Below are 56,122 nucleotides of genomic sequence, written 5' to 3'. Positions count from 1 at the left end.
CCGATGCCGGAGGATCGAGCCATGACTCGAGCGACGCCCTCCGGCTCCGCCCCCGGCCCCCGCCGCATCCGCCTCCGCCTCCTGGTCGCGCTGCTGGTGCTCGCGCTGGTCCTCGCCGGCGCGGGCATCGCCCTCTCGCTCGCCTCGCGGAGCGGAGGCGCGGGCGCTCCGGCCGCGAGCTCCCCCGACCCCGGCCCGACCTCCTCCGTCGACATGGCCGAGCGCGTCGCCGGTCTCGAGAAGCGCTTCGCCGCCGGGTTCCCGCAGCACAGCATCGTCCTCACGGGCAGCTCCACGATCGGCCGCTGGACGACCTCCAAGGAGGACCTGCGTCCGCTCGAGACCTACAACATCGGGATCGGCGGCACGACCGTCGCCGATCACCTCGCGTGGCTGGACCGCATGGTCGCCCCCTTCGATCCCCGCGCCGTGATCGTGTACGTGGGAGCGAACGACATCAGCGGCGAGGAGGGCTCGCGCACCGGCGCCCAGACCGCCGGCGCCGTCGTCGAGTACCTCCAGCGCGTGGAGGAGGTCGCCCCCGACGCCGAGCTGTTCTACGTCGAGATCGCGGAGACGCCCGCCCGCGCCTCCGTCGGCGCCGAGGTCCGCGCCGCCAACACCGCGGTCAGCGCCTACGCCGAGACGGACGACCGCGTCACCTTCGTCCCCACCGCCGACGCGCTCGTCACCTCCGACGGCTCTGTCGACCCCTCCCTCTTCGTCGACGACGGCCTGCACTTCGACGAGGCCGGCTACGCCCGGTTCTCGGAGGCGGTCCGCGCGGTGGTCCTGCCCGCTCTGGAGTGAACCGGCGGGCCGACGCACTGCAGCCCCGCTCGACGTGAGCGGCCCGGGGACACCGCGCCCGGAGCCCCCAGCGTTGACCCTGAAGGGGGACACGGCCCCTCCGCCGCGCGCGCCTATCCTGGCCCCGCGTCATCGCCGACAGCGCCCTCTGCACCGCCGCAGACCGCCGCTCGCTCAGCAGCGCCGACCGTCTCGGAGTCACCGATGCCCCGCTCGAGGATCCGCCCCCGCGGTCTCGCCCTGCTCACCGTCCTGGCGATCACGGCCGCCGCGCTCGTCGCCGGGCCCGCGGGTCCGGCGTCCGCCGCTCCCGTCGTGCCCGCCGGCTTCACCGACTCGCGGGTGGCGGCCGTCCCCGCGCCGACCGCCCTCGCCTTCACGACCGACGGGCGCACCCTCGTCTCCTCGCAGACCGGCGCGATCCGGGTGATCCGCGCTGGCGGCCTGGTCGCCACCCCGGCCCTCGATCTGCGCTCGAAGGTCTGCGCCAACGGCGAGCGCGGCGTGCTCGGCCTCGCGGTCGACCCGGCACCGGGATCGCGCACCGTCGTCGTCTACTACACCGCGAAGGGCTCCGACTCCTCCTGCCCGACCAATGCCGGGGGCACGGTGAACCCCGCGGGAGCCCCGCGCAACCGCGTCTCCTCGTTCCAGCTCGGCACCGACGACCGCATCGACCCGGCCTCCGAGCGCGTCCTCCTCGACGGCATCTACTCCCCCGCGAGCAACCACAACGGCGGCGACCTCGCCATCGGGAAGGACGGCCTGCTCTACGTCAGCGTCGGCGACGGCGGCTGCGACTACCGCGGCGGAGTCGGCTCGCCGGGCGGCAGCGGCTGCGGCGGCCGGAACGACGCCGCCCGCGACCCGAACATCCTGAACGGCAAGATCCTCCGGATCACCCTCACCGGGGGCGTCCCGGCCGGCAACCCCTACCTGGGCACCGGGACCGCCTCCTGCCGGCTCGCCCCGGCCGCCGCGGGCGTCCGCTGCCGCGAGACGTTCGCGAGCGGCCTGCGCAATCCGTTCCGGATGGCCTTCGACCCGAACGCGACCGGCACCGTCTTCCGCATCAACGACGTGGGCCAGGACGCCTGGGAGGAGATCGACCAGGGCGTCGCCGGCGCCGACTACGGCTGGAACACCCGTGAGGGCCACTGCGCGAAGACCGGCTCGGCCTCGAACTGCGGAGCCGCGGCGCCCGCCGGGCTCACCGACCCGGTCCACGACTACGCGCACAGCAGCGGCTGCGCCTCGATCACGGGCGGCGCCTACGTCCCCCGCGGCGTCTGGCCGGCCGCCTACGACGGCGCGTACCTCTTCGGCGACTACGTGTGCGGGAAGATCCGGACCCTCGGCCGCACCGGCGCGGCCGGCGACCTCGTGACCGGCCTCGGCGGCAGCAGCGCCGTCGCCATGGCCTTCGGCCCCTCGCGCGGGACCCAGGACCTCTTCTACACCAGCTACGCGAACGGCGGCGAGGTCCGGCGCCTCGCCTACACCGCCGCGGCGAACCGCGCCCCGACCGCGGCCCTCACCGCCGCCCCCTCCTCCGGCGCGGCTCCTCTCGCCGTGCGGCTGAACGGCTCGGGCAGCAGCGACCCGGAGGGCGGTGCCCTGACCTACCTGTGGTCGTTCGGCGACGGCACCCCCGACCGCATCACGACCGGCCCGACCTTCACCCACAGTTACGCCGCCGGCAGCTGGACCGCGTCCCTCCGCGTCCGCGATCCGAAGGGAGCCGTCTCCGCCCCCGCGACGACGAGGATCACCTCGGGCGACAGTGCCCCGACGGTGAGCATCACCGCACCCGCCGACGGAGGGATGTTCGTCACCGGCCGGAGCTACGGCCTCCGCGCCACGGCGACCGACGCCGAGGACGGCGTCCTGCCCGCCTCGGCGCTCACCTGGACCGTCCAGCGCCGCCACGCTCAGCACACGCATCCCTTCCTCGGGCCGCTGACGGGGAACGACCTCTCCTTCGTCGCCCCCGGCCCGGAGGACCTCGCCGCCGCCGCGGACAGCGACCTCCTGATCAGCGTCACCGCGACTGACTCGAGCGGAGTGTCGACGACGGCGACGCGGACGTTCTCCCCGCAGAAGGTGTCCGTCACCCTGGCCACCGCTCCCGCCGGCCGGACGGTCGTCGTCAACGGCACCGAGGTCGCCGGAGGCACGACCGTCGTCTCGTGGGCGGGCTCGGCCCTCCAGCTGGAGGTCCCGGACCAGACCGACGCGTCGGGCACGGCCTACCGGTTCTCGTCCTGGTCGGACGGCGGCGCCGCCTCGCACAGCGTCGTCACTCCCGGGAGCAGCACCACGCTGACCGCGACCCTCGTCTCCGCCGGGCTCCCCGGCGCTCCGACCGCCGTCACCGCCTCGGCGGGCTCGGACGGCACGGCGACGCTCGCGTGGTCGCCCCCCGCGGGGACCGGCGGCTCGGCGGTCACCGGCTACCGGGTGTCGCGCGACGGTTCCGACACGAGCGGAGCCGGAGCCTGGAGCGCCGTGGTCGCCGCGACCAAGCGCTCGCAGACCTTCACGAAGCTGGTCCCGGGCCGCAGCTACACCCTCTCGGTGCAGGCGGTCACGGCGAACGGCACCGGCCCGGCGGCCTCCGCGCTCGTCGCCGTCCCCTGACCGCCCGGCGTCCACCGGCCTCCCGGGCGCAGCCCTGCCGCCGCCCAGCCGTGCGCCCCTACGATCGAGCCATGCCGAGCATCCGGAGCCGCCGTCGGCCCCAGCCCCCGATCGAGTCCCCGGCGGGCGGGGGCGCCCGGTGAACGACACCCTCACCGGGATCCTGGACTTCGTCGTCAGCGTCCCCCCGGTCTGGCGGACGCTCCTCGCCGGACTCGCGATCTTCTTCGAGACCACGATCCTGGCGGGCCTCGTCGTCCCCGGCGACACGATCGTGATCGTCAGCGCGACCGGCGTGACCAGCCCGCTGCAGTTCGCGGCGCTGGCCGTCACGGTCGTCATCGGCGCCCTCTGCGGCGAGTCCGTCGGCTTCTACCTCGGCCGCTGGTTCGGGCCGCGGATCCGCGCGTCGCGCCTGGGACGCCGGCTCGGCGAGAAGAACTGGCTGAAGGCCGAGCGCTACCTCGCGCGGCGCGGCGGGTTCGCCGTGTTCCTCTCGCGCTTCCTGCCGGTGCTGCACTCGCTGATCCCGCTGACGGTGGGGATGAGCGGGATGCGCTATCGGACCTTCATGGCCTGGACGATCCCGGCGTGCGTGCTCTGGTCGTCCGCCTACGTCGGCGTCGGCGCGGCCGCGGCGGGCAGCTACCGGGAGCTCTCGGAGAGCCTGCACGGCGCCGGCTACGTCTTCGTGGGCGTCATCGTCGTCTTCGCCCTGCTCGTGCTCCTCGGGAAGAAGCTCCTGAACAGAGCGGAGGCGCGTCACCTCGACGAGTGACGCGCCTCCGGGCGTGGATCCGGGGAGGATCAGTCGACGAGACCCGCCGACTTCAGCCACTCGCCCGCGATCGCGGACGCGGACTTCTGCTCGTTGACGCTCTCGGAGTTGAGGGCGACGAGGTCGTCCGCCGTGAGCTTCGCGCTGACCGCGTTCAGCACCTCGGCCGCGTCGTCCGTGATCTTGCTCGAGACGATCGGCACGACGTTGTCGGCCACGAACAGTCCGTCCGGGTCCTCGAGAGCGACGAGGTCGTTCTTCTGGATGTTCGGGTCGGCCGTGTAGACGTTCGCCAGCTGGATCTGGTCGCTGGTGAGCGCGTCGACGGTGGTCGATCCGCCGCTGTCCTCGATCGCCTGGAAGGTGGTCGTGATGCCGTACTTCGACTGCAGGGTGTCGGGCCCGTAGGGGCGCGTCTGCAGCTCGGAGTTGCCGCCGACCACGATCGGGTCGGTGACGTTCTTGAGCGACGCGATGTCGGTCAGGTCCCACTTGTCGGCGAAGGCCTGGGTGACGGTGTACGAGTTCTGGTCGCTGGCCTCAGCGGCGTCGAGGGCGCGGAGGCCGTCGGGCAGCGCGTCGCCGAGCGCGGAGTACACGTCGTCGGCGGTGGTGGCCGTCGCGTCGGGCTCGAGCGCCTGCAGGAGGCTGCCGTCGTACTCCGGGAAGACGTCGATGGATCCGCTCTCGATCTCGGGCAGGTAGATCTCGCGCTGGCCGATGCGCAGCTGGCGGTCGACGGTGAAGCCGTCGTTCTCCAGCGCCTGCGCGTAGATCTCGGCGAGGATCTCGTTCGAGTAGTAGTCCTGCGAGCCGACCACGATGGTCTCGCTGCCCGCAGTCGCACCCGATCCCTCATCGAGCGGATCGCTCGAGGAACACCCTGCCAGTGCCACGACGGCACCGACCGCGAGTGCGCTGAGCGCGACACGGCCCTTCGTGAAATGTGCTGTGAACATTGCTATTTCCCTTCTTCGATGGGGATTCCCATCACCGCGCGTCGTCGGGGCGACGAAGCGCGGGAACCTGTGCGGCCGGCGGTGCCGGCCAGGCCGAGCACGACTCCGCGCGGCACGGCGAGCCGCTGGAGGAGGGCGAAGAGGACCTCGCTGAGGAGCGTCAGCACGATCACCAGGATCGAGCCGGCGAGCATCTGCGGGTAGTCCCCCGACTTCACTCCGCGGAAGATGTACTGCCCGAGGCCGCCGGCGCCGATGTAGTCGGCGAGCGTGGCGGTCGCGATGATCTGCAGCGCCGCCGAGCGGAGCCCGCCGATCAGCAGCGGCAGCCCCAGCGGGATCTCGACCTTCGTCAGGATCTGCCACTCGGTCATGCCCATCGAGCGCGCCGCGTCGACCGTGCGGCGGTCGACCGCCTCGAGCCCGGAGTACGCGCCGGCGAGCACCGACGGGATCGCGAGCACGACGAGGGCGATCACCGGAGCGCCGAGGCCGAGCCCCAGGCTCATCGCCGCGAGGACGAGCACGCCCAGCGTCGGCAGGGCGCGCAGGCCGCCTGCGACCGGCACGGCGATGCCCTTGCCGCGCCCGGTGTGCCCGATCAGGTAGCCGATCGGGATCGCGATCGCGGCCGCGATCACGAGCACCAGCAGGCTGATGCCGACGTGCTGGGCGACACGGGTCGGGATCGCGTAGACCCCGGTCCAGTGCGCGGGGTCGGCGATCCAGGCGAAGGCCTCGGCGATGAGGTTCACGACGTCACCGCCCTCTCGACCGCGACCGGTCTGCGCGAGCGGCGCGTGCGGTCCAGAGCCGTCCAGGGCATGAGGAGACGGCCGATCAGCACCAGCAGTCCGTCGAGCACCAGCGCGAGGACGATCGTGAGGACGATGCCCGTGACGATCTCACCGGTGATGCCGCGCTGGAAGCCGTCGGTGAAGAGCAGGCCGAGGCTCTGGATCCCGAGCACCGCGCCGACCGTCACCAGGCTGACCGTGCTGACCGTGACCACGCGCAGGCCCGAGAGCAGGACCGGGCCGGCCAGCGGGAACTCGACCCGCCAGAAGCGCGCCCAGCCGGAGTAGCCCATCGCGGTCGCCGACTGGCGGACGTCGTCCGACACCGCGCCCAGTGCGTCCGAGGTGGTGCGGACCATCAGCGCGACGCCGTAGAGGGTGAGGCCCGTGATCACGTTGGCGGTCGAGCGGAGCGGGATGCCCAGCAGGACCGGCAGCAGGATGAACATGGCCAGCGAGGGGATGGCGTAGAGCACGCCGAGCCCTGTCAGCAGGGTGCCGCGGCTCCAGCGGTAGCGGTTCGCGAACCAGCCGAACGGCAGCGAGACGAGGAAGCTGAGCAGGATCGGCGGGACCGACAGGGCCAGGTGCGCCAGCAGGTTCGCGACGATCGCGTCCGTGTTGTTGACGACCCAGTTCACGCGGCGGGGCCGTCCTGCGCGCGCAGCACTCCGGTCGGGCGCCCGTCGCCGTCGACCACGATGCGGGCGCCGTCGCGCTCCTCGATCCGGAGCGAGCGCTTACCGCGGTCGGCACCGACGAAGCCGGCGACGAACTCGCTCGCGGGGTTCGCCAGGATCTCGGCGGGCGAGCCCTTCTGCGCGATCCGGCCGCCCTTCTCGAGGATGACGACCTGGTCGCCGAGGAGGAACGCCTCGTCGATGTCGTGGGTGACGAAGACCACGGTCTTGTCGAGCTCGTCCTGGAGTCGCAGGGTCTCGCGCTGCAGGTCGGCGCGCACGAGAGGGTCGACCGCGCCGAACGGCTCGTCCATCAGCAGGATGTTCGGGTCGACCGCCAGGCCGCGCGCCACCCCGACGCGCTGCTGCTGGCCGCCGGAGAGCTGGCTGGGGTACCGGGCGGCGAGCGCACGGTCCAGTCCGACCGTGTCCATCAGCTCGAGCGCGCGGGCGTGCGCCTGCTTCTTGGCGACCCCGTTCAGCCTCGGCACGGTCGCGATGTTGTCGATGACCTTGCGGTGCGGCAGGAGGCCGGAGTTCTGCATCACGTAGCCGATGCGGCGGCGGAGCGCGACGGCGGGCAGGGACGAGATGTCCTCGCCGTCGATCTCGATGGTGCCGGAGGTCGGCTCGATCATCCGGTTGATCATGCGGAGGATCGTGGTCTTCCCGCAGCCCGAGGAGCCGACGAAGACGGTCGTCTGCCGGGAGGGCAGCACGAGCGAGAAGTCGTCGACCGCCCGCGTGCCGTCCGGGTACTGCTTGCTGACGTTGCGGAACTCGATCACGAGGCCGCCCGCCGTCCGGCGGTGTGCGCGCCGATCTGTCCCTGGTCCACGACTGTGCCCGCTCTCGCTCCGCGCGTCCGGCCGTTGCACGGCCCGCGGCCCCGAACGGGGCCAGGCGGCAAGGAAAACACCAATAGCAGCCGCCTGCCAACCCGGACCGCGAAGTGTTGCGGGATGTTCCGGGAGCGACTAGGGCCTTGACAGTCCTAGCCGGTCAGGACTCCTCGACGGCTCCGTAGTGCGAGGTCATGTAGTGGCGCAGCAGCGAGCGGCTCTCGTCGATGAAGCGCTGGTCGCCGTTGGGGTCGATGAGGAACGCGCGCGTGAGCAGCGCGTCCGCGACCTCGATGGTCACCTCGAGGCGGAAGGACAGCTGCGCGCCGCCCGGGAGGCCGTACTCGGACGCGAGGATCTCGGCGAAGCGGCGGGCGAAGAAGCCGGCCTCGAACGCCTCGCCCGCGACCTCGGGGGCGTGGATCGTGTCGACGAAGCGGATGGAGCGGAAGCCCGGCTCGTTGCGGTGCATCTCGCAGAAGGCGTCGATGGCGCAGTCGACCGCGCCCCACCAGTTGCCCGGGTGGGTGTCGCGGATCTCGGTGATGACGCGGCGGCGGAAGCGCTCGAGGGCCCGCTCGCGCAGCGCCTGGAGGACGGCGATGCGGTCCGGGAAGTAGCGGTAGACCGTGCCGATCGCGGCTCCCGCGCGCTCGGCGACCATCGCCGTGGTCAGGCGGTCGAAGCCGACCTCGTCGACGACGGCGGCCGCCGCGTCGAGCAGCGAGGCGAGACGGGCGGCGCTGCGCACCTGCACCGGCTCGTTGCGGACCTGGGACGATTCACCGAACGGTCGATCGACGAGGTTTCCAAGAGGCACGGCGGGCTCCTTCGGTCGTGGTTCCTACAATCGTACGCACGGCGACCGCCGGTCGGGGTCGTCTCATCGAAAGTCCCTCGTGTTTCGCGCCCCCGGAAGGGCGACGGCTCCGCGGGTCCGATCCACCCGGGAGAAACCATGTGCGGACGCTTCGTCCTCTCGCAGACCACCGCCGACCTGGTGGCGCTCTTCGACATCGACGAGCCGGGCGCCGACCTGCCGGAGCCGTCCTGGAACATCGCGCCGACCCAGCGGATCGCCGTCGTCGCGGAGTCGATGAAGGGGGTCGAGGAGGGCAGCCCGCCGCGGCGCCGGCTCGCCGGAGCCCGCTGGGGCCTGGTGCCCCGCTCCGCCGCCGACCCGTCCGCGGGGCCGCCGCTGTTCAACGCGCGGATCGAGTCCGTCGCCGAGAAGCCGTCGTTCCGCGAGTCCTACGCCTCCCGGCGCGCGATCGTGCCCGCCTCGGGCTGGTACGAGTGGCGGGTCGGCGCGGACGGGGCGAAGGCCCCCGTCTACGTCTCGCCGGGCGAGGGCTCGCTCCTCCTCTTCGCCGGTCTCTACGAGTGGTGGCGCTCGGCCCAGCCGGGCTCTCCGTGGCTGCTCTCGGCGACGGTCCTCACCCGCCCCTCCGCCGGACCGATCGCCGAGGTGCACGAGCGGATGCCCGTGCTGCTGCAGCCGGAGCTGATCGAGGACTGGCTGGACCCGGCGTCCCCCGGGGAAGGCGACCTGCTGCGCGCGGCCGCCGAGGGCGCGGCCGAGCTGGCCGAGGAGCTCGAGGTGCACGGCGTCGGCGCGGCCGTGGGCTCCGTCTCGGCGAACGGCCCCGAGCTGATCGAGCCCACCGGAGCCTGACGATCGCCTGAGAGCGCGATCCGCGGTCCGGCATCCGGTCTGACAGACTGGGCGGATGCCGCTGACGCCCGAGAGCAAGCCCCTGAGCGCAGGCAAGGCGGAGGTCATGCACCGCGCCGCCCGCCTCGAGGACCGACTCCACTCCTTCCGGATGAGGCGCGTGAAGCGCAAGGGCTACGTCCCGAGGGTCATCCCCTACACCGGCTACGGCTCGACGACGCAGCTGCGCGTCCTGGCCCGCGTCCTCTACACGCGACCGACCCCTCCCGGGGTCGAGGAGGTCCGCCCCGTCGAGGGCGTGCGCGGCTGGCGGAGCTTCACCAGCGTCTTCGTGAGCGGGGCCGTCGTGACCGTCGAGGCCGACGGGCAGACCCACCGGGTGACGGCCGACCGCGGCGGAGTCGTCGACGCGGACCTCCCGATCACGCTCGAGCCCGGCTGGCACACCATCACCTTCTCGACCGCGGGCTCGAAGCCCGTCGAGGCGCCCGTCTTCATCGTGCGTCCGGAGTCGCGGCTGGGCGTCGTGTCGGACGTGGACGACACAGTGATGGTCACCGCGCTCCCCCGCCCCTTCGTCGCCGCCTGGAACACCTTCGTGCTCGACGAGCACGCCCGGATGCCCACGCCCGGCATGGCGGTCTTCCTCGACCGCTTCGCCCGGCAGTACGAGGGCTCCCCGGTCATCTACCTCTCCACCGGCGCGTGGAACGTCGCCCCGGCGCTCACCCGCTTCCTCTCGCGGCACCTGTACCCGGCCGGAGCGCTCCTCCTGACCGACTGGGGCCCGACGCACGACCGCTGGTTCCGCAGCGGCAAGCAGCACAAGGAGATGAACCTCCGCCGACTCGCGGCCGAGTTCCCGGACGTGCGCTGGCTGCTGGTGGGCGACGACGGGCAGCACGACGAGGAGATCTACTCCGACTTCGCGGACGAGCACCCCGATAAGGTCGCGGCGATCGCGATCCGCCAGCTCTCCACCGGCGAGGCGGTGCTCGCGGGAGGCCGCTCCAAGGCCGAGGACCGCTCCCTGACCAGCGGCACGACCTGGGTCTTCGCGCCCGACGGCGCGGGCATCTCCGAGCAGCTGACGGAGCTCGGCATCCTCTGATCCCGCACCGGCTCCGGAACGACGGAGCCGTCCGCTCCCCGGGGGGAGGGACGGCTCCGGTCGATCGGCTCGGACTACGCCTGGTGGGCGGCCTGCAGGTCGAGGGTGATGGTGACCTTCTCGCCGATGAGCACGCCACCGGTCTCGAGGGCCGCGTTGTAGGTCAGACCGAAGTCGGTGCGGTCGATGGTGGCCTTGGCGGTGAGGCCGGCCTTGTAGTTGCCGTAGGGGTCGGTGCCGAAGCCGCCGAACTCCACCTCGAAGGTGACGGGCTTGGTGGTGCCCTTGATGGTGAGCTCGCCGTCGACGAGGAAGTCGTCGCCGTTCGGGCGGACAGCGGTCGAGACGAAGTGGATCTCCGGGTACTGCTCGGCCTCGAAGAAGTCGCCGGTGCGGAGGTGGCCGTCGCGGTTGGGCTCGTTGGTGTTGACGGAGGCGACCTCGGCGGTGGCCTCGACCTTGGAGTCGAGCGGGTTCTCGCCGGTGGTGAACGTGGCGGTGAAGCGCTCGAACTTGCCCTTGACCTTGCTGATCATCAGGTGGCGGACGCTGAACGCGACCTCGCTGTGGGTGGGGTCGATGACCCAGGTGCCGGCCTTGTAGCCGGGGATGGTGACGGTGTCGGTCATGGTTTTTCTCCTCGAGTGTGACGGTCGTCGCGGGGAGAGCGTCCCCGTCCGATGTATGCAAGCGCATCGACGTCGATCAGTATTCCATGTAGCGACAACTATTTCATCCACGTTCCGTCGAAGGATCGGCGGACACCGCGTGAACACGGAGCGCCGCACCCCGGACGGGGGTCGGAGACGCTCCCCGAGCAGTCGTCAGCGGTCGGCGGGAGCCGGGTTGCGGATGCCGAGGAGGGAGACGACGCCGCCGGCGATCAGGAGGGCGGAGGTCGCGACGGCGGCACGGGAGAAGCCCTCGACGTCGAGCGAGTCGCCGACCACGAGCGAGGTCGCGGCGATGGCGACCAGCCCCGCGATGCGCGAGACGGCGTTGTTCACGGCGGAGCCGACTCCGCTGTGCCCGTCCTCGACCGCGCCGAGGATCGTCGAGGTCAGCGGGGCGACCGTCACCGCGAGGCCGAAGCCGAAGAGGAGGATCCCCGGCAGCAGCTGCGTGGCGTAGTCGGCGCCCTCGTCGACGAAGGAGAGCAGGAGGAACCCGGCCGCGGCGATCAGCGGTCCGACGCCCATGAAGAGCCGCGGGCCGAACCGCGCCGACAGCGACCCGGAGACCTGCGAGAGCAGGAGCAGCAGGATCGTCGGCGGGAGCGTCGCGAGCCCGGCCAGGGTCGCCGAGAAGCCCAGGGTCTGCTGCAGGAACAGGCCCAGCGCGAAGAAGCCGAAGGAGAGCGCGCCGTAGACGAACGCCGTCGAGACGTTGCCGACGGTGAAGTTCCGCGACGCGAAGAGCGACAGCGGCAGCATCGGATGCGCCGCGCGCCGCTCCCACACGACGAACGCGACGAGGGCGGCGACTCCCCCGATCAGGGCGGTCAGCACGAGCGGATGCTGGACCCCGAGCCGCTCCTGCTCGATCAGCGCGAACACCGGCCCTCCCAGGCCGATCACCCCGAGCACCGCGCCGACGCCGTCGATCGGCACCCGGGTCCCCGAGTCGACCGCGCCGAGCCTGCGCAGCAGGACCAGCGTCACCGCGATCGGCAGCAGGTTGAGCGCGAAGACGTACCGCCACGAGCCCGCGTCCACCAGCAGGCCGCCGAGCACGGGCCCGGCGATCGTCGCCGTTCCGGTCCAGGCCGTCCACGCGCCGATGGTCCGGGCCTGCGCGGCGCCGTGGACGGTCGCGATGATGAGGGCGAGCGAGCTGGGCACGAGGATCGCGCCGGCGGCGCCCTGGAGCATCCGCGCCACGATGAGGACCTCGGCGGTGGGGGCCAGCGCGCACAGCAGCGAGGTGACGCCGAAGCCGATCAGGCCGATGGTCATGCTGCGGGCCCGGCCGATGCGGTCGGCGAGCGAGCCGGCCACGAGGATCAGCGCGCCGAGCGTGATCAGGTACCCGTCGACCACCCACTGCTGCACCGCGAGCCCGCCGCCGAGCTCGCGGGTGATCGCGGGCAGGGCGACGTTGACGACGGTACCGTCGAGGAAGGCGACGAAGGAGGCGAGGACGGCCACCACGAGCACCGCGCGGCGGCGCGTCTCGGCGGGGTCGGCGGAGGCGGTCATGCTCGGGCTCTGGTCACCCGCTCACCGTACCGGCGGCCGCCGCTCCCGGGGCCGGGAGGGCGGGCATCCGGGCCCCCGAGCGCGGCCGCACGACGGATCCAGGCTCGTCGCCTACTCTCGTAGCCATGTCTGCGCAAGGAACCGCCCGCGGCGGCGTGCTCGCCCGGGTCCTCGGGATCGTCGGAGCCAGCCTCGCCGGGGGCCTGCTGATCACGGTCGGGGTCACTCCCGCCCTCGCCGTCACCGGTCTCGCCGAGAACAACCCGATCGGGCTGTTCGAGACGGTGCCGGAGTACCTCGAGCTCGGCCAGCTGGCCCAGAAGACCGAGATCTACGCCAAGCGCACCGACGGCTCGGACGAGCTGCTCGCCTCCTTCTACGCGCAGAACCGCGAGGAGGTGGCCTTCGACCAGGTCAGCCAGTCCGTGAAGGACGCGGCGGTCTCGACCGAGGACCCGCGCTTCTACGACCACGGCGGCGTCGACCTGCAGGGCACGATCCGCGCGGTGCTCAGCAACATCGTCGGCGGTGACCTCCAGGGCGGATCCTCCATCACCCAGCAGTACGTCAAGAACGTCCTCGTGCAGAAGGCGGAGTCGCTGAGCGCGACCGACGAGGCCGCCTCGGAGGCCGCCTACGAGGAGGCGACCGCGACCACTCCGAGCCGCAAGCTCAAGGAGATGAAGCTCGCCGTCGACCTCGAGAAGAAGTACAGCAAGGACGACATCCTCCTCGGCTACCTCAACATCGCGGGCTTCGGCGGCCAGGTCTACGGCATCCAGGCGGCGGCCGAGTACTACTTCTCGACCAGCGCGGCCGACCTGAGCCTCGCGCAGGCCGCCAGCCTGATCGCCACGGTCAACAACCCCAACGGCCTCAGGATCGACCAGCCCGAGAACATCCCGGACAACAAGGTCCGCCGCGACTACGTCCTCGACCAGATGCTGCAGGAGGGGAAGATCTCGCAGGCCGACCACGACGCCGCCGTCGCCGAGGAGGTCGTCCCCGCGATCACGCAGACGCCCACCGGCTGCCAGACCGCCGGCAACGCGGCCTTCTTCTGCGACTACATCACCCGCGTCGTCCAGAACGACCCGGCGTTCGGCGACGACGCGGACACCCGCCTCGCGAACTTCCAGCGCGGCGGCTACAAGATCTACACGACGCTCGACCGCGACCTGCAGGACACCGCGGCCAACGCGACGAACAACGCCGTCCCCAAGGTCCCCACCCTCGACACCAACATCGGCAGCGCGACCGTCTCGATGGAGGTCGGCACCGGCCGGATCCTGGCGATGGTGCAGAACAAGGACTACGACGCGGCCGGCGCCGTGAACGGCGCGAACTTCTCCGCCGTCAACTTCAACACCGACACGGCCTACGGCGGCTCCGCCGGGTTCCAGGTCGGATCGACCTACAAGGTGTTCACGCTCGCGCAGTGGCTCGCGAGCGGACGCACCCTGAACGAGACGATCAACGGCCGCGAGCGCACCTTCTCGGGCTTCCCCGCCAGCTGCGCGCCGGGCGGCGAGCTCGACACCTCCTACGAGGTCAACAACGACGACAGCGAGAACGGCAGCTACAGCGTGCTGACCGGCACGATGCAGTCGATCAACACCGTCTACGTCTCGATGGCGCAGCAGCTCGACCTCTGCGCGATCCGCGACCGCGCGGTCGGCTTCGGAGTGAAGGCGGCCGACGGCGGCGAGGTCGACTACAAGCCGTCCGCCGTCCTCGGCTCGGACACGCTCATCTCGCCCCTCTCGATGGTCACCGCCTTCGCCGGCTTCGCCAACAACGGCACCGCCTGCTCCGCGATCGCCATCGACTCGATCACCGACGCGACCGGCGCGGCCGTCCAGCCGCCGACCTCCACCTGCAACCAGGCCCTCAGCCCCGAGCTGACGGCGGTCGCGAACTACGCCCTGCAGCGCGTCGTCACCGGCGGCACGGCCGCCCAGTCCGACCCGGACGACGGCATCGAGCACATCGGCAAGACGGGCACCACCGACAACGCGGAGTCGACCTGGATGGACGGCGCGAGCTCGCGCGTCGCGACCGTGGTCTGGGTGGGCAACATCGACGGCCACACCTCGATGCGCGAGGTCCGCTTCCCGAACTCGGAGCTCGAGAGCCGCCCGTACGCCTCCAACATCCGCCACTACATCTGGAACTCGGTGATGACCCGCGCCGACCAGAAGTACGGCGGGGACGACTTCGAGGAGCCCAGCAGCGCCCTGCTGAACGGCCGCCAGATCGCCGTGCCGACCGTCTCCGGCCGCTCGGTCGACGACGCCACGGAGGCGCTGGAGGACCTCGGCTTCGACGTCGAGGAGGGGGCGACCATCGACTCGTCGCTCCCGGCCGGCGTGGTGGCGGGCACCGACCCGGCCGCGGGCACGACCGTCGCGCGCTACTCCGACATCGCCCTGCTCATCAGCAACGGCTCGCAGGTCCCGGCTCCCGCCACCCAGGCACCGGCTCCGGCTCCGACCGGCACGGGAGTCCCCGCGACCGAGACTCCCCCGGCGACGCCCACGGCGACCCCGACAGCGACAGCCACGGCGACTCCGACGGCGGAGGTCGAGGAGTGAGCTTCGACGCGGACTTCCTCGGCGTCCCCGCGGGTGCGCCGCGCCTGAGGGTCGAGCGCCCGGTGCGGCTCCTGCCGTACACGCACTTCGAGGTGCTGCTGGATCCGGAGCGGCGCCTGGCCGTCTCGACGGCCGTGAACATCGACGGAGCGCGCCTGGTCGAGCTCGGCCGCGGCGACGACTGGCACCTCGACGACCGCATCCCCGCCTCCGAGCAGACCGGGCCGGAGGTGTACGCCCGCAACGACCTCGACCGCGGGCACCTCGTCCGCCGCCGCGACCCCGTCTGGGGCGACCGCGACGAGGCCGCCGCGGCCAACCGCGACAGCTTCTGCTACACGAACGCCGCGCCCCAGGCGAGCGGCTTCAACCAGTCGCAGGAGCTGTGGCTCGGGCTCGAGACGCTGGTGCTCGAGTACGCGCAGACCTGGCGCACGCGCCTGAGCGTCTTCACCGGGCCCGTGCTCGCGGACGACGACCCGGTCTACCGCGGTACGGGCATCCCCCGCCGCTTCTGGAAGATCGCGGCGTGGAGCCCGGACGGATCGACGCTCGCGACGAGCGCGTACCTGCTCGACCAGAGCGAGCTCGTGGAGCGCGTGCGCGAGGGCCTGGTGCCGCTCGGCGGCTTCAGGACGTTCCAGCTGCCGGTCGCCGCGATCGGCGAGCTGACCGGTCTCGACGTGGATCTCCTCGCCGGGGCCGACGTGCTCGGCTCGGCAGGACTCCGGCCGGAGCCGTGGCGCGAGATCGTCGAGCCGTCCGACGTGGCGAGCGGCCTCCTCCCCCGCTGAGGCTCCGCCGGGGGCAGGATGGGCGGATGAGCACCCCCGTCCTGGTCGAGATCACCTCCGGCGCCGTCGTCCTCCGCGACCCGGAGGGTCCGCTCGTCCGCGTCGACGAGGCGGGCTACCTCCGCGGCGACGGGGTCTTCGAGACCGTCGCGGTCCTCGACGGACGTCCCCGTGCGCTCGGCGAGCACCTCGAGAGGCTGGCCGGATCGGCCCGGGCCGTCGGGCTGACGATCCCGGAGGCGCCCCTCTGGTCCCGAGCGGTCGACCTCGCCGTGGCGGAGCACGATCGGGTCGACGACCTGACGGTCCGCTTCATCGCCGCCCACGGGTCGGGCGACTCCGCCCGGTGCACCGTGCGCGCGGCTCCGACTCCCGACTCGAGCGCTCTCCGGGAGACGGGCGCGGCCGTCGTCGTGCTGGACCGCGGGTACGCGAGCGGTCCGCTCGCGCCGTGGCTGCTCCCGGGCGTCAAGACCACCTCGGGCGCCGTCACCCGGGCGGCGCTGCGCGAGGCGGCGTCCCGGGGCGCGGACGACGTGGTCTGGCGCACGAGCGACGGGCTTCTCCTCGAGGGGGCGACGTCGAGCCTGGTGCTCCTCGGCGACGGGGTGCTCGCGACGCCGCTCTCGGGCAGCGTGCTCGCCGGCACGACGGTCGAGCGGGTCCTCGCGCTGGGCGAGCGCCGCGGGCTCGCGTCGTCGCGCCGCGAGCTGCCGGTCACGGCGCTCACCGGTGCGGATGCGGCGTGGCTGGTGTCGAGCACCCGGCGGGCGATCCCCGTCCGCTCGGTCGACGGCGCACCGCTCGCGATCGACGCGGGCCTGACGGCGGCGTTCGAGGCGGGGCTGCTCGCCGGCTGATCGCGTCCGCGGCTCGGACTCCCTACGCGTCAGGCCGCTGCGGCCAGCGCGCGGGAGGTGTGCGGGCCGACGCCGGCCTCCTCCGCGTCTCCGAGATCGGCGAGCGTGTCGACGTCCAGCCTCAGCGTCGACGAGCCTGGCAGCACGACGACGGCGCAGCCCGCGTCGCGGTGCCGGGCCAGAGAGCCCGGGCCGAACGCCGGAGCGACGAGGGCTCCGGCCGCCAGCAGGAGCGCCGTGGTGCCGCTCCCCTCGCGGTCCGGGACGACGGCCGGGAGCGACCGCGTCGCGAGCGCCTCGGAGAGGTCCGACGGCAGCAGGGCGGGCAGGTCCCCGGTCAGCACGATCACCGGGGCGCCCGGCCGGCGGTGGAGGGCGGCCTCGGCTCCCCCGGACACGGCGGCGTCGAGGGTCCCCGGGTCGGGCACCACCACCAGCTGCGGGTGCTCCGCCCGTGCGCGGTCGGCCGCACCGGCGTCGGAGGTGACCAGGAGAAGGCTCGCCACCGGCTCCGCGGCGGCCACGGCGGCGAGCGTGTCCAGGAGGAACGCCTCGGCCAGCGCCGCGCGGCCCGGCACGTCGAGGCGCGTCTTCGAGCCGCCGCGGCCCTTGAACACGACGACCGCGCTCCAGCCGGTCACGCGCGCTCCTCGCGCGAGGCTGCTCCGGCCGCGAAGCCCTCGGCGAAGGCCTCGTCGGCGCCGAGGCGGAACATGTCGTCGGGGCCCGTGCGGGTCAGCGTGCGGGCACCCGGGCTCTCGACCCCCGTCACCAGGCGGGCGAGCCCGCGGACGACGGCGACGGGGCGTCCGCTCGCCTTGCCCTTCACCAGGTCGCCGAGCGCGGCGATCTCGTCCGCCACGGCCGGCATGGTCACTCCGAGCGTGCGCCCCAGGGCGTCGACCCCGCCGCGGAGGTCGTCGATCACGAGGACGCCCGCGGCTCCGATGGCCGCGTCGGTCTGTCCGACCCGCCACGCGCGGCCCAGGGTGTCGCTGACGAGCACACCCACCTCCACGCCGAGCCGCTCCCGGAGACCCGCGCAGAGGGCCCGCGCCGAGACGTCCGGGTCGACGGGGAGGAGGAGGACCGTCCCCTCCGCGACGTTGCTGGCGTCGACTCCGGCCGCCGCCTGCACGATCCCGAGGCGGTTCTCCACGATGCGGGTGACGCCGGACCCGTGCGCCCGGGTGGCGACGACGCGGACGGTCTCGGCCGTGATCGCGTCCTCGCGGTCGGTCGCGGCGACGACGCGCCCCTCCGCCTTCGAGACGATCTTGCTCGTGACCACGAGGATGTCGCCGTCCGCGGGCCGGTCCTCCTCGGCGGCGGCGGCGACGGCCGCGAGGATCAGCTCGAGCAGGTCGTCACCGGGAGTCACCTCCGGGATGCCGTCGAGGGCCCAGGCCTGCACGCGCGTCTCGCTCACCGGTCCATTCTCCCGGCTGCCGCGGGCGCACGGGTCCACGGCCCGAGATCGCCCGGGCAGGCGATCGGCGGCGCCTCAGCCGGCGGCGAGGTACGCGGCGACCGCGGGCGGCACGTAGGGGGCGACGTCGCCGCCGAGGGAGGAGACCTGCCGCACCAGCGAGCTCGACACGTGGGCGTGCGCGGGGTCGGGCAGCAGGAACACCGTCTCGACGTGCGCGAGGTTGCGGTTCACGATCGCCATGGGGGTCTCGTACGCCACGTCGACCTGCGAGCGGATGCCCTTCACCAGGATGCTCGCGCCGACGTCGGTGCAGTAGTCGACGAGCAGGCCCATGCTCCACGAGGCGACGACGATCCGCCCCTCGACCCCCGCCTCCGCGATCGACTGCTCGATGAGCGAGACGCGCTGGGCGATCGGCAGCAGCGCCGTCTTGGCGGGGTTGTGCACCACCACGACGTGCAGCTCGTCGACCAGGCGCGCGGCCCGCTCGATCACGTCGAGATGACCGAGGGTCACGGGGTCGAAGGAGCCGGGGACGACGGCGATGCGGGCCATGCCGACAGAGTAGCGGGCGGGCACCGCCTAGCTCTTGGCGAGGAACTCCCGGTCGCGGTCCTGCACGCGGCGCTCGAGCGCGGCACGGAGCCGGTCGTGCGCGGCGAGCGACGGGTCCTCCGCGAGGAGCCGTTCGGCCAGCGCCCGCGCCTCCACGATCACGTCGGCGTCCTGCACCACCCGCAGCAGGCGGAGCGACGAGCGCCCGCCGGACTGCGAGTCGCCCAGCACGTCGCCCTCGCGGCGCAGCTCGAGGTCGACCTCGGCGAGCGCGAAGCCGTCGAGCGTCGCGGCGACCGCCTCCACCCGCTCGCGCGCGACCGTCCCCGCCTCCGCCGCCGTCACGAACAGGCACACCCCCGCGACGCCGCCGCGCCCGATGCGCCCGCGGAGCTGGTGCAGCTGCGAGACCCCGAACCGCTCCGCGTCGAGCACGACCATCATCGAGGCGTTCGGCACGTCCACGCCGACCTCGATGACCGTCGTCGACACCAGGACGTCGATCTCCCCCGCGGCGAAGGAGCGCATCACGGCGTCCTTCTCCTCCGTCGTCATCCGCCCGTGCAGCGCGGCCGACCGCCGCTTCCCGAGCAGCGGATGCGCGCGCACGCCCTCCAGCGTGGCCGCGACGGTCGTGAGCGGCGCGGCGGCGTCCTCCTCGGGCGGCTGCGCGCCCTCGGCGGGCTCCCCCGGCTCGATCGCCGGGCAGACGAGGTAGACCTGGTGGCCCGAGCGGATCTCCTCCTCGGCGCGCTCCCACGCCCGCGCGATCCACGCGGGGTGGTCGGCGAGCGGGACCACGTGGCTCGTGATGCCGGGGCGCCCGGCGGGCAGCTCGCGGATGGTCGAGGTGTCGAGATCGCCGAAGACCGTCATGGCGACGGTCCGCGGGATGGGCGTGGCCGTCAGCACCAGCACGTGCGGCGGGGTGGCGCCCTTCCGGCGCAGGGCGTCCCGCTGGTCCACGCCGAAGCGGTGCTGCTCGTCGATCACGACGAGGCCCAGGTCGTAGAAGGAGACCGCGTCGCCGAGGAGGGCGTGCGTGCCGACGACGATCTTCGCCGTGCCCGAGACGATCCGGAGGAGGGCCGCGCGGCGCTGCGCCGCCCCCAGCCCGCCGGTGAGGAGGGTCGGCACCAGCTCGGCCGCGAGCTCCGGGCCGAGGGTCCTCGCGATCGAGCGGAGGTGCTGCCCCGCGAGCACCTCGGTGGGAGCGAGCAGCGCCGCCTGCCCGCCGCTCTCGGCCGTGGCGAGCATCGCCCGGAGCGCGACGAGGGTCTTGCCGGAGCCGACCTCGCCCTGCACAAGCCGGGTCATCGGGCTCTCGGCGGCCAGGTCGGCGGCGATCTCGTGCCCCACCGCGGTCTGGTCGCCGGTGAGGGCGAAGGGCAGCGCGGCGTCGAAGCGCTCGAGCAGCCCGCCGGGGCCGGGCACGCGGGCGGTCGCGGGGCTGCTGCGCGCCGAGGCCCGGCGCTCGAGCAGGGCGAGCTGCAGGAGGAACGCCTCGTGGAAGCGCAGCGTCTCTCGCGCCTGCGCCTCCTCGCCCTCCCGCTGCGGGCGGTGGATCAGCTCCAGCGCCTCGCCGAGGCCCAGCAGCGAGCGGCCGGCGCGCACCTGCTCGGGCATCGGGTCGGGCACGTCGCGCAAGCCGTCCAGCAGCACGCCGATCGCGGCCTGGAGCTGCCAGCTCGAGATCGCGCTGGTCGCCGGGTAGATCGGGATCGGCCGCTCGGCCCAGTCCTTCGCGAGCTCACCGCCTCCCGTCTCCGTCGCGGCGGCCTCCTCGTCGTCGAACAGGCGGTAGTCGGGATGCGTGAGCTGCGGGGTGTCGCGGAACATCGAGACCGTGCCCGCGAAGATCCCGCGCACGCCGCGGTGGAGCTTCGCCGCGCGCCAGGGCTGTCCGAAGAACGTCAGCGAGAGCGTGCCCGAGCCGTCCGAGATGACGACCTCGAGCAGGGTGCCGCGCCGGTTGCGCATCGGCCGCTCGCGCACCTCGCGCACCTCCGCCACGATCGTCACGCTCTCTCCCACGGGGAGACGCGAGAGCGCCGTCAGCTCGCCCCGCTTCGCGTAGCGGCGCGGGTAGTGGCCCAGGAGCTCGCCGACCGTGCGGTACCCGAAGGCCTTCTCGACCGCGGTCGCCGTGCGCGGCCCGATCAGCGGCGCGAGCGAGGCGTCGAGGGGGTCCGGGATCACCTAGCGATCATAGGTCGGACCTCGGACGCGCGAGCCGGGCGACCGGGTCCAGCGCCGAGCGGGGCACGACCGACGCGAGCACCCGACGACCGGCACTCGCGGAGCCGCGGAGCGCGGCGGCCACGGTGGTCGCGTCGTCCCACGCCTCCGACTCGCTCGCGGACGGCGAGTAGCGCCGGCGCTCGACGCGCTCCCGGAGCCCCTGCAGACGTGCCGCCGCTCCGGGGTCGAGGGCGGGAGCCATGCGGGCCTCCTGCGCGCGCGGAGACTCCGTGTCCTCCACGGGGACGCCCAGGTCGCGGGCGGTCGCCAGCAGCTCGGCCCACGCGGCCTCGACGGAGCCGGAGCGCGCGGACCGGCGCCGCAGCGCGCGCTGGACGGCGCGCATCAGCCAGGGGACGAGCACGAGCAGCAGGAGCAGCACCCAGAGCGTGGCCGCGGGAGCCGCCGTGGTGCTCGAGGCGCCGACGGCACCGGGGGTCGGCGTCGCCGACGCGGCCGTCGGAGTGGGTGTCGCGGCGGGAGCGCTGGTCGCACCGGGCGCGGTGGTCGCGGTCGAGCCCGGGGCGGTGGGGCCCGAGGACGCCGTCGCGCTCGGCAGGGTGTACGAGGCCGGAGCGCCGCGGCTGGGCGTCGGCTCGAAGGGCAGCCAGCCGACCCCCTCGAAGTACAGCTCGGGCCAGGCGTGCAGGTCGGAGGAGAGGACGCGGTAGGTGGTCAGGTCGCTGCCGCCGGAGGGCACGACGGAGCCGGGCTGGTAGCCGATGGCGAGCCGCGACGGGATCCCGAGCTCGCGCGCCATCACCGCCATCGCCGAGGCGAAGTGGACGCAGTAGCCCTCCTTCGTCGTCAGGAACGCCGCGAGCACGCCGACTCCGTCGCCGTCGTAGCCCTCCTCCGCGGGGGTGTCCTCGGAGTAGCGGAACTCGGACGAGCGGAAGTACGTCTGCAGCGCGCGCGCCCGGTCGTAGGCGGTCGGAGCCTCGGCCGTGACCTCCTCGGCGGTGGTGCGGACGATCTCGGGCACGTCGTCGGGGAGCGAGAGGTACCGGTCGACGCCGGACGGCGCGGGAGCGGCGAGCAGCTGCTGCGGGTCGGGCTCGAGCCGCAGCGCCTGCACCTGGTAGTCGTCTCCGGAGCGGGTCGTCGCGTCGCCGCGGATGGAGCCGTCCTGCACGTCCTGGAGCCAGCCGTCGCCGACGCCCGTCAGCGACGAGACCGGATACGGCACGGGGAGCCACTGGCTCCGCAGCGTCTCCACCGAGACGTCGACCTCCTCCGCCTCGCGCGGCACGCTCTCGGAGAGCCCCTCGGGCGCGATCGGCGCGTCGATCGGAGCGGTCTGCTCCGTGTCGCTCGGCGCCCAGTCGTCACCGTCGAAGTCCGAGACGGTCAGCACGCGGAGGTAGACGGGCAGGTCGGAGTCGGTGGCGTAGCGCAGCACGGTCACGGGGTTCGGGCGGCGCAGGTCCGCGCCGAGAGCGACCACCGGGTCGATCGCGCCGTTGAAGAGGCTGCCGGAGACGCCCGAGGGGGCGGTGGTGCGCGCGTAGCCTGCCGCCGACCCGGCGACGACTCCCGCGCCCAGGACGACGACGGTCACGGCCGCGAAGGCGGGCAGCACGGCCGAGGCCGCGCTCGGGCCGCTCGGGCGGCGGGGGGCGGCCGTGGCGGCGAGCACGCCCGCGTAGGCGAGCGCAGTGACGACGAGGCTCGCCCAGGACACCTCGGAGGGGTCCACGATCGCCGGCACCGCGAGCAGCGCCGCGGGGAACAGACCGGCCAGGGCGGGGAGGCGGACGGAGAAGGCGAACAGGTCGGCCGCCCAGGCGAGCACGACCACCCCGCCGATCAGGAGGAACGAGATGCCGTCGTCGGCGACCGCCGGGAGCCCCTGCTGCGCGATGGACTGGAAGCCGCCCTGCGCGAGCGCCTCCGCCTGCGCGACGGCGCCGGGCGTGGGGATCACGAACAGCAGGGCCCGGCCGGGCACGAACATCGCGGTCAGCACGCCGACCATCGTCAGCGTGCCGAGGATCGGCGGGACGACGGGGTGCACGCGCAGAGCCCGGGCGGCGGCCGGGACGCCGAGCACCACGGCGACCGCGCTCGCGAGGAGCACCAGCCAGTCGACGCCGACGAGGAGCCGGCCGATCCCGGCGGCGGCGGCAGTGATCGCGAGGAAGAGCAGACCGCTCAGAGGAGCCGACCCGGCGCGCGGATCGCTCTCGACGCGGCGGCTCACGCCACCACCCGCAGAGCGAGAGCCTGCGCCCACGCCTCCTCGACGGAGGCGCTCGGGTCGACGGACACCGCGTACCAGCCGAGCGAGGCGAGAGCCGCCTCCTCCTCGGCGGTGCCGGCGACGACGAAGGCGATCGCGGGACGCGACTGCGCGGCCAGGGAGCCGAGGGCGTCGAGGTCCGACTCGAGGAGTCGGGTGAGCACGGCGAAGACCGGTCGCACTCCCCCGGTGTCGCGCATGTCGGCCGAGATCCGGGTCACCGCGTCGACCGAGTCGCGCGAGGGCGCCAGCTCGGCCAGGCGCAGCAGCACGTCGTGGGCCACCTCGCGCTCGTCCTCCGAGTGCTCCGGCTCGCCGTCCGCACCCGTCTCGACGAGGTGGGTCTCGAAGCCGCGGTCGAGCAGGTGCACGGCGAGGGAGGCCGTCATCGACACCGCCCATTCGAGCCGATCGTCGCCGCGCCGCTCCAGCACGCGCTCGGCCCGGGTCTCGAGGAGGATCCACGCGTGCGGATCGGTGTTCTGCTCGTCCTGGCGGACCATGAGCTCGCCGGAGCGGGCGCTCGCCCGCCAGTGCACCCGGCGCATGGCGTCCCCCGGGCGGTAGTCGCGCGGGATCACGTCGTCCGTGCCGGCGCCGGCCGTCGCGTGCGCGACCGGGCTCGATCCGCCTGCTCCGTGCGCGTCCAGGACGTCGCTCTGGAGGGGCACGACCCGCGGAGTCACGACGAACGGCTGCGCAGCCCCCACGACGCTCTCGCGGAGCGCGAGCCCGAGGCCGTCGCCGCGCACCAGGCGCAGCGGGCCGATGCGGTGGATCCCGCGCCGCTCGGCGGGCAGACGGTAGCGGGCGCGCACGCGGCCGCCCGAAGGGACGCCCGGCAGCCCGAAGACGCCCTCGGCGACCGGGCGGCCGACGACGACCCCGCGCTCCACGCGCTCGAGCCGGTCGTGGGCGCGGGCCCCGCTCCGGACGGCGCGGCCGCGGTTCTCGAGCAGCACGTCGACCTCCACCACGTCGCCGGCCGCGACGGTCTGGGGAGCGAAGCGGCGCTGCACCCGGAACGACGCCGGCGCCAGGAGCAGGGAGACGAGCGCGCCCAGGGGCAGGCCCAGCAGCACCAGGCCGACGAACAGCAGCTCGCGGAACTCCGACAGCGGCGCGATCACCACTCCCGCGACGCCCAGCAGAACGAGCGCCCAGCCGCGCAGCGTCAGCGCGACCCCGCGGAGCGCGGGCAGACCGCCGAGACGGGACGACGGCGTCTCGGCGGGGCGGGCCTCAGTCGCCACGGTTGCCGAAGGGGACGGGGGTGGCCGCGACGATGCGCTGCACGATCTCTGTGACGGAGTGCGAGGATCCGGCGCCGGAGCGGCCGGGGAGGCGGGTGGCGGGCAGGAGGCGGTGGCCGAGCACGGGGACGGCGAGCGCGTCCACGTCGTCCGGCACCACGAAGTCGCGGTCGCTGAGGGCGGCGAGCGCCTTCGCGGCGGCGATCAGCTGGAGCGTGGCGCGCGGGCTCCCCCCGAGCCGCAGCTCGGGGTCGACCCGCGTGGCCTGCATGATCGCCACCACGTACTCCTGCACGGGCGGTGCGACGTACACGGAGCGCACGTAGGCCATCATCCGCTCGAGCTCGGCGAGGCCCACGACGGGCCGCAGCTCCTCGAGCGGGCTGGCCGAGTCGCGGGTGCGGATCATCTCGAGCTCGGCGCGCTCATCGGGGTAGCCGAGCGAGAGGCGGGCCATGAAGCGGTCGCGCTGGGCCTCCGGCAGCGAGTAGGTGCCCTCCATCTCGACCGGGTTCTGCGTCGCGATCACGGCGAAGGGGCGCGGGAGGAGGTGGGTGGTGCCGTCGACCGAGACCTGGCGCTCCTCCATGCACTCCAGCAGCGCCGACTGCGTCTTGGGCGAGGCCCGGTTGATCTCGTCGCCGATCAGGATGTTCGCGAAGACCGGGCCCGGCTTGAACTCGAAGTCGCGGGTCGCCTGGTTGTAGACCGAGACCCCCGTGACGTCGGAGGGGAGCAGGTCGGGCGTGAACTGGATGCGCGCGACGCTGCCGCCGACCGAGGCCGCCAGCGACTTCGCCAGGACCGTCTTGCCGGTGCCGGGGACATCCTCCATCAGGAGGTGCCCACCGGCGAGGAACACCGTCAGCGCCATCGAGACCTCGGCCGACTTGCCGTCGATCACGCGGGTGAGGTTCCCGAGGACGGCGCCGCAGTGCGCCGTGAACTCCTCGCGGGTCAGGGGCGTCTCGGGTGCCGCTCGGCGGCCGACAGCGGAGCGGGTGTCTTCGAGCGACGTCATAGCTACGGATTCTCGCAGTCCTGACGGGAAAAGGGTCCAGGTTCCGCGAGTTCGCAGTGTGCCGCCAGGCGGGAGCGCGCGGCGGCCGCCGGACGCCGTGGGCAGGGGTGCCGCCCTATGCTCGATCCGGTGACCAGGATCATCGCCGGATTCGCCGGCTCGCTCACCCTCCGGGTCCCGCGCGCGGGCACCCGCCCCACCAGCGACCGCGTGCGCGAGGCCGTCTTCTCGGCCCTCGAGGCCCGGGACGCCCTCGACGGCGCGACGGTGGTCGACCTCTACGCGGGCTCCGGCGCCCTCGGGCTCGAGTCGGCCAGCCGCGGAGCGAGCGCGGTCGTCCTGGTCGAGCGCGACCCGAAGGCCGCCCGGACCGCGGGCGAGAACGCACGGGCGATCGCGACCGCGGCTGCCAAGAACAAGCGGCCCGCCCCGCGGATCGAGGTGGTGACCGGCTCGGTCCGCTCCTTCCTCGACGGGTCCCCGGCCCTCAACACGGACACGGTGTTCCTCGACCCGCCCTACGACCTCGGCGAGGACGACCTCGCCGCCGATCTCGCCGGCGTGCTGCCACTGCTGCGCGAGGACGCGGTGGTCGTCGTGGAGCGGAGCTCCCGCAGCCCGGAGCCGCGCTGGCCCGCGGGTCTGGAGCGGGAGCGGAGGAAGGACTACGGCGAGACCACCATCTGGTGGGCTTCGCCTGCGTCGCCCGCGCCGGCCGCCTCGCCCGCTTCCTCCGCGGCCGGCTGACCGGCCTCAGCCCGCCGCGCCGTCCCAGCCGAGGTACGGGTCCCAGCCCCCGCGCCCCTCGAGCGCGACCCCGCCCAGTCGCACCTCCGGGTCCCCCTCGCGGACGGCCCCGAGCGGGACGAAGCCCTCCGGCAGCGCCGCGGCGGGCGGGAAGCACGCGAGCATCGCGTGGTCCTCGCCACCTCCCAGCACCAGCGCCCTCGCCAGGTCGAGGTCCACGCCCTCCACCCCCGTGAGCCCGCGCGCGTGCACGTCGACCGCCGCGGCATCGAGGTCGATCGCCACTCCGCTCGCACGCGCCATCCGACGGGCGTCGAGCACCACGCCGTCCGAGACGTCCATCATCGCGGTGGCGGTCCCGCCCGCGGCCTCGCCCGCGGAGATCGGCGCGGTCGGGCGCAGCTGCGCCTCGAGGAGGGACGGATGCCGCTCGCGGAGCCGGTCGGCGAGGTCGGCCGACGGCTCCCCGTCCCGCCGCGCCTGCTCGAACAGCAGGCGCAGCCCGAGCCCCGCTCGTCCCAGCGGTCCGGCCACGGCGAGCACGTCCCCCGGCCTCGCACCGCTGCGGAGCACCGGCGGTCGTCCGTCGAGCGAGCCGAACGCCGTGATCGAGAGCGTCAGTGTCGCGGAGGCGGACAGGTCTCCCCCGACGACTCCGCATCCCGGCGCCATCGCGGCGCAGCCGGCGGCGAGTCCGCCCGCGATCCCCTCCAGCACGTCGACGCCCAGCGACTGGGGCGCCGCGAGCGCGACGACGAGCCCGGTGGGACGGGCCCCCATCGCCGCGACGTCGGCGAGGTTCGAGGCCGCCGCCTTCCAGCCCAGGTCCGCCGGGCTCGACCAGGCCAGCCGGAAGTCGGGGCCGTGCACCATCATGTCCGTGGTCACCACGAAGCGGCCGTCGGGAGCCCGCAGCACCGCGCAGTCGTCGCCGGGCCCGACCAGGGTCTCCGCGCCCGGGCCGCCGAGCCGGGCCAGCACCCTCGCGAGCACCTCGCCCTCGCTGAGCTCGGCCAGGGTGGGACTCCGATCCTCTGCCATGGTTCACACGCTAGCGTTGACGGCGATGTCCCCCCGCCGACTCCGCTCCCCCCTCCTCGCCGCCGCCGCCGTCCTGCTGCTCTCGGGCTGCTCGGCCACCGTCGCACTCGAGCCCGCCGCCGATGCGACGAGCACCGGCTGCGCCGAGGTCTCGGTGCGCCTGCCCGACGTGGTCGCGGAGCAGCCCGAGCGCGAGACGAACGCTCAGGGCACCGCCGCCTGGGGCACCCCGGCCGCCGTCATCCTCCACTGCGGAGTCGAGGTGCCCGGCCCGACGACGGACCTCTGCGTGAACGTCAGCGGAGTCGACTGGATCATCGACGAGACGCAGAAGGACGAGGACATCTACACGCTGACCACCTACGGTCGCGATCCCGCGGTGGAGATCACCGTCGACCAGAGCCGCGCGTCCGGATCCTCCGCCGCGCTCGACCTGGCGAACGCCGTCTCCTACGTCCCGCAGACGCGCGAGTGCACCGACGTCTCGGACGCCGACACCCTCGATCCGACGGACACGCCCACCGGCTGAGTCTCAGCGGTCAGACGCCGAGGGCTCGACTCGCTGCGGTGAGCGCACCATCGGCGGTCGCCCCCAGCTCACGCGCGCGCGACGCGAACACGGCGGCCGCAGCCTGCAGCTCACGCTCCAGCGCATCCACGCCTCCCGCGACGACCGTGCCCGCCCGGCCGCGCGTCTCGACCAGGCCCGCCGACTCCAGCTCCCGGTAGGAGCGGGCGACCGTCCCCGCGGCGACGCCCAGCGTCTCGGCCAGCGCGCGCACCGGCGGCAGCCGCGTGCCGACCGGCAGCTCGCCCGCGGCGATCAGAGCGGTGATCTGCTCGCGGATCTGCTCGAAGGGCGCCGCGCCCGCGCCCGCCTCGACGCGGAGCGCGAGCGCCGACGTCATCGGGCGGCGACCGGGACGCGGTCGAGCGCCGAGTCGAGCAGCTCGCTGATCAGGTCCGGGTAGTCCACGCCGCTCGCGCCCCACATGCGCGGGAACATCGAGACCGGCGTGAAGCCGGGCATGGTGTTGATCTCGTTGACGACGAAGCCGTCGGCGGTGAGGAAGAAGTCGACCCGGGCGAGGCCCTCGGCTCCGATCGCGTCGAAGGCGCGGATCGCGAGGGACCGCATCTCGGAGAGCTCGCCGTCGGTCAGGTCGGCCGGGCAGACCAGCTCGATGCCGGACGCCCCGAGGTACTTCGCCTCGAAGTCGTAGAAGCCGCGGCCGGAGACGACCACCTCGCCGGCGACGGAGGCGCGGGCCGGAGCACCGCGGCGGCCGCCGAGCACGCCGATCTCGACCTCGCGGCCGACGATGCCCGACTCGATCAGCACCCGCGAGTCGTGCGCGAACGCCTCCTCCAGCGCGGCCTCGAGCTGCTCGCGCTCGTCGATCCGGCTGACGCCCACGCTCGAGCCGGCCCTCGCCGGCTTCACGAACGCGGGCAGGCCCAGCTCGTCGAGGGCCGAGGAGGCGTCGCCCGGGTCGGCGCGCCACTCCGCCTCGGTCACGAGGTACCAGGGCGCCACCGCGAGGCCCGCGGCCCGCAGCACCGTCTTGGTGAAGTGCTTGTCCATGCCGAGAGCCGACGCGAGCACGCCCGAGCCGACGTAGGGCAGCCCGACGAGCTCGAGCATCCCCTGGACGGTGCCGTCCTCGCCCCACGGGCCGTGCAGGATCGGCAGCACCACGTCGACCTCGCCGAGCGAGCGGGTCGCGCCGTCCTCGGTCGTCACGGTGAGCTCACGCGAGAGGGCCGACTCCGGCCAGCGCACACGGGAGCCGTCGTCCTCGACGCGGGGCAGCGACGCGGCGTCGAGAGCGAACTTCTCGGGACGGTCCTCCTCGAGCACGAAGGCGCCGTCGGAGGTGATCCCGACGGGGATCACCTCGAAGCGGTCACGGTCGATCGCCCGCAGCACCCCGGCCGCCGTTGCGCAGCTGATCGAGTGCTCGCTGGAGCGCCCCCCGAACAGAACGGCCACGCGGAGCTTGCTGGTCATCGAGGTTCCTCTCACCCTGTGGCTCGTCCGAATCCGTGGTCAGGTGCGGCGCGATGTCCTTCGGATCGAGCGTACCGGCGAGCACCTGCGACACCTGCTCGACGATGGGCATGTCGACTCCCCTGGCGCGCGCCAGCTCGAGGACCGGCGCGACGGAGGCGAGCCCCTCCGCCGTCTGCTGCATCGACTTCACCACGTCGGTGAAGCTGTAGCCCTGGCCGAGCAGGCGCCCGGCCGTGTTGTTGCGCGAGAGGGACGAGCTCGACGTCGCGATGAGGTCGCCGAGCCCCGCGAGTCCGGCCATCGTCTCGGCCCGTCCGCCGTACGCGACCGCGAAGTCGGTCATCTCGGCGAGACCGCGCGTGATGATCGACGCCTTCGTGTTCTCGCCGTAGCCGACGCCGTCGACGATGCCGATCGCCACGGCGATGAGGTTCTTCAGCACGCCGCCGAACTCGGTGCCGATCACGTCGGTGTTGACGTAGGAGCGGAAGTAGCGGTTGGTCGCCGCGAGGGCCACCTCCTGCGCGGTGACGAGGCTCTCGGAGGCGATGACCGCCGCGGTCGGCTGCTCCTTGGCGATCTCGAGGGCGAGGTTGGGCCCGGAGGCGACGGCGATCCGGTCGGGAGCGACCGGCAGCATCTGCGCGATCACCTCGCTCATCCGCTGGCCGGTGCCCTTCTCGACGCCCTTCATCAGGCTCACCAGCACCGTGCGCTCGGTGAGGAACGGCGTGATCGCCTCGAGGTTGCTCCGCAGCGACTGCGACGGGATGGAGAGGTAGACGTGGTCCGCGCCCTCCAGCGCCTCCTCGATGCGCGGCGTGGCCCGGATGTTGCGCGGGAGGTTGATGCCGGGGAGGTAGTCGCTGTTGCGCTTGGCCTCGGTGATCTCGCGGGCCAGCTCGGCGCGGCGCGCCCACATCACGACGTCGGAGCCGCCGTCGGCGAGGATCTTCGCGAAGGTGGTGCCCCAGCTGCCGGCGCCGAGGACGGCGACGCGGCGGGGCACGGGGATGGGCGCCTTCCTACTGCTCGGACTCAAAGCGACCCGTGCCCTTCTGGTTGTGCTCGGAGGGGTTCCAGCGCTTCTCGGGCGCCGCCTCGCCGCGCAGCTCCTCGAGCAGGGCGGTGATCGCCGCCATCACGACCGCGGAGGCCTCGTTGAGTGTGGCGGAGTCGAGGCTGCGTCCGCGGAAGGCGGACAGGTCGACGGGGTCGCCGACGATCACGTCGACGCGCTTGCGGCGGAAGAGGGTGATCCGCTTGGAGTAGCGGCCCATCAGCTGCTGCGCGCCCCAGTGCGCGACCGGGACGACGGGCAGGCCGTACTGCAGCGCCATCCGCACCGCTCCCGTCTTGCCGCGCATCGGCCAGAGCTCGGGGTCGCGGGTGAGGGTGCCCTCGGGGTAGATGATGACCGAGCGGCCCTCGTCCACGAGAGCCTTGGCGGTCTTCAGCGGCTCGCTGCCGCGGACCGAGCCCGAGCGCTCGACGGGGATCTGCCCGGAGCCGCGCAGGATCGAGCCGAGCACGGGCACCGAGAACAGCGAGGCCTTGGCGAGGAAGCGCGGTGCGCGGCCGGCGCGCCACAGGGTCCAGCCCGTGATGATCGGGTCGATCTCGCTGTAGTGGTTCGGCGCGAACACGAAGGCCCCGGTGCTCGGGATCCTGTCGCCGTTCCGGATCCGCAGGTCGACCGAGGCGGTCATCACGGGGATCACCGCCGCCGCGAGGAACCAGAAGATGGACGGACGGCTTCGCTCAGACACCCGCCCATCCTCGCATCCCGCATCGGAGGGGCCGCGTCCCCACGCCCGGGAGCAGCGGGGCCCCGCGGTGGGAGGAGCGGCCCGGCCGCCGGGTACGGTACCGGCATGCCCCGTCCGCGTCGCCGCCCGTCGCCGTGGGACGCCGTCGGCAGGGCCCTCGGCCGCCTCGCCGACTCGCCGATCGCGCTGTCCGGCCTGGTGCTCCTGATCGTGTGGGGAGTCGTGCTGCTCGCCACGCAGGCCGAACGCGATGCGGCCGCGCTCGGCGACGGCCTCCTGCTGACGCTCGCGGTCCTCGTCGGCGGCTCGGCGTCAGTCGCCCTCGTGATCGGCGGGGTCGACGCCCTCTGGCGCGTGGCGGTGGCACCGCTCGCCCACGTCGAGGCGGAGGCGACCGGCGGCGTCGCGGTCCTCGGACGCGGCCGGCTCGGAGCGGGCCTCCGTCGTGTCGAGCCGCGGTTCCCGCTGCCGACGCTGCGGCCCTACGCGGTGGTCGTGCCGCGCCGCCGGGGACTGACCGTCTCCTTCGGCGACTGGGGCGTCGTCGTGCCCTGGGCGCGGATCGCGCGGCTGGAGCGGCGGTGGGTGCTGGTGGGCCTGCGTCCGCGCGAGGCCCTCGAGGTCGTCCTGGCCGGCACGCGGCGCGGACGCCTCACGCTGGTCCTGGCCGAGTCGCCCGGACCGCTGGGCCTCCGGCCCGCGCCGGAGACGACGCTCGCGCTCCTCGAGAAGCGGATCCGGGGACGCCTGGAGGAGGACGCGGAACCGCCCGCGTGGGGCGCGCCCGGACGCGACAGGACCCCGGGCCGCTGAGGACGGTCGTCCTCCGCGGCACCGGGGTCCCGGTGGGCGGCTACGCGTCGAGCGAGAAGTCGGCGCCCAGCAGCTCGAGCTTGGTGAGGAAGTTCTCGTAGCCGCGGCTGATGATGCCGACGTTCGAGACCGTCGAGGTGCCCTCGGCCGAGAGCGCCGCGATCAGGTGCGAGAAGCCGCCGCGCAGATCCGGCACGACGATGTCGGCGCCGTGCAGCTTCGAGGGTCCCGAGATCACGGCCGAGTGCATGAAGTTGCGCTGCCCGAAGCGGCAGGCCTGCCCGCCGAGGCACTCGCGGTGGATCTGGATGGTCGCGCCCATCTCGACGAGCGCGTCGACGAAGCCGAAGCGCTGCTCGTAGACGGTCTCGTGCACGATCGAGACGCCCTTGGCCTTCGTGAGCGCCACGACCAGCGGCTGCTGCCAGTCGGTCATGAAGCCGGGGTGCACGTCGGTCTCGATGATGACCGGCTTGAGCTCGCCGCCCGGGTGGTAGAAGCGGATGCCGTCCTCGGCGATCTCGAACGCGCCGCCGACCTTGCGGAAGACGTTGAGGAAGGTGGTCATCTCCTGCTGGCGGGCGCCGCCGACGAAGATGTCGCCGTCGGTCGCGAGGGCCGCGGCCGCCCAGGAGGCCGCCTCGTTGCGGTCGAAGAGCGCGCGGTGGGAGTAGCCGGTGAGCCGGTCCACGCCCTCGATGCGGATCACGCGGTCGGTGTCGACCGAGATGATGGCGCCCATCTTCTGCAGGATGTTGATCAGGTCCATGATCTCGGGCTCGATCGCCGCGCCCGAGAGCTCGGTGATGCCGGAGGCGCGCACCGCGGTCAGAAGGACCTGCTCGGTCGCTCCGACGCTCGGGTAGGGCAGCGACACCTTGGCGCCGTGGAGGCCCTCGGGGGCCGACATCCGGATCCCGGAGGGAAGCTTCTCGATCACCGCGCCGAAGTTGCGGAGGACCTCGAGGTGGTAGTCGATCGGGCGGTCGCCGATGCGGCAGCCGCCGAGGTCGGGGATGAACGCCTCGCCCAGGCGGTGCAGGAGCGGGCCGCAGAAGAGGATCGGGATGCGGCTGGAGCCGGCGTGCGCGTCGATGTCGGCGAAGTGCGCGGACTCGACGTTCGAGGGGTCGAGGATCAGCTCGCCGACCTCGGCGCCCTGCTTCACCTTGACGCCGTGCACCTCGAGGAGGCCCTTCACGACGCGGACGTCGCTGATGTCGGGTACGTCGCGGAGGGTGGAGGCGGTCTCGCCGAGGAGCGCCGCGACCATCGCCTTGGTGACGAGGTTCTTCGCTCCCTTGAGCTCGATGCGCCCCACCAGCGGCCGACCGCCCTTGATGGTGATCCGCTCCGTCGTCATCCCCACGCGGGCTCCCGAGGCCTTGGCGTCCTGGAGGGCCTTGGCGTCCTGAAGAAGTGTGTTCACGCTATTTCACCGGCAATGTCTTGGGCCGCCAGCTCTCGCGGCGGGTCTCGAATTCGGAAATGAGCGCTTCGTCGCGCAGGGTCAGGCCGATGTCGTCCAGGCCCTCGATCAGGCGCCATCGAGTGTAGTCGTCGATCTCGAAGTCGAAGGCCTCGCCACCGGCGGTGACCGTACGCGCAACCAGATCGACCGTCGGTTCTATTCCCGGGGTGCTCTCGATGATCTCCCACAGGCGCTCGACGTCGGCCTCGGACACGACGGCGGCCAGGAGTCCCTGCTTGCCGGCGTTGCCGCGGAAGATGTCGCCGAAGCGGGGCGAGATCACGACCCGGAAGCCGTAGTCGCGCAGCGCCCACACGGCGTGCTCGCGGCTGGAGCCCGTGCCGAAGTCCGGCCCGGCCACGAGGATGCCCGCACCGCGGTACCGCTCCTGGTTGAGGACGAAGTCCTCCTCCTGGCGCCAGCCGTGGAACAGGGCGTCCTCGAATCCGGTCTTCGTGATGCGGCGGAGGTAGACGCCGGGGAGGATCTGGTCGGTGTCGACGTTGGCGCGCTTCAGGGGCGCGGCGATCGCGGTGACGGTCTCGAACTTCTGCACGGTCAGACTCCTGCTCTCTCGCGCGCCGGCTCCAGGTCGGAGGGGCTCGAGAGCGTGCCGCGCACGGCCGTGGCGGCAGCGACGAGCGGCGAGACGAGGTGGGTCTTCGCCCCCTTGCCCTGACGGCCCTCGAAGTTGCGGTTGGAGGTGGAGGCGACGCGCTCCCCCTCGAGGAGCTGGTCGGTGTTCATGCCGAGGCACATCGAGCAGCCGGCGAAGCGCCACTCCGCCCCGAACGCCGTGACGATCCGGTCGATGCCCTCGGCCTCCGCCTCGAGCCGCACGCGGGCGGAGCCGGGGACGACCATCACGCGGACGCCCGGCGCCTTGGTGCGCCCCTCGACGATCGCGGCGAAGGCCCGCAGGTCCTCGATCCGGGAGTTGGTGCAGGAGCCCATGAAGACGACGTCGACCGGGATCTCCTTCATCGGCGTCCCGGGCTCGAGCGCCATGTACTCCAGCGCGCGCAGGGCGCTGGTGCGCTCGTTCAGGTCGTCGATGGCCTCGGGGTCGGGGACGGACTGCGAGAGCGAGACGCCCTGGCCGGGGTTGGTCCCCCAGGTGACGAACGGCTCGAGCGCGTCGGCGTCGATCACGACCTCGGCGTCGAAGACCGCGCCCTCGTCGCTCGGCAGCGTCCGCCAGTAGGCGACGGCGGCGTCCCAGTCCTCGCCCGCGGGGGCGTGCGGACGGCCCTGCAGGTAGGCGAACGTCGTCTCGTCCGGCGCGACCATGCCGGCGCGCGCGCCCGCCTCGATCGACATGTTGCAGATCGTCATCCGGCCCTCCATCGAGAGCGCCCGGATCGCGGAGCCGCGGTACTCGAGGATGTAGCCCTGGCCGCCGCCGGTGCCGATGCGGGCGATGACCGCGAGGATGACGTCCTTGGCCGTGACCCCCTCCTTCAGCGTCCCCTCGACGGTGATCGCCATCGTCTTGAAGGGCTGCAGCGGCAGCGTCTGCGTGGCCATCACGTGCTCGACCTCGCTCGTGCCGATGCCGAAGGCGATCGCGCCGAACGCGCCGTGCGTCGAGGTGTGCGAGTCGCCGCAGACGACGGTGATCCCGGGCATCGTCAGGCCGAGCTGCGGGCCGACGACGTGCACGATGCCCTGCTCCACGTCGCCGAGGGAGTGCAGGCGGACGCCGAACTCGCCGGCGTTGCGGCGCAGAGCGTCGATCTGGGCCCGGCTGGTCGGGTCCTCGATGGGCCGGCCGATCTGCAGGGTCGGCGTGTTGTGGTCCTCGGTCGCGATGGTGAGGTCGGGGCGGCGGAGGGGGCGCCCGGCCGCGCGCAGCCCGTCGAACGGCTGGGGGCTCGTCACCTCGTGGAGGAGGTGGAGGTCGATGTAGACGAGGTCCGGAGCGCCGTTCTCGCCCTTGACGACGACGTGGTCGTCCCAGACCTTCTCGGCGAGGGTGCGGGGCCTCGGGGTGCGGATCGAGTCCGCGAGCGAGCGGGATTCCGCTCCGCTCGACGCGGGCGCGGCTGCGCCGGGTGACTTCTCGGTCATGACGGTTCCTTCTCCTTCAGGAGTCGCTGCTCGGCCGGGCGAGGCACCGCGACGAGGGAGGCCGTCAGATCGAGGTCTCGTCGCGGCACGGAAGGAGGTGCGGGCCGCTCAGCATGGACCGAGAATAGCACCGCGCTCCCCCGCTCCCGGGAGCCGACGGCGCGCGGTCGACCGGCTCAGGCGCGGGCGTCGAGCACCGCGTCGACGACGACCACGGTGACGTTGTCCCGCCCGCCGGCGTCGACCGCCGCTCCCACGAGCGCCTGGGCGAGGTCGGCCGGATCGCCGGAGTCGCGGCGCGCGAACAGCGCCGCGATCCGCTCGTCCGAGAGCTCCCTGGTGAGCCCGTCGGAGCAGAGCAGGTAGCTGGCGCGCGGCACGACGGGCAGCGTCCAGACGTCCGTCTCGACCTCCTCGTCGGCGCCGAGGGCGCGGGTGACGATGTTGCGGTCCGGGTGCGACTCGGCGGACTCCCGCGTGAGCAGGCCCGCCGAGACGAGCTCCTGCACGGCCGAGTGGTCCACGGTCAGCTGCTCGAGCTCCGTCCCGTCCCAGCGGTAGACGCGGGAGTCGCCGACGTTGAAGAGCGCCCAGCGGGCGGGCCCGGAGGGCTCGGGCAGGACGAGCATCAGCCCCGTGAGCGTCGTGCCGCAGAGCGCACCGCCCACGTCCAGCGCGCGCACCGCCGTGTTGGCGCCCTCGACCAGGTCGAACACCGCGTCGACCGGTCCGAGGGCCGTCGGCCGGTTCTCGTGCAGAGCTCCGACCGCCGCGGCGCTCGCGAGGTCGCCGCGGGCGTGCCCGCCCATCCCGTCGGCGACCGCGAGCAGCAGCTCGTCGGCGAGGAGGGAGTCCTCGTTGACCCGGCGGACGGCTCCGACGTCGGTGCTGCTGCTGACGGCGAGCCGCAGCGCCCCCTGGGGCAGGTCGACGGTGGTGCTCGTCATCGCGGGGTCACTTCTCCTCTGCGGCCGAGCGGGCGTCGTCCGAGACGACCTCGGGGTGCCCGTCGTGCATCTCGATGTGGCGGTGCTCGCGGCGCATCTTCGCCAGGCTCGCGAGCGTCGCGACGGTCATGCTCAGGACGATGACCACCAGCGAGGTGATCGTGTCGATGTCCCACACCGGCACGGGCTCGCCGCCGTTGATGAAGGGCAGGTCGTTCTCGTGCAGGGCGTGCAGGACGAGCTTCACGCCGATGAAGGCGAGGATGAACGCGATGCCGTACTTGAGGTACTCGAGCTTGTCGATGAGGCCGCCGAGCAGGAAGTAGAGCTGGCGGAGCCCCATCAGGGCGAAGATGTTCGCGGTGAAGACGATGAACGGGCTCTCCGTGATGCCGAAGATCGCGGGGATCGAGTCGAGCGCGAAGAGCAGGTCGGTCGAGCCGATCGCCAGGAAGACGATCAGCATCGGGGTGAAGAACCTCGTGCCGTTCTTGACCGTGCGGATCTTCGAGCCGTCGAACTCGTCCGAGATCCTCACGCGCTTGCGCAGGAGGCGGATGAGCAGGTTGTCGGTGCCCTCGTCCTCGTCCTCCTTGCCGAACGCCTGGTTCCACGCCGTGTAGACCAGGAACGCGCCGAACAGGTAGAAGATCCAGCTGAAGCTCTCGATGAGCTGCGCGCCGAGGAGGATGAAGATCCCGCGGAAGACCAGCGCGATGATGATGCCCACCATCAGCACCTCCTGCTGCAGCTTCGCCGGCACCGCGAAGCGGCCCATGATGATGACGAAGACGAACAGGTTGTCGATCGAGAGGCTGTACTCGGTCAGCCAGCCCGCGACGAACTGGCCCGCGAGCTCGCCGCCGCCGAGGATCAGCATCGCCAGCGCGAAGATCAGCGCGAGCGTGACGTAGAAGCCGACCCAGAGGCCGGACTCCTTCAGGCTCGGCACGTGCGGCCGCTTGTAGACCAGCAGCAGGTCGGCGGCGAGGATCAGGCTCAGGACGACGAACGAGCCGATCACGAACCAGACGGGCAGATCGAGCATGAGGGCCTTCCGAGTGGGTGGGGGGCCGAAAGTCTCTCCCCGGGGAGCGGACGGCCGTGCCGGTCCGCGTCACCCGTCCCGCCCCCGGCACCGCGCAGGGGCGATGCGTACTGACGGGAGCGGAAAGGCGGGATACTCCCCTTCGCGGATGCGATCCTAGCGCCGATCCGGCCGGATGCGGCCCCGAGGCGGCGGAGCGGGAACGAGGCGATCGGCGCGATGCGTCGAGCAGGTGCCGCGTGGCGAGCACCCGGGTGTTAAACGAGAAGAACCCCCGGTCAGACCGGGGGTTCTTCTCGTGTTGCCGTGGTGACCCCAGCGGGATTTGAACCCGCGTTACCGCCGTGAGAGGGCGACGTCCTAGGCCGCTAAACGATGGGGCCGCGTTTTTGCAACTCGAAGAGTGTTGCACACGGATCCGCATCGATGCAAATCGAGCGCCCGGCCCACCCGGTCTCCGCTCGGCCCGGGCCTTGCCCGCCGCCCGCCGAGGCGGTTGGCTCGGGTCATGAGACTGACGAAACTCGAGCACGCCGCCGTCCTGATCGAGGAGGACGGCGCCCGGCTGGTGATCGATCCGGGGTCCTTCACCCGGCCCGTCGAGGGGACGACCGACACCGTCGCCGTGGTGCTCACCCACGAGCACGCCGACCACTGGACCCCGGAGCAGCTGCAGCGCCTGCGCGACGCGGCCCCGTCGCTGCGGATCCTCGGCCCGGCCGGGGTCGCCGCCGCGGCCGAGGGCTTCGACGTCGAGACGGTCGCCGACGGCGACGTGGTGACGGTCGGCCCGTTCGAGCTGCGCTTCTTCGGCGCCCGCCACGCGGTGATCCACCGGAGCATCCCCGTCATCGACAACGTCGGCGTCCTCGTCAACGGCCGCGCCTACTACGCCGGCGACTCCTTCACCGTCCCCGAGGGCGTCGACGTCGAGGTCCTCGCGGCCCCGTCGGGCGCGCCGTGGATGAAGATCGCCGAGGCGATGGACTACGTGCTCGAGATCGCGCCGCGGCACGCCTTCGCGACCCACGAGCAGGTCCTCTCGGAGGCGGGACGCGCGCTCGGCCACGACCGGCTCGGCTGGGCCGTGCGCGAGGGGGGCGGGGAGTACCACGCGCTCGAGCCCGGCGACGTGCTCGAGCTCTGACGCCGGGGACGACGACGGCCGGGTCGGGGGCGAGCCCCGGCCCGGCCGTCGTCGCGATCCGCTAGCGGATCAGTAGTACTCGCCCTGGCGGTAGTCCCAGGAGTTGAACTGCTCGGCGAGGTTCAGCATGATGCGCTCGTAGTCGAGGCCGCGGCGGATCAGCACGGGGCCCGGGGTGATCGAGCGCTCGCCGCCCTGCACGGGGATGAGGGCGCCCGAGGCGTCCACCATCGAGACCATGACGCCCTGCTCGTGGCGGGAGTCCTCGTCCTTGTCCGGCTGGATGGAGGAGACGTACGAGTCGGCCGAGACGATGACGTCCGCCTCGTTCTCGATCCGCTCGCCGATGTTCGCGACCCGGCCGCGGTTGCCCACGCCCGAGGGGTTGGCCGAGCTGGCGAAGGTGAGGGTGCGGTCGCGCTCCCACAGGGTGGCGACCAGCTGCTCGGCGGGGCGGCCGAAGCGGATGACGAAGCAGCTCGTGCCGCGTCCGTCGCGGACCAGCTCGCGGGCGTCCTCGTCGATGAGCTCGACCGCCTCGGCCTTCCACGGGAGGATGCAGCCGAGCAGGACGTCCTGGTCCCAGTGCTTCCGGTAGAAGGCGAGGACCTCGTCGTTGAGCTCCGCGAGCTCGACGAGCTGCTCGATGCTGGAGCAGAGCACGACGCCGGGCTTGTTGCGATTGCGCTGCTTGGCCGAGAACTTGCGCTCGAGGCCCGCACCGTCGGTCGTCATCAGGATGTAGCCGACCTTGGTCGCGCAGACGACCAGTCCACCGGGAGCGGCGAGCGCGTCCACTGCCTCGGCAGGAGCCTGCTCACGCCATTCGATCACCGTCGTGCTGGTCATTCTTTCCCTTTCGTGGTGTCCAGAGACGCCATGGGCGGGGCCCCGGCCGAGCGGAAGCCTAGCGGATGGCCCCGCGGCGGCAGGCGCGGCGGACCCTCGTCCCACGGCGGGAGCGGCCCGGCCGGAGTGCACTCCGCCGGGTGCCGGCACGGGTCGTCACGAGCCCGCTGTCGGGCCCCAAGAGGTCACGCTCGCGAGGTCGGCGCCGAACTCGACGCGGAGGCGGACGGGCGGGCCGCCGCGCAGCAGGTCCGGCAGCCACAGGCGAGCGTCGTCCCACATGCGGTCGAAGGGCACCTCGTCGACCGGGACGAACGCGGCGGCGAGCTCGCTCGACTCGCGGACCTCGCCGGCGACCCGGCGGCAGAGGAAGACGTGCGAGCGCTGACTCCACGCCGGCCGGTGGGGGAAGGAGTAGTCGAGCACGCCGCGCGGCTCCAGGTCGGCCGGGAGGGCGACGAGCCCCGCCTCCTCCTCCAGCTCGCGGACGGCCGCGTCGACGGGCGACTCCCCGGGCTCGAGCTTGCCGCCGGGGGCGACCACGCGGCCCTCGCCGAGGCCCCTGCGCTTGCGGCCGAGGAGCACCTCCGCGCCGCGCGGGCCGTCGCGGAGGACGTAGACGACGCAGACCTCGGGCAGCCCCACCGCGCACCTCCGCTCCGGCGGGCCGGGGGCCCGGCACCGCCGTCGTAGGCTAGCCCGGTGACGACGACCGCGCTCGAGCGCTTCCAGGCCCTGCTGCGCGTCGACACCGTGTCCCACTCGGACGAGTCGGCGACCGACTGGAGCCGTTTCCACGCCTTCCGGGAGCTCGTCGCCGAGCTCTACCCGGCGCTGCACGCGGCGCTGGAGTCCGAGACCGTCGCCGGCCACTCCCTCCTCTGGCGCTGGCGCGGTGAGGAGCCGGGCGAGCCGGCCGTGCTGATGGCCCACTACGACGTGGTCAGCGTGACGGCGGCGGAGTGGTCGCACGACCCGTTCGCGGCCGAGACGGTCGTCGCCGCGGACGGCCGCACCTCTGTCGTGGCGCGCGGCGCCCTCGACGACAAGGGCTCCCTCGTCGCCCTCCTCGAGGCGGTCGAGGCGGCCGTCCTGCGGGGCGAGCGGCCCCGGCACGACGTGTACCTCCTCTCCACGCACAACGAGGAGACGGCGGGCGACGGCGCCCCCTCGGTCGTCGCCCTGCTCGGCGCGCGCGGGGTCCGCCCGCGCCTCGTGCTCGACGAGGGCGGGAACGTGCGGCGCGGCATCCTGCCTGGCGTCACCACCCCGATCGCCGTGATCGGCGTCACCGAGCGCGGGATCATGAACCTCGAGCTGACCTGCCGCGACGTCGGCGGCCACGCCTCCGCTCCGCCGCCCCCGCCCGGGCTGCTCGCCACCCAGCGGCTCGCGAGGGCGATCCACCGCCTGACCGAGAACCCGTTCCCCTCGACCCTCCCGGAGCCGATCGCCCAGCTGGTGCGCGCGGCGGCCGACCACGCGGACGCGGCCCACGCCGTCTGGTACGCCCGCCCGCACGAGCACCCGGACGCCGTCGTCGGCGCGCTCGCCGCCCACTCCAACCGCTCGGCCGCGATGCTGCGGACGACGGTCGCGATCACCGAGCTGCGCGGCAGCACCGGAGCGAACGTCCTCGCCTCCAGCGCCAGCGCCACCGCGAACGTGCGGATCAACCCGGGCGGCACCGTGGCGGGCGTGGTCGAGCGCATCCGCGCCGTCATCGACGACCCGGAGGTCGAGGTCGAGGTGAAGGTCGCCCACGAGCCCTCCCCCGTCTCCCCCACCGGCGAACCCGGCGACGGCGGGCCGTACGACCTGCTCCGCGCGGTCGTCCAGGAGTCGTTCCCGGACGCGGTCGTCGCCCCCTACGTGCAGACCGGCGGCAGCGACGCCCGGCACTTCCACGCCATCAGCGACCACGTCTACCGCTTCATCCCGTTCGAGATCAGCCCGCGGCAGCAGCTCGGGATCCACGGGGTCGACGAGTCGGTCGAGGCCGACCAGTTCGAGCGCGCCATCGAGTTCTACGCGCGGCTGCTCGCCCGGCTCTGATCGCGGCGGCCCTCCGGGGTCCGGGAGGACGGCGCAGCGACCGGCAACCTGGGAGAACCGTTCGATGACGCGCCGACCGGTGTTGGCCCGGAGTTCACCCCGCGATGATGGACTGATCGCAGCGGGGTCGCCTCCGCTGGAGCAGTGCGCAAGTGCCGACGCCGGGTCGCGTGATCCGGCTCCCGCCGATCGTGGAACCCGAGGATCATGTCCCTCCGCCAGGCCGAGTACCCCCGGCCCAACCACTTCATCCTTCACCTGAGCGACACCCACTTCATCGCCGGAGACGGCGGCCTGTACGGCTCCGACGTCGACAGCGAGGCCCAGCTGCGGCTCCTGTTCGACGAGCTGGAGGCGTCCGGCGGACGTCCGGAGGCCATCGTCATCACGGGTGATCTCGCCGACAAGGGCGAGCCGGAGGCGTACGCGAAGCTGCGCGCCGTCGTCGAGCCCGCGGCCGCACGCCTCGGCGCCGAGGTGATCTGGGTGATGGGCAACCACGACGACCGCGGCGCGTTCCGCTCGGGGCTGCTCGACCAGCTCCCGACCACGCAGCCGGTCGACCGCGTGCACGACGTCAACGGGCTCCGGATCATCGCGCTGGACTCCACCGTGCCCGGCGCCCACTACGGCGAGATCTCGGACGCGCAGCTCGACTGGCTGGCGGAGGAGCTCTCCAGCCCGGCCCCGCACGGCACGATCCTCGCGCTGCACCACCCGCCGGTGCCGAGCGTGCTCGACCTGTCGGTCCTCGTGGAGCTGCGCGACCAGCCCGCCCTCGCGGAGGTGCTCGAGGGCTCCGACGTCCGCAGCATCATCGCGGGCCACCTGCACTACTCGTCGACGGCGATGTTCGCCGGCATCCCGGTCTCGGTCGCGTCGGCCACCTGCTACACCCAGGACCTCAACGTGCCGGTGGGAGCGACCCGCGCCCGCAACGGCGCCCAGGCGTTCAACCTGATCCACGTCTACGACGGCACGGTGCTGCACTCGGTGGTGCCGATCGGCGCCTCGACCGAGGTGTCCTACGTCTCGGCGAACGAGACGCAGCGGATCCTCGCGGACCACGGCGTCGAGATCGCCGCGGCGACGGCGGCCCCGGTCGCCCGGGACGAGGAGCTCTACCCGCCGCTCGTGGAGCGGGTGGGCGTCAGCGCGTAGCGACGCGACGGGGCGTCGGGGTCGCCCCGACGCCTCCGGGCGCCGCGTCGACCGCGTCCTCGGACACGGCCGGGGTGTCAGCGCCCGCCGGCGCGGTCCCGCGCGAACAGCCATCCGGCGAACGCCAGCGCCGCGGCCAGCGCGACGCCCACGCCGACGCCCGCTCCCACTCCGATGCCCGGGAACACGAGCGAGCTCGCCAGGCCGAGCAGCAGCCCGGCCACCGCTCCCCCGACGGCCCAGCCCACGGTCAGTCCTCGCGCTCCCACGGAGCCGGGATCGGGTAGTACTCCTCGAGGAACCCGATGACGGCCTTGGTGCGCGCCTCCGCCGAGATCTCGGGGAAGCTGCCGTCGTTGAGGCAGAAGAAGTCGACTCCGCGGTTCTTGAGGAGCTTGCGCATGTCCTTCAGCCCCTGGTGCATCGTCGTGTCGACGTACTTCACCGAGGCGTTCTCCTGCACGACCGCGCGGCCGGTCATCAGCGCGTAGTAGTGGTAGAGCGAGTTGGTGACGGAGACGTCGCTCGCGGAGCGGAAGCGGCTCGCGGCGGTCGCGGTGAACTCCGGCTCGAACTCGGCCTCGAGCTCGGCCATCACGGTCTTGCGGAGCGGCGTGGCGGCGTGCTCGAGGTGACGGGTCGTCATCGCGCCGAAGCGCTCGCGGAGCAGGCGCCGGTTGACGCGAGCCGCGTTCTCGAAGCCGCTGCGGGAGGCGTTGGAGTCGCCCATGCCGATGCGCGTCGTCGCCTCGATGAACTTCGTGATGCCCCCGGGCGAGAAGAAGATCGACGGGTCGACCGGGCGCCCGAAGAACATGTCGTCGTTGGAGTAGAGGAAGTGCTCCGCCAGCCCCGGGATGCGGTGCAGCTGGCTCTCGACCGCGTGGGAGTTGTGCGTCGGCAGCACCGAGAGGTCGCGGAAGTGGTCCTCGCTGCGCACGAGGGTGACGTCCGGGTGCTCGTCCAGCCAGCGCGGGCGCGGGGAGTCGGTGACGATGTAGATGTGCCGGATCCACGGCGCGTACATGTAGACGCTGCGCAGGGCGTACTTGAGCTCGTCGATCTGGCGGAAGCGCGCCGGAGCGTCGTCGCCCTCACCCACCACGTAGCTCGCCATGCGGGCCGCGCGGGCGCGCTGGAACTCCAGGTCGGTGCCGTCGACCCACGAGAAGACGATGTCGACCTCGAAGCGGATGTCGCTGACGAGCGGCTCGAACATGCCCTCGAACGTCGGCCAGGTGCGGCCGTACGCCTCGACGTGGGCGTCGATGGCTTCGGCGACGGGGAGGCTGTTGCGCATGAGCGCGTTCTCGGCGGGAGTGATGATCTCCTCCTCGTTTACCTTCCACAGCTCGAGGCGGACGCCGCTGCGGGCGCCGTAGCGCAGCGATCCCGTGGAGGAGACGCGCGGGCGGAAGAGCTTGAAGACGGAGGCGCGCGGATACGGCGCGAGCACGCCCTCGGCCAGGAGCTGGGGCGGGGTGCCCCGCTTGTCGACCGTCTTGGCGTAGAAGGGCTCGGTCGCGAAGGCGCGCGCCAGCAGCGTCGCCAGCTCGGCGCCGAGCACGCGGTCCACCGCGAGGAAGGGCGAGCCGTCAGTGCCGCGGATGAGGCGGTAGGGGAATTCGGCGGCGTCGAGGACCTCGCCGATGGCGATCAGGTCCTCGGTCCAGGCCGCGCGGGGCGTCGTACTCGAGTTCACCAGCGAGAACAGGCCGGCATGGACCACGACGTCGTCGCGGTCGAAGTGGCGCGGGCGCAGGAGCGGTGACGGAAGAGCACGGACGGAAGGCATGATTCACATTATCCGCCGTGGATTTCGTCCGTGCGACCGGGCCGTCGGCTTGACAGCGACCGCGGGGCCGCACGGTCAGCGCGAGAGCGACCCCAGACGGTCCCCCGCCTTCTCCGCAACCTTCGCGGCCCGCCTGGCGCGGTGCCGCTCCTCGGCGGCGACGACCCCCAGCGCGAAGGCCCCCTCCCCGCTGCGATCGGCCTCCTCCAGGATCAGCGCACGGGCGGCGAGCGCGTCGCGCTCCTCCCCCAGGGCGTCGGCGAGGTCCTCGCCCGCCTCGGCGAGCGAGCGGCGCCGGGCGCCGACGGCCTCGGGGACGACCGCCCGCCACGCCTCCACGGTGTAGCGGAGCCGCTTCGCCGCCTTCCGCAGGTCGTGACGAGCCTCGAGCGAGCCGCCGGCCGCCGCGGAGCCCGCCGCGGAGATGCGCGCGAGGTCCTTCGCGACGGAGCGGCGCACCAGCGCCGTCGCGCTCGAGCCCGCCCGCGCGGTGCGGGGCGGATCCGCGAGCAGGGCGTCGAGCGAGGCGAGGAGCGCGAGGTAGCGGCCGCCGCGCAGAGTGCGGTCGACGCGGCGCAGCGCCGAGGCGTGCCGGTGCTCGATCTCCTCCAGCAGGGCGGAGGGGGTGCTCGGGGCGCCCTCGACGGCCGCCAGGGAGGTGCGGAACCGCTCGGCGAGCACCTCCTGATCGCGGGCCGCGCCGAGGACCCCTCCCAGCCAGCGCAGCTCGTCCCGCACGGGGTCGGTCGCCGCACGGTCGAGCACGGAGCGGGAGGCGGCGAGGACGGACCGGAGCCGGCGCGCGAGCACGCGCATCCGGTGCAGGGCGTCGTCGGCCTCGAGGCGCACCCGCGGGTCGACGGCGCGCAGCTCGCGCAGGAGCGAGCGGACCGCGGCGAGCGCCGCCTCCCCGCCGTTGCGCGGATCCGGGACCGTCTCCTCGATCGGGCCGCCGGTGGCCCGGGCGAGCTTGGAGGCGCTGGCGGCCGGGCGGGCGCCCGCGGCGAGGAGGCGCTGCTCGATCGCGTCGAGGACCCGCTCGCCCTCGTCCCCCGGGACGTCGACGAGCTCGACCTCCCACTCCCTCCAGCGCCGCTCGCGGCCGGTGCGCTGGTCGCGCGCGGTCACCAGGTCGTCGGCGATCTCGGCGAGCTCCCGCCCGTGGGAGTCGAGGGCGCGGGTGATCGAGCGGACCGTCTCGAGCAGCGCCAGCGGCTCGAGCGGCGCGCGCCCCACCTGCCCGAGCACCGGCTCGCGGACGGCGGACGGGACCGTGCGCGAGGCCGTGAGCTCCGCGTGGATCTCGGTGCGGCCGGAGGAGCCGGGCAGCTTGACGTGCCAGCCCTGGTCGGATCCGCCCTCGCGGCGGCGCAGCGTGATCCGCGCCCGGGACAGAGCGCGCTCGGCGGTGTCGAAGTACTCGGCGCGGAGGGTCACCGGCTCCTCCGTGCGGACGCTCGCGACGCTCGCGGTGCCTGTCAGGTCGGGCAGCCGGGTGCCCGCGTCGACGTCGTACTTGCGCTCGACCTCGGTCTGCACTCTCCGCGCACCGCCCGCCCGGGACGTCGCCGACTCGTTCTCCGCACCGCTGGCCATGCTCCATTGTGCTCACGCCCGGCGCCGCTGCGGCACCCCGGGGCGGCCAGGGGCGCCCTCGCCCTAGGCTGGAGCGATGACCGCGCCCGTTCCGCCCGTCGCCCGCCGCGTCCCCCTCGAGCGCCGCCACCACGGCGACGTGGTGGTCGACCACTACGAGTGGCTGCGCGAGAAGGAGAGCCCCGAGGTGATCGCGCACCTCGAGGCCGAGAACGCGTACACCGAGGCGGTGCTGGCTCCTCTCGCTCCGCTGCGCGAGCGCCTGTTCGAGGAGATCCGCTCGCGGACGAAGGAGACCGACCTCTCGGTCCCCGTCCGGGAGGGCTCCTGGTGGTACTTCTCGCGCTCCTACGAGGGCCGCCAGTACGCCGTGCACTGCCGAGCGCCGATCAGCGGGCCGGACGACTGGACGCCGCCGTCGATCGCCGAGGGCGGTCCGCTCGAGGGCGAGCAGGTCGTCCTGGACGGCAACGCGGAGGCGGAGGGGCACGACTTCTTCTCGCTCGGCAGCTTCGACGTCTCGGCGGACGGCCGACGGCTGCTCTTCGGCACCGATGTCGAGGGCGACGAGCGCTACACCCTCCGCATCCGCGACCTCGAGACCGGCGAGGACCTGCCGGACGTCATCGAGGGCACCGGCGGCGGAGCGACCTTCGGCGCCGACGCGCGCTTCGTCTTCTACCCGACCGTCGACGAGTCCTGGCGCCCCGACACGATCTGGCGGCACGAGGTCGGCGCCGGGACCCCGGACGAGGTCGTCTTCGCCGAGCCCGACGAGCGCTACTGGATCGGCGTGGGCCTCACCCGCAGCCGCCGCTTCCTCGTCATCGAGATCGGCAGCAAGATCACGAGCGAGTGCCTGCTGCTGGACGCGTCCGACCCGACCGGCTCCTTCCGCTCGGTGTGGCCGCGACGCGAGGGCGTGGAGTACGAGGTCGAGCACGCGGTCGTCGACGGACGCGACCGCCTGCTGATCGTGCACAACGACGGCGCCCTCGACTTCGAGATCGTCGAGGAGCCGGCCGACCTGTCGCTCGACGCCGACGCCCGGGCCCGCGAGCGCCGCGTGGTGGTGCCGCACCGCGAGGGCCGCCGGATCGAGGGCGTCGACGCCTTCGCCGGGCACGTCGTCGTCTCCTACCGGGCCGACGGAGCCACCCGGCTCGGGCTCCTCCGCGAGGACGGCGCCGGAGCGCGGCTCGAGGAGATCGTCTTCGACGAGCCGCTCTACGACGCGGGCCTGGCGGGGAACCCGGAGTGGGAGCAGCCCTCCCTCCGCCTCGCCTACACCTCGTTCGTCACCCCCTCGACCGTGCTCGCGCTCGACGTCGCGACGGGCGAGCGCACGGTGCTCAAGCAGCAGCCGGTGCTCGGCGACTACGACCCCGCGCTCTACGTGCAGCGGAGGGAGTGGGCCGTGGCGGAGGACGGCACGCGGGTGCCCCTCTCGCTCGTCTGGCGCCGCGACGCCGCCGATCCGGACTCGGCCCCCGCGCCGCTCCTCCTCTACGGCTACGGCTCGTACGAGGCGAGCATCGACCCGGGCTTCTCGATCGCGCGCCTCTCGCTGCTCGACCGCGGCGTCGTCTTCGCCGTCGCTCACGTCCGCGGCGGCGGGGAGATGGGCCGCTCCTGGTACGAGAACGGGAAGACGCTGGCGAAGCGGACGACCTTCACCGACTTCGTCTCCGCGGCGCGGCACCTGGTCGACGCGGGCTTCACCACTCCGGACCGCCTGGTCGCGCAGGGAGGGTCGGCCGGCGGCCTGCTGATGGGCGCGGTCGCGAACCTCGCCCCGGAGGCGTTCGCCGGCGTCCTCGCGCAGGTCCCGTTCGTCGACGCGCTCACCTCGATCCTCGACCCGTCGCTCCCGCTCACGGTGATCGAGTGGGACGAGTGGGGCGACCCGCTGCATGACGCCGAGGTCTACGCCTACATGAAGTCGTACTCGCCCTACGAGAACGTCCGCGAGGACGTGCAGTACCCCCGGATCCTCGCGACGACGAGCCTCAACGACACCCGGGTGCTCTACGTGGAGCCGGCGAAGTGGGTGGCCAGGCTCCGCGAGGTCGGCGCTCCCGCGCTGCTGCGCACCGAGATGACCGCGGGACACGGCGGGGTGAGCGGACGCTACGAGCGCTGGCGCGAGATCGCGTTCGAGTACGCCTGGACGCTGGACGTGCTCGAGCTGGCCTGAGCGCCCCGCCGCAAGCCCCTCCGCCCGTCGTCCGCGGCCAGTAGGGTTCGGGGTGCCGACGGAGGGAAGAGCATGAGCGCAGGCCTGTCGATCGACCGCATCGCCGCATGGGTGGCGGACCAGAGGTGGTACGCGAGCAAGGGGCGGCGCCCCGAGTTGGAGGTCCGCGGCGCCTGGTCGCTGCACCCCGGTGAGGCGGAGGTGGTGGACCACCTCTTCATCGACCGGGCAGGCACGAGCCCGGTGCTGTACCAGGTGCCGGTGACCGTCCACGCGGCTCCGGTGCCCGGGCTCGAGGACGCCCTCGTCTACTCCGACGACGTGCACTTCGTGTACGACGCTCCACGGGACCCGGTGTTCGCCCGCGCCCTGCTCGGCATGATCGCCGACGGCGGCCGCTCCGACGAGGACGGCGCCCAGGGCGGCGCCCGCGCCGAGGGCCACCGGCAGCCGGGTGCCGCGATCGGGGCGTTCGCGTCCTCGAAGGTGCTCAGCGGCGAGCAGTCGAACACCTCGGTGATCGTCCGCACCACCGCCCACGACGGATCCGACGCGACCCCGGTGATCGTCAAGGTCTTCCGCGCCCTCCACCACGGCGACAACCCGGACGTGACGGTGCAGTCGGCGCTCAACGCCGCCGGGAGCGCCCTCGTCCCGCCCGTGCTCGGCAACGTGACCGGCGAGTGGGACGACGAGGGCGAGGAGACGGGCCGCGCCTTCGGGCACCTCGCCTTCGCGCAGGAGTTCCTCCCCGGGGTCCAGGACGCGTGGCGCGTCGCCCTCGAGGCGGTCGCCGCCGACTCCGACTTCACCGGACCCGCCCGCGAGCTGGGCCGCGCCACCGCCGAGGTGCACGCGACGCTGGCGGAGGTCATGCCGACCGAGGACACCACGTCCGAGGTCGTCGAGCGGATGGTCGCGGCCATGCGCCGTCGCCTGCGCATCGCCTCGGCAGAGGTCCCCGTGATCGCCGAGGACTCGGAGGCGATCGAGGCCGTGTTCCGCGCCGCCGAGACCGCGCCGTGGCCGAGGCTCCAGCGCATCCACGGCGATTACCACCTCGGGCAGGTCCTGTCCGTGCCCGATCGCGGCTGGGTGCTCCTCGACTTCGAGGGCGAGCCGCTGCGGCCCATGCACGAGCGCCGTCTTCCCGACGTGGCCCTTCGCGACGTGGCGGGGATGCTGCGCTCCTTCGACTACGCGGCGGGCGCGCACGAGCAGGCCGAGCCGGGCGCCTCGAGGGCGGCCTGGGCGGCGGCGAGCCGGGCCGCGTTCCTCGAGGGCTACGCCGAGCAAGCGGGCGACGCGGTCACCGCGCACCGGGCGGTGCTCGACGCGTTCGAGCTCGACAAGGCCGTCTACGAGGCGATCTACGAGGCGCGCAACCGGCCGGAGTGGCTGTCGATCCCGGTCGCCGCGGTGCAGCGCCTCGCCGGACGCTCGTAGGGTGGCAGGCATGAGCGACGACACCGACGACAAGAAGCCCCTGGACCCGCTGAGCGACTTCAGCATCCCGGGCGACACCGATCTGCACACGACCGGCGACGCCTCGGGCGCGGACGGCGACGAGGTCGCGGAGCCCGGAGCGGACGAGGACTGAGCCGCCTGCTCTGCGGGGCCGGCCGCCGGCTCGGCTCCGCGGAGCCGGCGGCCGGCCTAGCCCAGCGGGGCGAGCGGCTCGACCGCCGGCCCCTCCAGCACCGTCCCGTCGGCTGCGAAGCGGGAGCCGTGCAGCGGGCAGTCCCAGCTGCGCTCCGAGTCGTTCCAGGTGACGATCCCGCCCAGGTGCGGGCACACCGCCGACACCGCGCAGCGCCTCCCCTCCACGGTGGAGACAGCGACGGGCTGCAGGCCGTCGCGGGCGAGCGAGCCCTGGCCCTCCGCCGGCACCACCCCGGCCGAGCGGGGCGCGCGGAGCGCTGCCGACCAGCCGCGGGCGTACCAGGCGCCCACCGCCAGTCCGGCGCCGAGCCCCTCCGCCATCACCCGCGGCAGCGTGGGCCGGCGGTGCAGCGTCCTCGCCCAGGCCGGCGTCCCGCCCTCGAGGTCGGCGACGAGCGTCAGCGCGGCCTGCACCGCGTTGGTCATCCCCCACTTGTCGTAGCCGGTCGCCAGGAAGATCCGTCCGCGGCCCCGCGGCAGCCAGCCCACGAACGGCACGCGGTGGAACGGCTCGTAGTCCTGGGCGCTCCACTGCGCGACCGGCTCCGCCCCCGGGAAGGACCGCCGCGTCCAGGCGACCAGGTCGTCCACCGCCTCCGAGGTGACGGGCCTGCGCCCCACCGGGTGGCCGTTGCCGCCGATCAGGAGGAGCCGCTCGCCGTCGCGCTCGGCGTCGCGCACGGAGCGGGACGGCTCGTCGACCGAGAGGTACATGCCGTCGGGGATCGGCGCGTCGGTGCGGAACGCGACCGCGTACGAGCGCAGCGCGGCGATCTTGGCGAAGTACAGGCCGCGGTCGAGGATCGGCGCCCCCGTGAGCAGGTAGGCCCGGTCCCCGGTCACCGGGCCCGCGCTGGTGCGGACCCGGACGGGAGCGGTCGCTCGCATCCCGAGGGCCCGGACGCCCTGCACCAGGGTGCCCCCGGCGGCGCGGAAGTCGGCGGCGAGCGCCGTGAGGGCGTCCATCGGGTCGAACTGGGCCTGGTCGTCGAGGGCGACGGCCGCCGTGCTGGGGAACGGCACGTCGAGCTCGCCGACGAGGCGGGTCGCGAGGCCGAAGCGGCGCGCGGTCGCGTGCTCCTTCAGGACGGCGTCCACGCCCTCGGGCGTCTGCGCGTAGCTGTAGGCGGTGCGCCTCTGCACCGGCACGCCCGCGCCCTCGCAGTAGTCGAGCAGCCAGCGGAAGCCCGCGAGGTTCGCCGCGACGTAGGCCTCGGTCACCGCGGGGATGTTGCGCTCCGCGATCCGGGAGAGGTGCGCTCCCTGCAGGAGGCTGAGCTTCGCCGTCGTGTTCCCGGTCGTGACCGCGCCGACCTCCCGCGCCTCCAGCACCAGCACGCGCCGGCCGGTCCGCTGCAGGAGGAGCGCGGTGACCAGCCCGGTGAGTCCGGCGCCGACCACGACGTCGTCGTAGTGCGCGCCCGGGACGAACTCGTCGGAGGGGATCGGAGCCGCGCCCGCCCGCCAGAGGGAGCGGGGCCGCGGGGCCGTCGTGGTCGTGTCCTCCGGAGTCATCGGGAGTCCCTCCGTTCAGGGGCCGGACGGCCCGCGAGCGACGCTACGCGGAGCCTCCGGGACCGTCACGGTGTTGACACGTCGCGGGACGCGGGCTCAGAGCCAGCCCCACCGCTTGAAGAGCCGGTGCAGCACCACGCTCGAGGCGAGCATCGCCGCGAGCGCCGCCGGGTACCCCCACGCCACGTGCAGCTCGGGCATCACGTCGAAGTTCATGCCGTAGATGCTCGAGATCATGGTCGGCGCGAAGAAGATGGCCGCCCAGGCGGAGATCCGCTTGACCTCGTCGTTCTGCTGGTTGCCCACCTCCGCGAGCTTCTTCATGTCCTCGTTCTGGCGCTGGGCGACGAGGGTCGCGTTCACCGCCAGGATCTCCCGCAGCGTGGTGCGGAAGCCGTCGACCCGCTCGGTGACGAGCGCGACGTGGTCGGCGACGTCGCGGATGTAGCGGCGCAGCTCCACATCCGACTGGAACACCTCGAAGTCGGTGACGAGCCGCCCAAGCATGCCGGTCAGCGGAGCGACCGCACGCTGGAAGTCCAGCACCTCCTGGCTGAGCTCGTAGATGCGTCGGGACACCGCCGGGTCGCCCTCGAAGACCTGCGCCTCGATCTCGTCGATGTCGTTCTCGAGACCGGCGACGACGGGCGAGTACTGATCCACGACGGCGTCGAGGATCGCGTACAGCACGGCGACCGGGCCGACGCGCAGCAGCTCCGGATCGGCCTCCATCCGCCGCCGCACCAGCGAGAGGTCGGGCTTCTCGGAGTGGCGGACCGTGACGACGAAGTTCGACCCCACGAACAGGTGGAGCTCGCCGAAGTCGACCTCCTCGCGCTGGTCGGAGTAGCTGGCGGCGCGCAGCACCACGAACATGTCGCTGCCGTACCGCTCGAGCTTGGGCCTCTGGTGCGCGCTGATCGCGTCCTCGAGGGCGAGCGGGTGCATCGAGAACTCGTCCTCGAGCGCGGCGAGCTCGGCCGCGTTCGGCCGGTACAGCCCGATCCACGCCATCGCGTCGGGCAGCTTCTGCAGGGCGGCGAGCGCCTCCGGGATGCTGCCGGGTGAGACGACCCGGCGGCCGTCCTGGTAGATCGCGTTGTCGACCGTGCTGGTGCGGGCCGGCTCGTCGTCCGGGCGCAGACGCTGGATGGGAGCGGTGTCCTCGGCGGCGGCGCGGGTGCGCGAGCCCAGACCCAGGATCGTCGCGGGGACGCGGGGCAGCTTCACGACCATCTCCTCTGCTCGACCGACGCCCTATTGTGCACCTCCCGGTGAACGGGAGGTGTCCGCTGCGCCGCCGGTGTCGGAGGGCCTCACTAGCCTGGAGGCGCTCCCCCGGACGACGCAGAGGAAGGACGACCGTGAAGCTGCTGCACACCTCGGACTGGCACATCGGCCGCACCTTCCACGGGCACTCCACGACGGCGGCGCTCGCGACCGTGCTCGAGGCCCTGGTCGAGACGGTGCGGGCCGAGCGCGTGGACGCGGTGCTGATCGCCGGCGACGTCTTCGACTCCGCCGTGCCCGCCGCGGAGCACTACACCCTCCTCACCCGCACGCTCGAGGCGATCCGCGCGGCCGGCGCCGAGGTCGTCCTCACCAGCGGCAACCACGACTCCCCCGCCCGGCTCGGCTTCCAGGCCGGGCTCCTGCGCGGAGCGGGCGTCCACGTCCTCACCGACCCCGAGGCGTACGCCGAGCCGGTCGTGCTGCGCGACGCGTCCGGGCTCGAGGTCGGCGTCCACGGCATCCCCTTCCTCGAGCCCGCCCTCTACCGCCACCGGCACCCGGAGGAGCAGCTGCGCCGCCACGAGGACGTGCTCGCCTTCGCGATGGCGCGGGTGCGCGCCGCCGCCGAGGCGGCGGGCCGTCCCTGGGTCGTGCTCGCGCACTGCTTCGCGGTCGGAGCCCCGGCCGCGGTCCTCGAGCGCGACATCACGGCGGGCGGGCTCGACTACGTCTCGGTCGAGCACTTCGCCGCGGCCGACTACGCGGCGCTCGGGCACATCCACGGACGCGCCGAGCTGCTGCCGGGAGTGCGCTACTCCGGAGCGCCGCTGCACTACTCGTTCGGCGAGGCGTCGAAGCCGCGCGGCGCCTGGCTGGTGACGATCGGGCCCGAGGGGCTCGAGGGCGTCGAGTGGTCGCCGCTCCCCGTGCCGAGGAGGCTCAGCGTGATCGAGGGCGAGCTCGAGCAGCTGCTGCGCGATCCCTCCCTGGCCGAGGTGGAGGGCGACTGGGTCTCGGCGGTGCTCACCGATCCCGTGCGCCCGCTCGACGCGATGGCGCGCCTGCAGTCGCGCTTCCCCGGCTGCGCCACGCTCGAGCACCGGCCCCCGCACGCCGCGGCCGAGCCGCGCGCGTACGCCGAGCGGATCCGCGGGCGGAGCGACGTGGAGGTCGTCGACGACTTCCTCGCCCACGTCCGCGGCGGTCACGGCGCCACGGAGACCGAGCGCGCCCTCACCCTCGACGCGCTCGCGGCCGTCGAGGCCGAGGCTCTGCGGTGAGGATCCGCCGACTCGCCTTCGCCGGACTCGGACCGTTCCGCGCCGAGCAGTGCGTCGACTTCGACCGGCTCGAGGACGTGGGCGTGTACCTCATCGCCGGGCGCACCGGAGCGGGCAAGTCGACGATCCTCGACGCGATCGCGTTCGCGCTCTACGGCTCGGTCCCCCGCTTCGACGGCACCGCCTCGCGCCTCCGGAGCGACCACAGCGGCCCCGAGGACGAGACCTTCGCCGAGCTCGAGTTCGAGGCGGCGGGGCGCGTCTACCGCGTCCGGCGCTCGCCCGAGTACGAGCGGCCGAAACGGCGCGGCACCGGCACCACGACCCAGCCGGCGAAGGTCGAGCTGCTGGAGCAGGTCGACGGCACCTGGGTCGGGCTCTCGTCGAGCGCGAAGGAGGTGGGCGCCGACATCGGCCGGATCGTCGGCCTGACGAAGGACCAGTTCCTCCAGGTGATCCTGCTGGCGCAGAACCGCTTCCACGAGTTCCTGCTCGCGAAGAACGACGACCGGCAGCGGCTCCTGCGCACGCTCTTCGCGACCGAGCGCTTCGATCTGCTCCGCCGCCGCCTGCTCGAGCAGCGCGACGCGAGCGCCGTCGGGCTCGAGGAGGAGCGCGCGGCCGTGACCGCGCTCGCGGACGAGGCCGTCCGGCTCCTCGATGACCGAGCCGAGCCGCCTCTGCCGGACGCCGCCTGGTTCGCCGGGCTGCCGGCGCGGCTCGCCGCTCCGCTCGAGGCGGCCCGGGCGGCTCCGCGCGGCCGACGCGGCGCACGAGGCCGCGGGCACCGCTCTCGACGAGGCACGGCGCATCGCCCGGGGCCAGGAGCGGCGCCGGCGCGCCCTCATCGAGGCGGAGGAGCTCGTGGTCGCCGAGGCGCACGTCGAGCAGCAGCGGGCCGCGATCGAGCGCGCGCGCCGGCCGACGGCGTGCTGCCGCTGCTCCGCTCCGCCCGGGCAGCCGCCGAGAAGGAGCGGGCCGCCTGGCAGCAGCGCGACCTCGCGGCCGACGCCTACGGGGGACGCGTCTGGGGGCCCGGCCGCCGAGACGGCCGGAACGGCTCGCCGCTGTCCTCGGCGCCCTCGCCGAGGCGCTGGCAGAGGAGCGCCGGCTCCCCGACGCGGAGCGCGTCGCCGAGCGGTCCGCGCGCGCCGAGCAGGCGGCGGCGACCGCGCTCGCGGGGATCGAGGCGGAGCTGCGCGAGCTGCCCGCCCGCGTCGACGCGCGCTCGCCGCCGAGGAGGAGTCCCTGGCCGGGGAGGCCGCCGCCGTCCCCGCGCGCGTCGACGAGCTCGCCGCGCTCGAGCGGAGGATCGCCGCGGCCCTCGAGCGCGATCTCACTGCGGCGGGCCTGAAGCGGCTCCGCACGGCCTACGCCGACGCGGCGCGCGTCCACGGCGAGCGCGCCGCGGAGCAGGCGGCCCTGATCGCGCGCCGGTTCGCCGGGTTCGCCGGGGAGCTCGCCGAGCGGCTGGAGCCGGGCGAGCCCTGCCCCGTCTGCGGCTCGTGCGAGCACCCCCGCCCGGCCGAGCACGACGGCCCGACGACGGTCGGCACCGACGACCTCGACCGGGCCCGCATCGCGGTGGAGCGCGCCGCCGCCGCCCTCGACGGCGCCCGCGAGCGCGAGGGAGCCGCGGCTCGTGCTCTCGCGGCGCTCGAGGAGCGTGTGGGCGAGGACGCGGATCCGGAGTCGCTCCGCCCGGCGCACGAGGAGCGGCTCGCCTCGGCGCGCCGCGCCGCCGCCCGCATGGAGGAGCTGCGGCGCGAGCGCATCCGGCTGCGCACCCGGATCGACGCTCTCACGACCGGGCGGGACGCCGCTCGTGAGGAGCACCGCGCCCGCGCCGACGAGTCCGCCCTCGCCGCTGAAGCGCTGCGGCTGCTGCGGGAGCGCGTCGAGGCCTTCCGCGACGGCGCGCCGAGCGTCGCCTCGCGCGTCGAGCAGCTGAACGCCCAGCGCCGTCGTGCCGTCGCCCTGGTCGAGGCCGAGGAGGCGGCCGTCTCGCGGTCCGAGGCCGCCGCCGCCGCCCGGGAGGAGCTCGCCGAGGTCCTCGCCGAGCGCGGCTTCACGACCGCCGAGGAGGCCGAGTCGGCCGCGCTGGCCAGCGGGGACCGGGCGCGGGCCGAGGCCGTCGTCGCCGAGCACGAGCGACGGCGGAGCGCGACGGAGGCGGTGCTCGCCGACCCGGAGCTCCGCGGACTGCCGGGCACGGCCGTCGACCTCGCCG

General features: G+C 73.5%; 51 protein-coding genes and 1 tRNA gene (1 of these 52 running past the window's edge). 19 read left to right on the top strand and 33 right to left on the bottom strand.

Features of this window, described 5'->3' with window-relative positions; genetic code table 11:
* The first annotated feature begins 21 nt into the window (after positions 1–21).
* The 3 genes from GTU71_RS03220 to GTU71_RS03210 all read left to right on the top strand — a co-directional run bounded on the left by GTU71_RS03220 (position 22) and on the right by GTU71_RS03210 (position 4,228).
* Complete coding sequence (locus tag GTU71_RS03220) at positions 22–810, top strand: GDSL-type esterase/lipase family protein (RefSeq protein ID WP_146083679.1); 789 nt, start codon at positions 22–24, stop codon at positions 808–810.
* Between the two features lie 204 nt (positions 811–1,014).
* Positions 1,015–3,450 (top strand): PQQ-dependent sugar dehydrogenase, encoded by a 2,436-nt coding sequence (locus GTU71_RS03215; protein ID WP_159939300.1) that lies wholly within the window; start codon positions 1,015–1,017, stop codon positions 3,448–3,450.
* 139 nt (positions 3,451–3,589) lie between these two features.
* Entirely contained in the window at positions 3,590–4,228 is a 639-nt protein-coding gene (locus tag GTU71_RS03210; RefSeq protein ID WP_104223112.1) for a DedA family protein, read from the top strand.
* A 29-nt stretch (positions 4,229–4,257) separates the two neighbouring features.
* On the opposite strand, the gene GTU71_RS03205 is transcribed toward GTU71_RS03210, so the two are convergent.
* The 5 genes from GTU71_RS03205 to GTU71_RS03185 form a co-directional block, all read right to left on the bottom strand.
* Positions 4,258–5,187 carry an ABC transporter substrate-binding protein gene (locus GTU71_RS03205; RefSeq protein ID WP_104223111.1) on the bottom strand — a complete coding sequence of 310 codons (930 nt, stop codon included), beginning with the start codon at positions 5,185–5,187 and terminating at the stop codon, positions 4,258–4,260.
* 2 nt (positions 5,188–5,189) lie between these two features.
* Entirely contained in the window at positions 5,190–5,942 is a 753-nt protein-coding gene (locus GTU71_RS03200; RefSeq protein WP_104225632.1) for an ABC transporter permease, read from the bottom strand.
* Complete coding sequence (locus GTU71_RS03195; protein WP_104223109.1) at positions 5,939–6,625, bottom strand: ABC transporter permease subunit; 687 nt, start codon at positions 6,623–6,625, stop codon at positions 5,939–5,941. The genes GTU71_RS03200 and GTU71_RS03195 overlap by 4 nt, the downstream gene beginning before the upstream one ends.
* Entirely contained in the window at positions 6,622–7,452 is an 831-nt protein-coding gene (locus GTU71_RS03190; protein WP_104225631.1) for an ATP-binding cassette domain-containing protein, read from the bottom strand. Before GTU71_RS03190 ends, GTU71_RS03195 begins: the two co-directional genes overlap by 4 nt.
* A gap of 214 nt (positions 7,453–7,666) precedes the next feature.
* A complete protein-coding gene (locus GTU71_RS03185; protein ID WP_104223107.1) occupies positions 7,667–8,326 on the bottom strand; it encodes a TetR family transcriptional regulator in 660 nt (219 codons plus the stop codon).
* A 138-nt stretch (positions 8,327–8,464) separates the two neighbouring features.
* Here GTU71_RS03185 and GTU71_RS03180 point away from each other — a divergent pair, with 138 nt between their 5' ends.
* Together GTU71_RS03180 and GTU71_RS03175 are read left to right on the top strand one after the other, a co-directional pair.
* The gene (locus GTU71_RS03180) at positions 8,465–9,181 is read left to right on the top strand and encodes an SOS response-associated peptidase (protein WP_159939299.1); all 717 of its coding nucleotides are present in this window, start codon (positions 8,465–8,467) and stop codon (positions 9,179–9,181) included.
* 55 nt (positions 9,182–9,236) lie between these two features.
* Positions 9,237–10,292: a phosphatase domain-containing protein gene (locus GTU71_RS03175; protein WP_244230626.1), complete on the top strand. Its 1,056-nt coding sequence runs from the start codon at positions 9,237–9,239 to the stop codon at positions 10,290–10,292.
* A gap of 74 nt (positions 10,293–10,366) precedes the next feature.
* Here GTU71_RS03175 and GTU71_RS03170 read toward each other — a convergent pair whose 3' ends face one another.
* Entirely contained in the window at positions 10,367–10,921 is a 555-nt protein-coding gene (locus tag GTU71_RS03170) for a YceI family protein (RefSeq protein WP_104237910.1), read from the bottom strand.
* Positions 10,922–11,116: 195 nt separating this feature from the next.
* Positions 11,117–12,490, bottom strand: a complete 1,374-nt coding sequence (locus GTU71_RS03165; protein ID WP_159939298.1) for a DHA2 family efflux MFS transporter permease subunit — start codon at positions 12,488–12,490, stop codon at positions 11,117–11,119.
* Positions 12,491–12,615: 125 nt separating this feature from the next.
* Between GTU71_RS03165 and GTU71_RS03160 the strand changes: the two genes are divergently transcribed.
* The 3 genes from GTU71_RS03160 to GTU71_RS03150 are packed head-to-tail and all read left to right on the top strand — an operon-like array spanning position 12,616 to position 16,738.
* Entirely contained in the window at positions 12,616–15,084 is a 2,469-nt protein-coding gene (locus tag GTU71_RS03160; RefSeq protein ID WP_159939297.1) for a transglycosylase domain-containing protein, read from the top strand.
* Complete coding sequence (locus GTU71_RS03155) at positions 15,081–15,878, top strand: DNA/RNA non-specific endonuclease (protein WP_244230625.1); 798 nt, start codon at positions 15,081–15,083, stop codon at positions 15,876–15,878. Before GTU71_RS03160 ends, GTU71_RS03155 begins: the two co-directional genes overlap by 4 nt.
* Positions 15,879–15,904: 26 nt before the next feature.
* The gene (locus GTU71_RS03150) at positions 15,905–16,738 is read left to right on the top strand and encodes an aminotransferase class IV (RefSeq protein ID WP_159939296.1); all 834 of its coding nucleotides are present in this window, start codon (positions 15,905–15,907) and stop codon (positions 16,736–16,738) included.
* A 29-nt stretch (positions 16,739–16,767) separates the two neighbouring features.
* Here the strand turns inward: GTU71_RS03150 and cofC are convergent, their stop codons facing one another.
* From cofC to GTU71_RS03115, 7 genes are all read right to left on the bottom strand, one after another.
* Positions 16,768–17,379: a 2-phospho-L-lactate guanylyltransferase gene (gene cofC, locus GTU71_RS03145; protein ID WP_104225626.1), complete on the bottom strand. Its 612-nt coding sequence runs from the start codon at positions 17,377–17,379 to the stop codon at positions 16,768–16,770.
* Positions 17,376–18,167: a coenzyme F420-0:L-glutamate ligase gene (cofE, locus tag GTU71_RS03140; RefSeq protein WP_244230624.1), complete on the bottom strand. Its 792-nt coding sequence runs from the start codon at positions 18,165–18,167 to the stop codon at positions 17,376–17,378. Before cofE ends, cofC begins: the two co-directional genes overlap by 4 nt.
* 75 nt (positions 18,168–18,242) lie before the next feature.
* Entirely contained in the window at positions 18,243–18,725 is a 483-nt protein-coding gene (coaD, locus tag GTU71_RS03135) for a pantetheine-phosphate adenylyltransferase (protein WP_104223138.1), read from the bottom strand.
* A gap of 27 nt (positions 18,726–18,752) precedes the next feature.
* Entirely contained in the window at positions 18,753–20,921 is a 2,169-nt protein-coding gene (locus GTU71_RS03130; protein WP_104268532.1) for an ATP-dependent DNA helicase RecG, read from the bottom strand.
* A 10-nt stretch (positions 20,922–20,931) separates the two neighbouring features.
* Positions 20,932–23,169, bottom strand: a complete 2,238-nt coding sequence (locus GTU71_RS03125) for a DUF3488 and transglutaminase-like domain-containing protein (protein ID WP_159939295.1) — start codon at positions 23,167–23,169, stop codon at positions 20,932–20,934.
* Positions 23,166–24,461 (bottom strand): DUF58 domain-containing protein, encoded by a 1,296-nt coding sequence (locus GTU71_RS03120; RefSeq protein ID WP_159939294.1) that lies wholly within the window; start codon positions 24,459–24,461, stop codon positions 23,166–23,168. The genes GTU71_RS03125 and GTU71_RS03120 overlap by 4 nt, the downstream gene beginning before the upstream one ends.
* Positions 24,451–25,482 carry a MoxR family ATPase gene (locus GTU71_RS03115; RefSeq protein ID WP_104225624.1) on the bottom strand — a complete coding sequence of 344 codons (1,032 nt, stop codon included), beginning with the start codon at positions 25,480–25,482 and terminating at the stop codon, positions 24,451–24,453. The genes GTU71_RS03120 and GTU71_RS03115 overlap by 11 nt, the downstream gene beginning before the upstream one ends.
* A gap of 129 nt (positions 25,483–25,611) precedes the next feature.
* On the opposite strand from GTU71_RS03115, the gene GTU71_RS03110 reads away from it, so the two are divergent.
* On the top strand, positions 25,612–26,229 hold the full coding sequence (locus GTU71_RS03110) for an RsmD family RNA methyltransferase (RefSeq protein WP_104283473.1): 618 nt from the start codon (positions 25,612–25,614) through the stop codon (positions 26,227–26,229).
* 6 nt (positions 26,230–26,235) lie between these two features.
* On the opposite strand, the gene thiL is transcribed toward GTU71_RS03110, so the two are convergent.
* Complete coding sequence (gene thiL / locus GTU71_RS03105; RefSeq protein ID WP_104289004.1) at positions 26,236–27,270, bottom strand: thiamine-phosphate kinase; 1,035 nt, start codon at positions 27,268–27,270, stop codon at positions 26,236–26,238.
* Between the two features lie 25 nt (positions 27,271–27,295).
* Between thiL and GTU71_RS03100 the strand changes: the two genes are divergently transcribed.
* Positions 27,296–27,799 carry a DUF3515 family protein gene (locus GTU71_RS03100; protein WP_159939293.1) on the top strand — a complete coding sequence of 168 codons (504 nt, stop codon included), beginning with the start codon at positions 27,296–27,298 and terminating at the stop codon, positions 27,797–27,799.
* Positions 27,800–27,809: 10 nt separating this feature from the next.
* Here the strand turns inward: GTU71_RS03100 and GTU71_RS03095 are convergent, their stop codons facing one another.
* From GTU71_RS03095 to GTU71_RS03080, 4 genes are read right to left on the bottom strand one after another with little or no spacing between them, the layout of a single operon-like run.
* On the bottom strand, positions 27,810–28,178 hold the full coding sequence (locus tag GTU71_RS03095) for a GntR family transcriptional regulator (protein ID WP_159939292.1): 369 nt from the start codon (positions 28,176–28,178) through the stop codon (positions 27,810–27,812).
* Positions 28,175–29,281 carry a D-alanine--D-alanine ligase family protein gene (locus GTU71_RS03090; RefSeq protein ID WP_104283463.1) on the bottom strand — a complete coding sequence of 369 codons (1,107 nt, stop codon included), beginning with the start codon at positions 29,279–29,281 and terminating at the stop codon, positions 28,175–28,177. The genes GTU71_RS03095 and GTU71_RS03090 overlap by 4 nt, the downstream gene beginning before the upstream one ends.
* Positions 29,178–30,293, bottom strand: coding sequence for an NAD(P)H-dependent glycerol-3-phosphate dehydrogenase (locus GTU71_RS03085; protein WP_208543607.1), 1,116 nt, complete (start codon positions 30,291–30,293; stop codon positions 29,178–29,180). Before GTU71_RS03085 ends, GTU71_RS03090 begins: the two co-directional genes overlap by 104 nt.
* Positions 30,294–30,309: 16 nt before the next feature.
* Entirely contained in the window at positions 30,310–31,053 is a 744-nt protein-coding gene (locus GTU71_RS03080; RefSeq protein ID WP_244230623.1) for a lysophospholipid acyltransferase family protein, read from the bottom strand.
* Between the two features lie 105 nt (positions 31,054–31,158).
* Between GTU71_RS03080 and GTU71_RS03075 the strand changes: the two genes are divergently transcribed.
* Entirely contained in the window at positions 31,159–31,866 is a 708-nt protein-coding gene (locus GTU71_RS03075; protein WP_159939290.1) for a hypothetical protein, read from the top strand.
* A 40-nt stretch (positions 31,867–31,906) separates the two neighbouring features.
* Here the strand turns inward: GTU71_RS03075 and murA are convergent, their stop codons facing one another.
* The 6 genes from murA to GTU71_RS03045 form a co-directional block, all read right to left on the bottom strand.
* Positions 31,907–33,229: a UDP-N-acetylglucosamine 1-carboxyvinyltransferase gene (gene murA / locus GTU71_RS03070; protein ID WP_167299052.1), complete on the bottom strand. Its 1,323-nt coding sequence runs from the start codon at positions 33,227–33,229 to the stop codon at positions 31,907–31,909.
* Positions 33,230–33,296: 67 nt separating this feature from the next.
* Complete coding sequence (gene leuD / locus GTU71_RS03065; RefSeq protein WP_104283461.1) at positions 33,297–33,893, bottom strand: 3-isopropylmalate dehydratase small subunit; 597 nt, start codon at positions 33,891–33,893, stop codon at positions 33,297–33,299.
* Between the two features lie 2 nt (positions 33,894–33,895).
* Positions 33,896–35,407: a 3-isopropylmalate dehydratase large subunit gene (leuC, locus tag GTU71_RS03060; protein WP_159939289.1), complete on the bottom strand. Its 1,512-nt coding sequence runs from the start codon at positions 35,405–35,407 to the stop codon at positions 33,896–33,898.
* Positions 35,408–35,583: 176 nt separating this feature from the next.
* The gene (locus GTU71_RS03055) at positions 35,584–36,354 is read right to left on the bottom strand and encodes a protein phosphatase 2C domain-containing protein (protein WP_159939288.1); all 771 of its coding nucleotides are present in this window, start codon (positions 36,352–36,354) and stop codon (positions 35,584–35,586) included.
* A gap of 7 nt (positions 36,355–36,361) precedes the next feature.
* On the bottom strand, positions 36,362–37,402 hold the full coding sequence (locus tag GTU71_RS03050) for a TerC family protein (protein WP_104283458.1): 1,041 nt from the start codon (positions 37,400–37,402) through the stop codon (positions 36,362–36,364).
* A gap of 307 nt (positions 37,403–37,709) precedes the next feature.
* A tRNA-Glu gene (locus GTU71_RS03045) sits at positions 37,710–37,785 on the bottom strand.
* A gap of 125 nt (positions 37,786–37,910) precedes the next feature.
* On the opposite strand from GTU71_RS03045, the gene GTU71_RS03040 reads away from it, so the two are divergent.
* Entirely contained in the window at positions 37,911–38,549 is a 639-nt protein-coding gene (locus GTU71_RS03040; protein WP_159939287.1) for an MBL fold metallo-hydrolase, read from the top strand.
* A 69-nt stretch (positions 38,550–38,618) separates the two neighbouring features.
* Here the strand turns inward: GTU71_RS03040 and GTU71_RS03035 are convergent, their stop codons facing one another.
* Both GTU71_RS03035 and GTU71_RS03030 read right to left on the bottom strand, forming a co-directional pair.
* A complete protein-coding gene (locus GTU71_RS03035; protein WP_104328371.1) occupies positions 38,619–39,398 on the bottom strand; it encodes a Sua5/YciO/YrdC/YwlC family protein in 780 nt (259 codons plus the stop codon).
* Positions 39,399–39,554: 156 nt separating this feature from the next.
* Positions 39,555–40,043 carry an 8-oxo-dGTP diphosphatase gene (locus GTU71_RS03030; protein ID WP_159939286.1) on the bottom strand — a complete coding sequence of 163 codons (489 nt, stop codon included), beginning with the start codon at positions 40,041–40,043 and terminating at the stop codon, positions 39,555–39,557.
* A 57-nt stretch (positions 40,044–40,100) separates the two neighbouring features.
* On the opposite strand from GTU71_RS03030, the gene GTU71_RS03025 reads away from it, so the two are divergent.
* Together GTU71_RS03025 and GTU71_RS03020 are read left to right on the top strand one after the other, a co-directional pair.
* A complete protein-coding gene (locus GTU71_RS03025; protein WP_104295021.1) occupies positions 40,101–41,453 on the top strand; it encodes a M20/M25/M40 family metallo-hydrolase in 1,353 nt (450 codons plus the stop codon).
* A gap of 207 nt (positions 41,454–41,660) precedes the next feature.
* Positions 41,661–42,614 (top strand): phosphodiesterase, encoded by a 954-nt coding sequence (locus GTU71_RS03020; protein WP_104249612.1) that lies wholly within the window; start codon positions 41,661–41,663, stop codon positions 42,612–42,614.
* Positions 42,615–42,691: 77 nt separating this feature from the next.
* On the opposite strand, the gene GTU71_RS03015 is transcribed toward GTU71_RS03020, so the two are convergent.
* The 3 genes from GTU71_RS03015 to GTU71_RS03005 all read right to left on the bottom strand — a co-directional run bounded on the left by GTU71_RS03015 (position 42,692) and on the right by GTU71_RS03005 (position 46,005).
* Entirely contained in the window at positions 42,692–42,862 is a 171-nt protein-coding gene (locus GTU71_RS03015; RefSeq protein ID WP_159939285.1) for a hypothetical protein, read from the bottom strand.
* 2 nt (positions 42,863–42,864) lie between these two features.
* Entirely contained in the window at positions 42,865–44,409 is a 1,545-nt protein-coding gene (locus GTU71_RS03010) for a stealth family protein (RefSeq protein WP_159939284.1), read from the bottom strand.
* A gap of 75 nt (positions 44,410–44,484) precedes the next feature.
* Positions 44,485–46,005 carry a CYTH and CHAD domain-containing protein gene (locus GTU71_RS03005; protein ID WP_159939283.1) on the bottom strand — a complete coding sequence of 507 codons (1,521 nt, stop codon included), beginning with the start codon at positions 46,003–46,005 and terminating at the stop codon, positions 44,485–44,487.
* Between the two features lie 76 nt (positions 46,006–46,081).
* Here GTU71_RS03005 and GTU71_RS03000 point away from each other — a divergent pair, with 76 nt between their 5' ends.
* The 3 genes from GTU71_RS03000 (at position 46,082) to GTU71_RS02990 (ending at position 49,802) form a co-directional block, all read left to right on the top strand.
* Complete coding sequence (locus GTU71_RS03000) at positions 46,082–48,202, top strand: S9 family peptidase (protein WP_104309734.1); 2,121 nt, start codon at positions 46,082–46,084, stop codon at positions 48,200–48,202.
* A 72-nt stretch (positions 48,203–48,274) separates the two neighbouring features.
* Positions 48,275–49,648, top strand: coding sequence for a phosphotransferase (locus GTU71_RS02995; RefSeq protein WP_159939282.1), 1,374 nt, complete (start codon positions 48,275–48,277; stop codon positions 49,646–49,648).
* A 10-nt stretch (positions 49,649–49,658) separates the two neighbouring features.
* Positions 49,659–49,802, top strand: coding sequence for a hypothetical protein (locus tag GTU71_RS02990; RefSeq protein WP_159914626.1), 144 nt, complete (start codon positions 49,659–49,661; stop codon positions 49,800–49,802).
* Positions 49,803–49,858: 56 nt separating this feature from the next.
* On the opposite strand, the gene GTU71_RS02985 is transcribed toward GTU71_RS02990, so the two are convergent.
* Together GTU71_RS02985 and GTU71_RS02980 are read right to left on the bottom strand one after the other, a co-directional pair.
* Complete coding sequence (locus tag GTU71_RS02985) at positions 49,859–51,379, bottom strand: FAD-dependent oxidoreductase (RefSeq protein WP_159939281.1); 1,521 nt, start codon at positions 51,377–51,379, stop codon at positions 49,859–49,861.
* Positions 51,380–51,475: 96 nt separating this feature from the next.
* On the bottom strand, positions 51,476–52,531 hold the full coding sequence (locus GTU71_RS02980) for a magnesium and cobalt transport protein CorA (RefSeq protein ID WP_244229666.1): 1,056 nt from the start codon (positions 52,529–52,531) through the stop codon (positions 51,476–51,478).
* A 212-nt stretch (positions 52,532–52,743) separates the two neighbouring features.
* Between GTU71_RS02980 and GTU71_RS02975 the strand changes: the two genes are divergently transcribed.
* A complete protein-coding gene (locus tag GTU71_RS02975; RefSeq protein ID WP_104223069.1) occupies positions 52,744–53,892 on the top strand; it encodes an exonuclease SbcCD subunit D in 1,149 nt (382 codons plus the stop codon).
* Here the strand turns inward: GTU71_RS02975 and GTU71_RS16375 are convergent.
* Positions 53,817–54,680 (bottom strand): hypothetical protein, encoded by an 864-nt coding sequence (locus GTU71_RS16375; protein WP_244230622.1) that lies wholly within the window; start codon positions 54,678–54,680, stop codon positions 53,817–53,819. The genes GTU71_RS02975 and GTU71_RS16375 overlap by 76 nt on opposite strands.
* Before the next feature lie 796 nt (positions 54,681–55,476).
* On the opposite strand from GTU71_RS16375, the gene GTU71_RS02965 reads away from it, so the two are divergent.
* Positions 55,477–56,122, top strand: the start of a protein-coding gene (locus tag GTU71_RS02965; RefSeq protein WP_244230621.1) for an SbcC/MukB-like Walker B domain-containing protein. The gene runs 695 nt beyond the window's last position; only the first 646 of its 1,341 coding nucleotides appear in the window; the start codon lies at positions 55,477–55,479; its stop codon lies beyond the right edge, outside the window.

Source organism: Rathayibacter sp. VKM Ac-2762, from assembly GCF_009866585.1.
GTDB lineage: Bacteria > Actinomycetota > Actinomycetes > Actinomycetales > Microbacteriaceae > Rathayibacter.
The sequence above is the reverse complement of the archived record's forward strand: the minus strand, read 5'-3'. Positions and strand labels throughout refer to the sequence as shown.

Excerpts from the sequence above, each read along its gene's own strand:
- GTU71_RS03050 (WP_104283458.1), bottom strand. The coding sequence starts at position 37,402 with ATGCTCGATCTGCCCGTCTGGTTCGTGATCGGCTCGTTCGTCGTCCTG.
- GTU71_RS03035 (WP_104328371.1), bottom strand. The coding sequence starts at position 39,398 with ATGACCAGCACGACGGTGATCGAATGGCGTGAGCAGGCTCCTGCCGAG.
- GTU71_RS03205 (WP_104223111.1), bottom strand. The coding sequence starts at position 5,187 with ATGTTCACAGCACATTTCACGAAGGGCCGTGTCGCGCTCAGCGCACTC.
- GTU71_RS03100 (WP_159939293.1), top strand. The coding sequence starts at position 27,296 with ATGTCCCCCCGCCGACTCCGCTCCCCCCTCCTCGCCGCCGCCGCCGTC.
- GTU71_RS03220 (WP_146083679.1), top strand. The coding sequence starts at position 22 with ATGACTCGAGCGACGCCCTCCGGCTCCGCCCCCGGCCCCCGCCGCATC.
- GTU71_RS03160 (WP_159939297.1), top strand. The coding sequence starts at position 12,616 with ATGTCTGCGCAAGGAACCGCCCGCGGCGGCGTGCTCGCCCGGGTCCTC.
- GTU71_RS03095 (WP_159939292.1), bottom strand. The coding sequence starts at position 28,178 with ATGACGTCGGCGCTCGCGCTCCGCGTCGAGGCGGGCGCGGGCGCGGCG.
- leuC (WP_159939289.1), bottom strand. The coding sequence starts at position 35,407 with ATGACCGAGAAGTCACCCGGCGCAGCCGCGCCCGCGTCGAGCGGAGCG.
- GTU71_RS03040 (WP_159939287.1), top strand. The coding sequence starts at position 37,911 with ATGAGACTGACGAAACTCGAGCACGCCGCCGTCCTGATCGAGGAGGAC.
- GTU71_RS02990 (WP_159914626.1), top strand. The coding sequence starts at position 49,659 with ATGAGCGACGACACCGACGACAAGAAGCCCCTGGACCCGCTGAGCGAC.
- GTU71_RS02985 (WP_159939281.1), bottom strand. The coding sequence starts at position 51,379 with ATGACTCCGGAGGACACGACCACGACGGCCCCGCGGCCCCGCTCCCTC.
- GTU71_RS03175 (WP_244230626.1), top strand. The coding sequence starts at position 9,237 with ATGCCGCTGACGCCCGAGAGCAAGCCCCTGAGCGCAGGCAAGGCGGAG.
- GTU71_RS03020 (WP_104249612.1), top strand. The coding sequence starts at position 41,661 with ATGTCCCTCCGCCAGGCCGAGTACCCCCGGCCCAACCACTTCATCCTT.
- GTU71_RS03005 (WP_159939283.1), bottom strand. The coding sequence starts at position 46,005 with ATGGCCAGCGGTGCGGAGAACGAGTCGGCGACGTCCCGGGCGGGCGGT.
- GTU71_RS02995 (WP_159939282.1), top strand. The coding sequence starts at position 48,275 with ATGAGCGCAGGCCTGTCGATCGACCGCATCGCCGCATGGGTGGCGGAC.
- GTU71_RS03055 (WP_159939288.1), bottom strand. The coding sequence starts at position 36,354 with ATGACGAGCACCACCGTCGACCTGCCCCAGGGGGCGCTGCGGCTCGCC.
- murA (WP_167299052.1), bottom strand. The coding sequence starts at position 33,229 with ATGACGACGGAGCGGATCACCATCAAGGGCGGTCGGCCGCTGGTGGGG.
- GTU71_RS03215 (WP_159939300.1), top strand. The coding sequence starts at position 1,015 with ATGCCCCGCTCGAGGATCCGCCCCCGCGGTCTCGCCCTGCTCACCGTC.
- GTU71_RS03090 (WP_104283463.1), bottom strand. The coding sequence starts at position 29,281 with ATGACCAGCAAGCTCCGCGTGGCCGTTCTGTTCGGGGGGCGCTCCAGC.
- GTU71_RS03165 (WP_159939298.1), bottom strand. The coding sequence starts at position 12,490 with ATGACCGCCTCCGCCGACCCCGCCGAGACGCGCCGCCGCGCGGTGCTC.
- GTU71_RS03075 (WP_159939290.1), top strand. The coding sequence starts at position 31,159 with ATGCCCCGTCCGCGTCGCCGCCCGTCGCCGTGGGACGCCGTCGGCAGG.
- GTU71_RS03150 (WP_159939296.1), top strand. The coding sequence starts at position 15,905 with ATGAGCACCCCCGTCCTGGTCGAGATCACCTCCGGCGCCGTCGTCCTC.
- GTU71_RS03010 (WP_159939284.1), bottom strand. The coding sequence starts at position 44,409 with ATGCCTTCCGTCCGTGCTCTTCCGTCACCGCTCCTGCGCCCGCGCCAC.
- GTU71_RS03115 (WP_104225624.1), bottom strand. The coding sequence starts at position 25,482 with ATGACGTCGCTCGAAGACACCCGCTCCGCTGTCGGCCGCCGAGCGGCA.
- thiL (WP_104289004.1), bottom strand. The coding sequence starts at position 27,270 with ATGGCAGAGGATCGGAGTCCCACCCTGGCCGAGCTCAGCGAGGGCGAG.
- GTU71_RS03000 (WP_104309734.1), top strand. The coding sequence starts at position 46,082 with ATGACCGCGCCCGTTCCGCCCGTCGCCCGCCGCGTCCCCCTCGAGCGC.
- GTU71_RS03180 (WP_159939299.1), top strand. The coding sequence starts at position 8,465 with ATGTGCGGACGCTTCGTCCTCTCGCAGACCACCGCCGACCTGGTGGCG.
- coaD (WP_104223138.1), bottom strand. The coding sequence starts at position 18,725 with ATGGCCCGCATCGCCGTCGTCCCCGGCTCCTTCGACCCCGTGACCCTC.
- GTU71_RS03170 (WP_104237910.1), bottom strand. The coding sequence starts at position 10,921 with ATGACCGACACCGTCACCATCCCCGGCTACAAGGCCGGCACCTGGGTC.